This window comes from Paenibacillus brevis (genome assembly GCF_018919145.1).
Taxonomy (GTDB): domain Bacteria; phylum Bacillota; class Bacilli; order Paenibacillales; family Paenibacillaceae; genus Fontibacillus; species Fontibacillus brevis.
The window spans coordinates 1-57,671 of the sequence record NZ_JAHLQJ010000025.1 but is presented as its reverse complement, the minus strand read 5'-3'; the positions used below and the strand labels follow the sequence as shown (position 1 = coordinate 57,671).

At 47.7% G+C, this 57,671-nt stretch carries 49 protein-coding genes and 1 pseudogene; 15 read left to right on the top strand and 35 right to left on the bottom strand.

All coding sequences use genetic code 11. The features are described from left to right. Positions 1-297 precede the first annotated feature (297 nt). Positions 298-438 (top strand): tryptophanyl-tRNA synthetase, encoded by a 141-nt coding sequence (locus KQJ23_RS21230; protein WP_249529961.1) that lies wholly within the window; start codon positions 298-300, stop codon positions 436-438. 29 nt (positions 439-467) lie between these two features. Here KQJ23_RS21230 and KQJ23_RS21225 read toward each other — a convergent pair whose 3' ends face one another. The 10 genes from KQJ23_RS21225 to KQJ23_RS21180 form a co-directional block, all read right to left on the bottom strand. Next, positions 468-1,373, bottom strand: coding sequence for a GNAT family N-acetyltransferase (locus KQJ23_RS21225; RefSeq protein WP_216480915.1), 906 nt, complete (start codon positions 1,371-1,373; stop codon positions 468-470). Positions 1,374-1,388: 15 nt separating this feature from the next. Further along, the gene (locus KQJ23_RS21220; protein ID WP_216480914.1) at positions 1,389-2,237 is read right to left on the bottom strand and encodes a TrmH family RNA methyltransferase; all 849 of its coding nucleotides are present in this window, start codon (positions 2,235-2,237) and stop codon (positions 1,389-1,391) included. A gap of 137 nt (positions 2,238-2,374) precedes the next feature. Beyond that, positions 2,375-2,644, bottom strand: a complete 270-nt coding sequence (locus tag KQJ23_RS21215; protein ID WP_216480913.1) for a CD3324 family protein — start codon at positions 2,642-2,644, stop codon at positions 2,375-2,377. A gap of 342 nt (positions 2,645-2,986) precedes the next feature. Further along, positions 2,987-3,247: a hypothetical protein gene (locus KQJ23_RS21210; RefSeq protein ID WP_216480912.1), complete on the bottom strand. Its 261-nt coding sequence runs from the start codon at positions 3,245-3,247 to the stop codon at positions 2,987-2,989. A 328-nt stretch (positions 3,248-3,575) separates the two neighbouring features. Then, a complete protein-coding gene (locus KQJ23_RS21205; protein WP_216480911.1) occupies positions 3,576-4,817 on the bottom strand; it encodes an MDR family MFS transporter in 1,242 nt (413 codons plus the stop codon). Positions 4,818-4,894: 77 nt separating this feature from the next. Beyond that, complete coding sequence (locus KQJ23_RS21200; RefSeq protein ID WP_216480910.1) at positions 4,895-6,652, bottom strand: sensor histidine kinase; 1,758 nt, start codon at positions 6,650-6,652, stop codon at positions 4,895-4,897. Positions 6,653-6,675: 23 nt separating this feature from the next. Continuing rightward, complete coding sequence (locus KQJ23_RS21195) at positions 6,676-8,253, bottom strand: response regulator (protein WP_216480909.1); 1,578 nt, start codon at positions 8,251-8,253, stop codon at positions 6,676-6,678. 130 nt (positions 8,254-8,383) lie between these two features. After that, entirely contained in the window at positions 8,384-10,072 is a 1,689-nt protein-coding gene (locus KQJ23_RS21190; RefSeq protein WP_216480908.1) for an extracellular solute-binding protein, read from the bottom strand. 94 nt (positions 10,073-10,166) lie between these two features. Further along, positions 10,167-11,063: a carbohydrate ABC transporter permease gene (locus KQJ23_RS21185; protein WP_216480907.1), complete on the bottom strand. Its 897-nt coding sequence runs from the start codon at positions 11,061-11,063 to the stop codon at positions 10,167-10,169. Positions 11,064-11,093: 30 nt separating this feature from the next. Next, positions 11,094-12,053 carry an ABC transporter permease gene (locus KQJ23_RS21180; protein ID WP_216480906.1) on the bottom strand — a complete coding sequence of 320 codons (960 nt, stop codon included), beginning with the start codon at positions 12,051-12,053 and terminating at the stop codon, positions 11,094-11,096. Positions 12,054-12,243: 190 nt separating this feature from the next. On the opposite strand from KQJ23_RS21180, the gene KQJ23_RS21175 reads away from it, so the two are divergent. Both KQJ23_RS21175 and KQJ23_RS21170 read left to right on the top strand, forming a co-directional pair. After that, entirely contained in the window at positions 12,244-13,608 is a 1,365-nt protein-coding gene (locus KQJ23_RS21175; RefSeq protein WP_430522325.1) for an amino acid permease, read from the top strand. 132 nt (positions 13,609-13,740) lie between these two features. Beyond that, entirely contained in the window at positions 13,741-16,020 is a 2,280-nt protein-coding gene (locus tag KQJ23_RS21170; protein WP_216480905.1) for a poly(ethylene terephthalate) hydrolase family protein, read from the top strand. Between the two features lie 171 nt (positions 16,021-16,191). Here KQJ23_RS21170 and KQJ23_RS21165 read toward each other — a convergent pair whose 3' ends face one another. Beyond that, positions 16,192-16,752, bottom strand: a complete 561-nt coding sequence (locus KQJ23_RS21165; protein ID WP_216480904.1) for a GbsR/MarR family transcriptional regulator — start codon at positions 16,750-16,752, stop codon at positions 16,192-16,194. A gap of 278 nt (positions 16,753-17,030) precedes the next feature. On the opposite strand from KQJ23_RS21165, the gene KQJ23_RS21160 reads away from it, so the two are divergent. The 4 genes and pseudogenes from KQJ23_RS21160 to KQJ23_RS21150 all read left to right on the top strand — a co-directional run bounded on the left by KQJ23_RS21160 (position 17,031) and on the right by KQJ23_RS21150 (position 22,516). Beyond that, positions 17,031-18,251: a quaternary amine ABC transporter ATP-binding protein gene (locus tag KQJ23_RS21160; RefSeq protein ID WP_216480903.1), complete on the top strand. Its 1,221-nt coding sequence runs from the start codon at positions 17,031-17,033 to the stop codon at positions 18,249-18,251. After that, positions 18,235-19,066: pseudogene (locus tag KQJ23_RS23860) on the top strand (ABC transporter permease); the annotation flags it as partial. The gene KQJ23_RS21160 and the pseudogene KQJ23_RS23860, both read left to right, overlap by 17 nt. A gap of 14 nt (positions 19,067-19,080) precedes the next feature. Then, positions 19,081-19,983: a glycine betaine ABC transporter substrate-binding protein gene (locus tag KQJ23_RS23855; protein WP_430522324.1), complete on the top strand. Its 903-nt coding sequence runs from the start codon at positions 19,081-19,083 to the stop codon at positions 19,981-19,983. 205 nt (positions 19,984-20,188) lie between these two features. Continuing rightward, on the top strand, positions 20,189-22,516 hold the full coding sequence (locus KQJ23_RS21150) for a helix-turn-helix domain-containing protein (RefSeq protein ID WP_216480902.1): 2,328 nt from the start codon (positions 20,189-20,191) through the stop codon (positions 22,514-22,516). Between the two features lie 252 nt (positions 22,517-22,768). Here KQJ23_RS21150 and KQJ23_RS21145 read toward each other — a convergent pair whose 3' ends face one another. The 5 genes from KQJ23_RS21145 to KQJ23_RS21125 form a co-directional block, all read right to left on the bottom strand. Continuing rightward, positions 22,769-23,785 (bottom strand): glycoside hydrolase family 130 protein, encoded by a 1,017-nt coding sequence (locus KQJ23_RS21145; protein WP_216480901.1) that lies wholly within the window; start codon positions 23,783-23,785, stop codon positions 22,769-22,771. A 3-nt stretch (positions 23,786-23,788) separates the two neighbouring features. Then, complete coding sequence (locus KQJ23_RS21140; RefSeq protein WP_216480920.1) at positions 23,789-26,917, bottom strand: alpha-mannosidase; 3,129 nt, start codon at positions 26,915-26,917, stop codon at positions 23,789-23,791. 117 nt (positions 26,918-27,034) lie between these two features. Next, entirely contained in the window at positions 27,035-28,663 is a 1,629-nt protein-coding gene (locus KQJ23_RS21135; protein WP_216480900.1) for a type 2 periplasmic-binding domain-containing protein, read from the bottom strand. 106 nt (positions 28,664-28,769) lie between these two features. Then, the gene (locus KQJ23_RS21130) at positions 28,770-29,678 is read right to left on the bottom strand and encodes a carbohydrate ABC transporter permease (protein ID WP_216480899.1); all 909 of its coding nucleotides are present in this window, start codon (positions 29,676-29,678) and stop codon (positions 28,770-28,772) included. 22 nt (positions 29,679-29,700) lie between these two features. After that, positions 29,701-30,651 carry an ABC transporter permease gene (locus KQJ23_RS21125; RefSeq protein WP_216480898.1) on the bottom strand — a complete coding sequence of 317 codons (951 nt, stop codon included), beginning with the start codon at positions 30,649-30,651 and terminating at the stop codon, positions 29,701-29,703. Between the two features lie 402 nt (positions 30,652-31,053). Here KQJ23_RS21125 and KQJ23_RS21120 point away from each other — a divergent pair, with 402 nt between their 5' ends. Both KQJ23_RS21120 and KQJ23_RS21115 read left to right on the top strand, forming a co-directional pair. Next, on the top strand, positions 31,054-33,819 hold the full coding sequence (locus KQJ23_RS21120; protein WP_216480897.1) for an alpha-mannosidase: 2,766 nt from the start codon (positions 31,054-31,056) through the stop codon (positions 33,817-33,819). 34 nt (positions 33,820-33,853) lie between these two features. Then, a complete protein-coding gene (locus KQJ23_RS21115) occupies positions 33,854-35,134 on the top strand; it encodes a glycoside hydrolase family 125 protein (protein ID WP_216480896.1) in 1,281 nt (426 codons plus the stop codon). A 139-nt stretch (positions 35,135-35,273) separates the two neighbouring features. Here KQJ23_RS21115 and KQJ23_RS21110 read toward each other — a convergent pair whose 3' ends face one another. After that, complete coding sequence (locus KQJ23_RS21110) at positions 35,274-35,756, bottom strand: hypothetical protein (RefSeq protein WP_216480895.1); 483 nt, start codon at positions 35,754-35,756, stop codon at positions 35,274-35,276. A gap of 159 nt (positions 35,757-35,915) precedes the next feature. On the opposite strand from KQJ23_RS21110, the gene KQJ23_RS21105 reads away from it, so the two are divergent. Beyond that, a complete protein-coding gene (locus KQJ23_RS21105; RefSeq protein WP_216480894.1) occupies positions 35,916-36,161 on the top strand; it encodes a hypothetical protein in 246 nt (81 codons plus the stop codon). A gap of 16 nt (positions 36,162-36,177) precedes the next feature. Further along, positions 36,178-36,516 (top strand): L,D-transpeptidase, encoded by a 339-nt coding sequence (locus KQJ23_RS21100; RefSeq protein ID WP_216480893.1) that lies wholly within the window; start codon positions 36,178-36,180, stop codon positions 36,514-36,516. Between the two features lie 3 nt (positions 36,517-36,519). Here the strand turns inward: KQJ23_RS21100 and KQJ23_RS21095 are convergent, their stop codons facing one another. Then, the gene (locus tag KQJ23_RS21095; protein WP_216480892.1) at positions 36,520-36,786 is read right to left on the bottom strand and encodes a carbohydrate kinase family protein; all 267 of its coding nucleotides are present in this window, start codon (positions 36,784-36,786) and stop codon (positions 36,520-36,522) included. 165 nt (positions 36,787-36,951) lie between these two features. Between KQJ23_RS21095 and KQJ23_RS21090 the strand changes: the two genes are divergently transcribed. Continuing rightward, positions 36,952-38,154 carry a GNAT family N-acetyltransferase gene (locus tag KQJ23_RS21090; protein WP_216480891.1) on the top strand — a complete coding sequence of 401 codons (1,203 nt, stop codon included), beginning with the start codon at positions 36,952-36,954 and terminating at the stop codon, positions 38,152-38,154. A gap of 76 nt (positions 38,155-38,230) precedes the next feature. On the opposite strand, the gene KQJ23_RS21085 is transcribed toward KQJ23_RS21090, so the two are convergent. From KQJ23_RS21085 to KQJ23_RS21025, 13 genes are all read right to left on the bottom strand, one after another. Continuing rightward, positions 38,231-39,154 (bottom strand): N-acetylglucosamine kinase, encoded by a 924-nt coding sequence (locus KQJ23_RS21085; RefSeq protein ID WP_216480890.1) that lies wholly within the window; start codon positions 39,152-39,154, stop codon positions 38,231-38,233. A gap of 34 nt (positions 39,155-39,188) precedes the next feature. Continuing rightward, positions 39,189-40,751: a beta-N-acetylhexosaminidase gene (gene nagZ, locus KQJ23_RS21080; protein WP_216480889.1), complete on the bottom strand. Its 1,563-nt coding sequence runs from the start codon at positions 40,749-40,751 to the stop codon at positions 39,189-39,191. 183 nt (positions 40,752-40,934) lie between these two features. Beyond that, a complete protein-coding gene (locus KQJ23_RS21075) occupies positions 40,935-42,077 on the bottom strand; it encodes an exo-beta-N-acetylmuramidase NamZ family protein (RefSeq protein WP_216480888.1) in 1,143 nt (380 codons plus the stop codon). A gap of 36 nt (positions 42,078-42,113) precedes the next feature. After that, positions 42,114-42,818, bottom strand: a complete 705-nt coding sequence (locus KQJ23_RS21070) for a PIG-L deacetylase family protein (protein WP_216480887.1) — start codon at positions 42,816-42,818, stop codon at positions 42,114-42,116. A gap of 2 nt (positions 42,819-42,820) precedes the next feature. Further along, positions 42,821-43,789 carry a GNAT family N-acetyltransferase gene (locus tag KQJ23_RS21065; protein WP_216480886.1) on the bottom strand — a complete coding sequence of 323 codons (969 nt, stop codon included), beginning with the start codon at positions 43,787-43,789 and terminating at the stop codon, positions 42,821-42,823. Positions 43,790-43,804: 15 nt separating this feature from the next. Further along, positions 43,805-45,013 carry an anhydro-N-acetylmuramic acid kinase gene (locus KQJ23_RS21060; RefSeq protein ID WP_216480885.1) on the bottom strand — a complete coding sequence of 403 codons (1,209 nt, stop codon included), beginning with the start codon at positions 45,011-45,013 and terminating at the stop codon, positions 43,805-43,807. 4 nt (positions 45,014-45,017) lie between these two features. Further along, positions 45,018-45,878: a carbohydrate ABC transporter permease gene (locus KQJ23_RS21055; protein ID WP_216480884.1), complete on the bottom strand. Its 861-nt coding sequence runs from the start codon at positions 45,876-45,878 to the stop codon at positions 45,018-45,020. Positions 45,879-45,896: 18 nt separating this feature from the next. After that, the gene (locus KQJ23_RS21050; RefSeq protein ID WP_216480883.1) at positions 45,897-46,799 is read right to left on the bottom strand and encodes a carbohydrate ABC transporter permease; all 903 of its coding nucleotides are present in this window, start codon (positions 46,797-46,799) and stop codon (positions 45,897-45,899) included. Between the two features lie 107 nt (positions 46,800-46,906). Beyond that, positions 46,907-48,361 carry an ABC transporter substrate-binding protein gene (locus KQJ23_RS21045; RefSeq protein WP_216480882.1) on the bottom strand — a complete coding sequence of 485 codons (1,455 nt, stop codon included), beginning with the start codon at positions 48,359-48,361 and terminating at the stop codon, positions 46,907-46,909. 59 nt (positions 48,362-48,420) lie between these two features. After that, positions 48,421-49,326: an N-acetylmuramic acid 6-phosphate etherase gene (gene murQ / locus KQJ23_RS21040; RefSeq protein WP_216480881.1), complete on the bottom strand. Its 906-nt coding sequence runs from the start codon at positions 49,324-49,326 to the stop codon at positions 48,421-48,423. 543 nt (positions 49,327-49,869) lie between these two features. Then, complete coding sequence (locus KQJ23_RS21035) at positions 49,870-50,733, bottom strand: MurR/RpiR family transcriptional regulator (RefSeq protein WP_216480880.1); 864 nt, start codon at positions 50,731-50,733, stop codon at positions 49,870-49,872. 368 nt (positions 50,734-51,101) lie between these two features. Further along, a complete protein-coding gene (locus KQJ23_RS21030; RefSeq protein ID WP_249529959.1) occupies positions 51,102-51,221 on the bottom strand; it encodes a putative holin-like toxin in 120 nt (39 codons plus the stop codon). Positions 51,222-51,650: 429 nt separating this feature from the next. Further along, positions 51,651-51,878 (bottom strand): hypothetical protein, encoded by a 228-nt coding sequence (locus KQJ23_RS21025; protein ID WP_216480878.1) that lies wholly within the window; start codon positions 51,876-51,878, stop codon positions 51,651-51,653. Between the two features lie 180 nt (positions 51,879-52,058). Between KQJ23_RS21025 and KQJ23_RS21020 the strand changes: the two genes are divergently transcribed. Both KQJ23_RS21020 and KQJ23_RS21015 read left to right on the top strand, forming a co-directional pair. Continuing rightward, complete coding sequence (locus KQJ23_RS21020) at positions 52,059-52,535, top strand: hypothetical protein (protein WP_216480877.1); 477 nt, start codon at positions 52,059-52,061, stop codon at positions 52,533-52,535. A gap of 1,455 nt (positions 52,536-53,990) precedes the next feature. Beyond that, positions 53,991-54,281 (top strand): phosphatidylinositol kinase, encoded by a 291-nt coding sequence (locus tag KQJ23_RS21015; protein ID WP_216480876.1) that lies wholly within the window; start codon positions 53,991-53,993, stop codon positions 54,279-54,281. Between the two features lie 383 nt (positions 54,282-54,664). Here the strand turns inward: KQJ23_RS21015 and KQJ23_RS24040 are convergent, their stop codons facing one another. Continuing rightward, complete coding sequence (locus tag KQJ23_RS24040; RefSeq protein WP_283571219.1) at positions 54,665-54,790, bottom strand: hypothetical protein; 126 nt, start codon at positions 54,788-54,790, stop codon at positions 54,665-54,667. Positions 54,791-54,803: 13 nt separating this feature from the next. Beyond that, positions 54,804-55,004 carry a helix-turn-helix transcriptional regulator gene (locus KQJ23_RS21010; protein WP_346779438.1) on the bottom strand — a complete coding sequence of 67 codons (201 nt, stop codon included), beginning with the start codon at positions 55,002-55,004 and terminating at the stop codon, positions 54,804-54,806. A gap of 63 nt (positions 55,005-55,067) precedes the next feature. Here KQJ23_RS21010 and KQJ23_RS21005 point away from each other — a divergent pair, with 63 nt between their 5' ends. After that, the gene (locus KQJ23_RS21005) at positions 55,068-55,328 is read left to right on the top strand and encodes a hypothetical protein (RefSeq protein ID WP_216480875.1); all 261 of its coding nucleotides are present in this window, start codon (positions 55,068-55,070) and stop codon (positions 55,326-55,328) included. Between the two features lie 80 nt (positions 55,329-55,408). Here KQJ23_RS21005 and groL read toward each other — a convergent pair whose 3' ends face one another. Together groL and groES are read right to left on the bottom strand one after the other, a co-directional pair. Further along, positions 55,409-57,028 carry a chaperonin GroEL gene (gene groL / locus KQJ23_RS21000; protein WP_216480874.1) on the bottom strand — a complete coding sequence of 540 codons (1,620 nt, stop codon included), beginning with the start codon at positions 57,026-57,028 and terminating at the stop codon, positions 55,409-55,411. Between the two features lie 62 nt (positions 57,029-57,090). After that, positions 57,091-57,372 (bottom strand): co-chaperone GroES, encoded by a 282-nt coding sequence (gene groES / locus KQJ23_RS20995; protein ID WP_216480873.1) that lies wholly within the window; start codon positions 57,370-57,372, stop codon positions 57,091-57,093. Positions 57,373-57,671 lie beyond the last annotated feature (299 nt).

Here is a 57,671-nt window from a genome sequence, read left to right as displayed (position 1 = left end):
ACCCTGCCTTAGGCGCAGTTTACATGGAGCACTATTGTACCTGTAAAAATACCCATGATTAATGCAAGAGAAATGATTGCGGTACACCGTACTTTTGCAACCATTGCCATGATTTCCTGACTTCTCTCTTGGTAGTTGTTCTCCAACCTATATCGGCCATCCGTTACAGGATAAGCTTCACGGTTTTACCTACCTCTTTCATATCCTTCGCAAAATCCTGAACGGTCTGCCAAATGAGACTCTTCTCGGCCGTTCCTTGCAACAAAAGCACTGGAGCCTATGAGGGAACGCCGGGCAATGTATAACCGACGTCCGGATGATATTGAGGATATTCTGAAGACTGGCACCCGCAGAGCACAAGAGCTGGCAAAGGAAACACTTGGCGAAGTGCGGGAAGCCATGGGATTGGATTATTTTAATCATAACCAGGTGAACTGATAAAGTGAGATGCACATAGCAAAATATACTTATCTCTTACTTTGAATCCAGCGGTACATGGAGACTTCCGGCTCAAAGCCGATTTTCCGGTAAAATGTCTGGCCTGAACCGACATATACTTTTACTGCACCAAGTGTTTTCAGCCGGTTCAGGCCTTCATAAATAACGGCTTTCCCCAGCCCTTTGCGTCTGTAAGCTTTATGCGTACCTACCGGCTCTAGAGTCGCTACCTTGTTCGCTTGATCCCACCAAAGACTGCAAAACGATACTACTTCCCCGGCGGTGTTCAGCACAGACAGTTCCAGCCCTGCTCTATAATCAGGTGCCTTGGCGATGTTTCCGTAATGGAGAAGCGTCTTGTCCGCATCGCTTGTGCCGGCGTAGTCGAAAGCCATGATATGCCCAAGGGCTTTTGTGCGGCTATCTACTTCTTCACCGGTTTTAATAACATAACCTTGCGGCAAGAAGACTTGAAAGTCTCTATCGAGTGGCAAAGACATTATCTTGTCTTCCCCTTGCCCACGCGTGTATCCCCTGGATTCCGCTATGCGCTCGATCCCTTTCATTCCCGCTGTTAACGCCAGCGCATTACGGGTGCAGAGCTGTCCCGGCTCGAAAATCAAAAGCTTCTCTTCCGCATACTCGAACAACTCCTGCACAAGCTGCTCTCCGGGCTCCAAGGAGTCCAGCAAAAAATACACATCCCCGTCATCACAAGCAACTGCCGCAATATCCCCGTTCTCATCTTCCCAAATTCCGATCCTGCTCTGCCACTGCTCCAATGTACCGTTTCTTGTCTCCTGAAAGAAAGGGACGAATTCCCAGCGGTCGATTCCCCAGTTATTAGGATGACCCAGCAAGCTTTGCGTTCTAATAATAAAATCTCGTACCTTATATAGATCATTAGGTTCATACTTCCGCAGACTTATCGTCATATTCTCCACCCTTTACTATCCTTGTTGTCTTTGTTGTATTACCGTATAAGCCAGAATCGAAGCCGCGACCCCGACATTCAAGGAATCGCATAAGCCGTGCATAGGAATTGAAACTAGCCGCGGCCCTGGATCGTACCAGATGTCGGAGAGTCCGTACCGCTCATTACCAACGACCAAGGCCGTATTATTTTCATAGCTAATGCTTGTGTATCCATCCACTGCTGCGGAATCCGCTAAATAAATTTGATAGTCCCTTGATGTCAACCACTTCACACAATGCTCTGCTTCGGCAAAATAAACCACCGGGACCCTAAATACTGCCCCCATACTGGCTTTGATCAATTTGGGATGGGTCATCCTCACGTTCATGTTGCACAGCAATACGGCATCCACCCCTGCTCCATCGCACGATCTCAGAATTGTCCCGATATTCCCCGGCGACTCCAAACCGTCCAATACCATCACCAAGGCTCTATCCGGCAAAATAAGTCCCCGCTCCCCGTATTCCTGCAATTCCGCAATTGTGATAAAGCCATCTGGTTTATCCCGGCCGCTTAACTTCTCCATGACTTTTTTGGAAACCGTATATATTTCTTCTGCGGACACGATCATTTTCTCCGCCAATTGTATTCCTTCTATACTGTAAATACATTCCGGGCAGATAATGAACGCTTTAATGCGAAGGCCGGCGGTCAGCAGTTTCTGCAGCGCCCACATCCCTTCGACGGCCAAATCTGTACCCGATTCGCCGCTTCCGCCGTTAAGCAGGCGCCTAAGCTCCGTTATTTTCTCGTGATGCATTCCGATCGTTTTAATCCTGTGAAGATTTCTATCCAATAATGACTTCAACTCGCGGTATTCCATAATAATCGATCCTTTTCGTGAATGAGCTACAGCTTAACAATAAAGAATCTCCTCAAAACCGAATAGATCGAGTTCTGTTCATATTTATTTTTGCCATAGCAAAGAGCCCGCTGCTATAACAACGAGCGGGCTTAACGCTATCTTTTTTTCGTGTAAACAATTCGCTTGATGCTATCGTGAGAAAGGCAGAAGGTATCAGCCAACTGGTCGATGGACTGCCCCGCAGAGAATCTGTCGCTAATTTCCTTGTTCCTGCGAATTAACAGTTCACGACTTCCGGAGATCTCTCCCCACTTTTTACGTACCCCGTCCGTATTCGGGATATATATCATAGTTCCTTGGATGTATTTCTGAATTTCTCTTAGCAACACTTCGGGCAAAACCGCATCCGCACTCTTATATTTCATATTTGCTCCGCTCCTTAAATCATGGTTGAGTTTAAGGGAGCAAAGCCTGCGGAGAATCAACTATCGACGGACATCCAGTCCGGTAAAAAGGGCGATGATTCATTATCGCTCCATGCAAATTATCGCCCTGCTGATCCTGCAGACTTTGCATGGAGCTTGGCAAGTACGAAATCGATAACCCAAACCATTCTGAATCCCCCCTTCTCTTATATTAGTATCATCACCAAGATACCATGAAAACGCTGTAATATCATTCACACCCTGCATAGCAGACAATAATATAGCTCCTTCCAGCATAAGGCGCAGTGCTTATCCTGAAAGGAGCTTCTATTTTTAAAAATACTAGAGCCAATATCTCCGTCTTCTCCGGCCATCCAGCAATACGATAACCAGCAAATCGAACAGGACTAACGGAAGAATCAAAGGAGCAAAGGTTACATGAGCTTTATTTCCTTCCGGATGAACTGAACTCGTCTTCAAATATAATCTATTCCCTTTTACTTTGACTATTGTCCCGTAAAGATCTGCCCCTGTCTTTGTTCGGATTCTCACCCGTTTTCCGATGTGCTTGCGAGCCAGCTTTACGCGTTCTTTTACCGTCACCGTTCCTCACCTCCCCAGGGTCATAACACAGTATACGTGTCATCCCCGGGAGGGACTGGGCTAATTCCTAGCTTTGAAAGAAACATATAGAGGTTGTTCAAAAAGTCATCTTTTGATCACGGAGTATATCAAGGGGTTGATTCGACATCGAATCTTGCGTTCACCCTCGAAGTCCAAACGGAGGCTTACGAGGCATGCTTCCTTTGGAAGCATTTTGCTCATATAGTTTTTGCCTACACTCCGTTCCTCCTTCTTCAGGTTCTCACAACCTTCTCGGTGCTGAAAAGCTGACTTTTTGAAACCGCACATATAGCGGCCTGTTTTCGAATTATCCTGTGAGGCTGTTCTGTCCCGAGTCTCGTGCCGGCTTGCCGGATAGGTGGCGATGTCCAAGAAACAAGAACGGCAGGCCAAATGCCGTCGTTAATGCAATGATCGCGAAGATCTGTACCGACCGGTCTACCCCTAAGCCTTCTAGTAAGAAGCCGCCAAGTAATGGTGCCAGCACATTGCCAAGATTATTAAAGCCGAACATTCCGAAATAAGTTCCTCTTAGCCCCGGTTTTGCAATCCGGTCAATCAATAAATCCGTCATCGTAAACATCAGAACTTCTCCGATCGTGAACAGAATAACGGCAAGGAACATCGTCCATAAGTACGGAAAAGCCCCGAATAAGAGCAGGCTGGATGCCACACACACATTCCCGGCAAAGAGCGGAACAACCGGAGAGAACCGGCTTGCCAGCCGGACGAGCGGGAACTGGATAATCAACACCGTAACTGCATTCAGAGAGATCATATACCCGAACCAGGTTGCGCTATCCTGAATAACCGAGCTTAATTCCATATACTGAGGAAGCGTAGAATTGAAATGACCGTATCCCAGCACACAGAAAATTGTTCCGATTAAGACGAAGATGAAGGTCCGATCCTTTCCCGTTACTCGCAGAGCTTCTGATAAGGTCAACCGTTCCTCAGCCTGTGACTTCACTCCCCCAATGTGGGTATGTCTACGGAATTGCACCAGAAGCGTCAGACCATAGCAAAAGTACACCAGCCCAGCGATATAGAACACATGAGCCGAGTCGGCGACGCCCATTTGCAGACCGATAATCGGACCCGCCACGACTCCGAGATTGATCGCCGCATAGCGCAGATTGAATACCAGCAGCCGGTTCTCCTTCGGGGTAATATCGGCAAGAAGCGCCCGCGAGGTTGGCTCAAACATGGCACGGCACAAGCCGTTCAATGCATTGAATACAAAGAAGAGCCAGATCCGGTCCGCCAGGGCAAAGCCGGCAAACACAATAGCCCAACCGAAGATTGAAATGAAGAGCACTTTCTTACGGCCAATCACGTCTGAAATATAACCGCCATAGAAGCTGGCAAACACTCCAATCAAAGAGCTGACAGCTACCACCATTCCAGCTTGGGACGGTGTTGCCGACAGCTTGCCGATCAAATAAATGGACAGAAAGGGAATACTCATCGAGGTCGCCATGCGCCCGAAAATAGTTCCAATAATGATCGTCCAGGACAACGGGTGAATCTGCTTTAACTGAGGGAACATGATGATCGCTAACCTTTCGTGATCCGAATTTTACACACTATTGGTCTATTTAAAACTCGAACCAGGCAGCTGTCAAGCTACTTTTCGCGCCAGGCAGGAATGACGATTTGTACCGTTGTTCCGATTCCCGGACGACTACCGATGCTCACCCCGTATTTGCTTCCGTAATGAAGCTGAATCCGGCTGTTGACGTTACGGATGCCATAACCAGTATTCAGTCCTTCTACCGGGTCGAAAATCTGCTTGATCTTATCCAGACTCATTCCCGTTCCATCATCGATAATCTTAAAAATGATATCTTCTCCATGCAGCTTTCCTGACACAGTGATATGAATGGAATTCCCAAACCAGGCATGTTCCAGTGCGTTTTCGATAAAGGGCTGCAAAATCAGCTTGATCGTATCGTACTTAATGATCGAAGGGTCGATATCATAGAATATGGAGACCGCATCCCCAAATTTGGTAGTCTGAATATTCATGTAAGCCTGCACCTGTTCCAGCTCACTGCGGATCGGAATGACCGTCCGGCCTTCGTTCAGCGAGAGCCGGTAGAATTTCGCCAGGTCAAGCACCATCCGCTGAAGCTTCTCAATCTCTCCAAATTGTGCGAGCCGGCTAATGGAAGATAATGTGTTGTAAAGGAAGTGCGGATTAATCTGGGCTTGCAGAGATTCCAGCTCCGCCTCTTTCTTCTCGATCTGGGTCATATACACCTGCTCGATCAAATGGTCAATGTCTCGACCCATTTCATTCAATGCCGCAGCGATTTGCCCAAATTCGTCCTTTCCCCGATAGCCCATTCGCTTATGGAGCTCCCCTTCCCGGAAGGCATTGAGCACATAGACAATTTTATTCATCCGGATAGAGAAATACCTGGAAATAAACATCCCTGCAAACGTGAAGACAATCAGGCAGAGCATGCAAATGAGCAAAATGAACATGCGTACCTTGGCCGAATCCTGCTCCATGACCGTCATAGGTACATACGCAGTCATAGCCCAGGACTGTCCCACCGACTCTTGAATCGTCAAATAGAGATGCGATGACTCTTCTCCATGAGCTTCTCCTTCCGGCAATACGCCTGACTGGTAGAGAACTCTTCCATACTCATCCTCAATCACCAGTGCGCTGCCTTCCCCGATCTTGCTATAATCCAGCCCTTGAAACAGCTCATCTATCCTGACGCTGAACCTCATGAACCCAATCTCATTCAAGTCCAGCGGATTCTGGCTGTCTACCAGTCTGCGCAATAACGAGATCCGACCAAAATCCTCGTCCCTCTCCACCCGCTGCCATGACATCGTCTCACCGAATTGTTCCGCCGGGAAATTCCGATGCCACACCTTATCCTCGATCCGGCTCAGATGATAGAGGTTGTAGTTTCTTTCTAGCAGATCCGGCCGCTCTTGCAGGAAATTGCCATGATAAATTTCGGGAAACGATTCATTTGCGAGGAATATGTACATTGCGATATTGAGGCTGGTTGCGTTAACTGCAATAGAAAATTTGGGTCTTACGATCTTGGTGGTGCGCTCGTAAGTGTCCCATCCCTTCTCATAAATGCGAAGCTGTGTAATCAGCGAATAATCCTCGTAAAGCATGTTCGATATCCGTTCGACATCGGAAAGCTTATACTCAATATTATCCTTCATTTGCAGCAGAGTGCCTTGAATATTACTCCTTGTCTGTACCCGGATCGAATCCTCATACATCGAATGAGAGAAATAACCGATCGCGATAACCGGAATGATGATAAAAACCATATAGGTAATCATGAGCTTATATCCGAAGGGAATAAATCTTGGCTGCTTCGAAGCCTTGTTGGCCGGTATCATCCGTATTCACCTCTCTTCCGCGATTACTCCCGCTTGCGGAATTCCATCGGGGTCATCCCATAGGTTTCCTTGAATTGGCGGCTGAAATAGGGAATGTACCGATACCCCACCTGATCCGCCACCTCATAGATTTTCATCACCGGATTTCGCAGCAAATCCCTGGCCCGTTCCATCCGCATACTGATCAGCATTTCACTGAAGCTCTTGCCGACCTCCTCCTTGAACAAATGGCCCAGATAGTTCGGCGAGAAGGAAAACTGCTCTGCCATATCCTTGAGCGTTATATTCTCATGCATTCGATCCTTCATCATCTTCATGATTTCACGGATCAGCCTGCTATTCTTCGTATCCCGCTTCCTGCGCATCATCTCTGAAATTTCAAATACCTTGCGAACCAGCCAGGAGCGGATGTCGCCCATCATTTCGAATTTGAGCACCACATCGAGGCTATGCAGCTCCATCCCCAGCATTTCAAACAAATCCTCATCCTGACCCTGCAAATAATGATCCAGCTTGAATACGATATACATCGCTAAATTATAAATTGTAAACTTGGAGCGCAAGGTCGACACCGACTTGAACAGATTGTCGATCTCGTCGTGGACACGTACCAATTCATAGTTGCTCATCGCCTTGAACAAGGCATCCAGGCGGATATCCAATGTCTTGGCATCATTCATCTCCGGCGCTTTATGTACTTCTTCATAATTAATAATCTGGCCCCGGCCGAAAAACATTTTTCCGTCCAATGCCTCTAGTGCTTGTCTGAAAGACGCCGGCAATTGTGTCGGGCTCGGAACCTCTTCTCCCAAACCGACGGTTATCGACATAGATATGGTGGAATCGATCGAGCCGCGGATTTCTTCCAGGCTTCTTGCCCGTCCCTCACCATACAGCAGCAATGCAATCCGGTTTCGACTCAGCTTGCAATAATGGAGCCCATTACTATAAATAATCTCGTAAATATGCTTCAGGCACATTTCCAGCTTCTGAGCGGCATCCTTCTCACCGTACTCCGGCCTAAGCCATTTGAAATCATCGATCTCAAGCACCGCAATCCGGAGCGGGCCTTTCAACGAATCCAGGCCATAAGAGGAGGCCAACTGGGTCAAGCTATCGGCAGGATCCCAACTCAACTCGCCTTCCAGCAGGCGGATCAACAGATCGTTCTTGGCCATCGGCTTCATTCGGAGATAATTCTCTTCTGCCTCACGCTGTCGTGCTTCCAGCTTTAATTCCCCGGTAATCGCCACCAAGGAGGCAATCAGTTCTTCATCGTCCATCGGCTTCAACACATAATTGCATGCCTTGAGAGACAATGCCTCTCTTACATAATGAAAGTCCTGGTATCCGCTTACAAAAATAATTCGAACGTTCGGCTTTCGTTCAATAGCAATTCGTGCCAGCTCCAGTCCGGACATATTCGGCATATTAACATCGGTCACCAAAATATCGACGGGCTGCTGTTCCATAAGCTCACATGCCGAAAATCCGTTGCTGACAGCTCCAACAACTTCAAGCCCAAGTTCTTGCCAAGGAATAAACCGTTTCATCCCTTCCAGATCCAACAGTTCGTCATCGGCTAACAGCACTTTATACATGATGAGTGTCCTCCTAGGATAGGCTCTTGAATCCAGTATACCGTTACGATATGTTCCTGAACAGGCGCAGATTACTCCGGCAGTGATAGGAAAAAAAGGGCCTGAATGAACCAGGCCCTTTCATGATAAATTAATTGCCGTTAATCATTGCTTTGTTCTCGCCCCACTTTTTAGCGAAGTGGTCCAAGGTTGCTTGGAATCCGGCGGCCATCGTATCATCATAAGCCTTGTCTAACAAAGTCAACACTTCTTCGTCGCTCTTCGTGAACAGCGTTTGCGCTCTCACTTGATCCCAAATGTCCTTAGCGCGTTGGAACGCAATGCCTGCTTCGCTGTCCGGACTTGGCGGCATATTAACAAACTCCGTAGCGTCCCCTTGCGTTTTCCAGGTGATTTGATACTGCCAGTAAGTCGCCCAGTTGCGTTCGTTTTCAGCCAATGTAGACTCGTATTTACCTTTTGTATCATCCGCAAATACGGTGTTGCCGACCCACATTAACGGATCCATGAACTTCTGGTACTCAGCCAGTTTATCTTTCTCCGTACCGTATTTCTCCGTAAATTTCGGTGTGTAGCCGTCCGCTTCAAGTCCTTGCCAATACTCGCCTTCCACACCCCAGAATTGCAGCGTCGTTCCTTCCGGACCGGTCCACCAATCCAGGAATGCGAAAACTGCTTCCGGATCTTTAGCGCTCGTAGTAATTACTGCTGCATTCCAACCCAATTTGTTGTAGGTGCCCGGATAGATTTTGTTCTTATCCAGTCCTTCTTTATGAATCGGCCAGATCATGAAATAGCCCAGATCCGGATTCGACGGATCTTTCTTTCTAAGCTCGGTATCCGCAGCCATCGCGTAAACCGTCGGGTTCGCTGTCGCATATACCGCTACCCGGCCATTGATCAGTTTCTCGTCGACCTGGTCGCGGGTTTGCGTAAATGCATCCTGCGTCATCAAGCCTTCACGGAACAATTTTGCAGCATATACAACGGACTCACGGTAAGGCTCATCCTTATAGATCGATTTCATCTTGTCCTCGCCGTCAGGTACGGCAAAGAATCTGCCGAAGCCCATGTTATCTTCCTTAAACGCAGAGTAAATTTGGTCGAGACCATGTCCTTCGGTGGCAAGATCCGTTTCAAACGGAATCACGTTCGGATACTTTTCCTTAACCTGTTTCAAATAGGCATATAAGTCGTCCGTAGTTTCGAGCTTAGGCGAACCAAGCGCCGTATAGTACTCCTTGTTTATAACCCAGCCGGCGTTCCCGTTTGGCCGGTTCGTATACCAGTTCGGGAACTGATACAGCTTACCGTCAGGTGAACGAAGCATGTTCAGAGCTTTCGGGTCGAGCCATTTTTTCAAATTCGGGTATTTATCGATATAATCATCAAGCGGCACAAGCAATCCTGCTTCGCGCAGCCGCTCTACGTCGGTGCCGCGTTCGCCCCATACGATGTCAGGCAATTCGCCGGATGCAATCATCGTATTTAGCTTCTGGGCAGCGTTGCCGCCGTTTGGTACTTCCGTCACCGTAATCTTCTTGTTGTCTTGAACCCATTTCGTGGTTGGATCATCGCCCCACTTAGGCATCGTATACCAGTCATAATTTCCGAACAATGTAATGTTGAGCGGCTCTTTCCCAAGTTCGTAGAGTTTCGGCCCCTCTGAGTTCGCCTCTGTCGTTGGCGTCTCCGCAGTGTTGCCGTTCTGGTCAGCCGGTTTTCCGCTATTGCTGTTTTTGCCGGAGCAACCGGCAACCAGTGCAATAATCGTCAGGACCGATAAAACGGTAACCAGCCATTTTCTCCTCTTCATCATAGCGTTGCTTTCCCCTTTCTGAAATACAAATGATATGATCTATGGTTAAAGCTTGTGCTCTAAACCCGCTCGAAATGTCGTTTGTCCACTTCACCTACTCCTTTAGTGAACCGACCAATACGCCCTTGACGAAGTACTTTTGTACAAAAGGATAGACGCAAATAATTGGAAGTGTAGCAACGATCATAGTCGCCATCGAAAGCGATTTGCTTGTGATCGTTTTGGCCCGCTGCATGTGGGCCAGCGATGAAGCATCCAGCCCCCCTCCCCCTTGCTCGGAGACGATATTCGATAACAGAATCTGCCGCAAAATCGTCTGGATCGGGTATTTATTCTGATCGGAGATATAAATTCCGGCAAGGAACCACTCATTCCAGTGATACACGGCGGTAAACAGCGCCAGGGTGGCGATAACCGGTCCCGATAAAGGAAGAACGATTCGGAATAGAGTGCCCCAGTTGCCGCAGCCGTCGATTTTTGCCGACTCCTCCAATCCATTCGGAAGCCCTTGGAAGAAGGTTCGGAAAATGATCATATTCCACACGCCGATCAGCGAGGGGATAATGAAGACCCAGAACGAGTTCATCAAACCCAGGTTGCGAATCAGCATGAAGGTAGGAATCAACCCGCCGCCAAAATACATTGTGATAATACACATAACCATATAATATTTACGGCCCATCAGTTCCTTTTTGGACATGCCGTAAGAAAAGATCGCTGTGCACAGAATGGCGGATGCCGTACCAATGATGGTACGCAGAACCGAAATGAAGAATCCGCTCATCAAACGGTCATCCTTAAACACGACTTTATAGTTCTCCAAGGTGAATACTCTCGGCCATAGCGTAATTCCGCCTTTGGAAGTATCAAGCCCCTGGTTAAAAGATACCGCTAAAGCGTTCAGGAATGGATACAGCGTAGAAACCGCGAGCAAAATAAGAAATGAATAGATGAAAAGCATCATAATGCGATCACCCAAGGTGTCCTTCATATCAAGCAACCTCCTCTGATTATATCCGGATTACCACAAACTGTTGCCCGACCGCCGTGCTATGAAGTTGGCCAAGCTTAGCAGACCCACGCTGACTACGGCTTTGAAGACCCCAACGGCAGTTGCATAGGAGTATCGGTAATTATCGATCCCGACACGCACCACATACGTATCTAATACATCGGATACATCCCGGATGGCCGGGTTGGCGGCGAGAATCAAAATGTCCTCAAAACCCGCGCTTAACAGGTTGCCGATAGCCAATATCATGAAGATGCTGACAACCGGCATAATGGATGGAAGCGTAATCAGATAGATTTGCTTGAATCGGCTCGCACCATCGATCGATGCAGCCTCATATGTATTTGGATCCACACCGGCGATCGCCGCAAGGTAGACGATAGAGCCAAATCCGATTTCCTTCCAGACGTTCGTCGTTACGAGAATCCCCCAGAAATATTGAGGCAATGACAAAAAGTTAATCGGCTTGTCTATGAAGTTCAGCTTCTCCAGAAGCATGTTGATGCTCCCGTTATCCACAGCAAGCAATGCGCTGACCAGACCGCCTAGAATAACCCAGGACATAAAGTGCGGTAAATAAGTTATCGTCTGCACAACCCGTTTGAAGGCCATCTTTCTAACTTCATTTAGCATGAGAGCCAAAACAATCGGGGCCGGGAATCCGATGAGAAATTTCAGAAAACTGATAACAATCGTATTTCTCATCACGGTTTTAAATTCCGGTGCATTGAAGAAATAAGTGAAGTGCTTGAGTCCTACCCACGGACTGCTGGAAAAACTTCTTCCGATTTTATAATCCTGAAAAGCCATCAGGATGCCATACATCGGGATGTAACTAAAAATAAAGATCAAAATTAATGCCGGTATGACCATAAGCTGCAAATCCCACTGCTTGATAAATCTCCATAATCCGCTTCTCTTCTTGTCCGCAGCCGGTTCCAGCCTGTTTTCCACGGATAATTGCGCCATTTATGTGTCCTCCCTCTACTGCTTTCTCCGTCTATCTTTATTTTAAGAAAATGGAAGCACGCTTACTATCTGCCCAATCAACGAAATCTGATACTAATCAACAAGGTAACATTCGGATTACATCCGGCGAAAATTATTGTAAGATGATTCAATAGCTATGTATTACATTGCATTTTGGGAGGCTTTTTGATTGAATTCAGAACATACGTCACTTCAGAAAAAATTACTTCCCCGGCACATCAGCTTCATGGCCATGGGCGGGGTGATCGGCACAGGGATATTTAAAGGGAGCGCGGAGACCGTTAGCCTGGCTGGTCCAGGCGTGATCCTTACTTATGTACTGGCAGGGCTGCTGCTGCTGGTCGTTATGGGGGCTATTGCTGAAATGGCAACCGTCTATCCGGGGGCAAACATGAAGGATTTCATACGGAAAGGTCTCGGAGAACGAATCTCATTTATTGTAGGCTGGCTCTACTGCTTCATGTGGCTTACCGTGTGCATTATCGAGGTTCTTGCCGCGGGGAGCTTTCTTCAATTTTGGCTGCCCGATATTCCGCTGTGGATTCTCAGCCTTATCTGCGCCGTCTTCATTATTTCCATTAACGGGCTCAGTGTCGGCGGGTACGGAGAATTTGAATTTTGGCTGGCCGGGGTAAAAATAGCGATGATTATTCTATTTATTGTGCTCGGGGGCTTGATGCTCTTCGGACTTCTCCCGGGAGGAGGTACAGAGGCCGGCCAACCATGGTGGCATCATTACGCTGCCCATGGAGGATTCTTCCCTAACGGATGGACAGCGATCTTTCCCGCCTTGCTTGTGGTTATGTTTTCATATGGAGGATCAGAAATGATCGGGCTGACTTTATCTGAAGCCCAGGATGCGGAGCGGGTGCTGCCCCGCGTCGTGAAGAGCTTTATTCTGCGTGTGATCCTCTTCTACACGTTGCCGATTCTGGTTATTTGCGGTCTGATTCCCTGGAACAACTTGAGCGAGCAGACCAGCCCGTTCGTTCAGGTACTTACCTCTGCCGGAATGACGGGGGCAGCCCATCTGATGAATTTCATTCTGATCACGGCGGTACTATCTGCTGCTAACTCAGGAATCTACGGCATGACTCGGATGCTGCACTCCATGGCTACCGGGGGCGAAGCGCCTTCCGGGCTCGCACGGCTCTCATCCAAAGGCGTGCCTGTCCGCAGTTTGCAGTGGGTAGCCGTTCTCTTGATTACGGGATCCCTGATTGCCTATTTTGCCCAAGACGGGCTATTTCGCCTGCTGATGGCTGTTCCCGGTTTCGTCGTATTGCTGGTCTGGATTTCCATCCTGCTGTCTCAATGGCGATTGAAGAAAAGCTATCCGAAGCAGCCGGGATTTCAGGTGTGGGGATTCCCGTATATCACCTTGTTTGCGGCACTATCCTTGAGCGTTATTGCCGTGCTATTTCTGTTTGATCCTCAGAATCGGATCAGCATTGCGGTTTGCCTGGCCGTGCTGGGAGTATTAACGGTCTGGTCTATGATCCGCTTCAAGAAAAACGGGGGCAAATCTGATTAGCTAACGCAGATGCACCCGTCTTTTACCGAACAACCCGGGATTATCCTGTTCTCTCTCTATGGCATGCATGCTACAATAGTAAACGTATTGTAACTATTTGCTTATGGCAGAGTACAAGACTTGGGGGATACTATGGAACTTCCTTACCAGACAGAATATATAATCAAACCGCGCAGACGCCCGTTTCGCCTCAGGCTGCGCGATCGGATCCGGCGAACTTATCAATATGATACCGCCTATTGGCGGCTTGCCATTGCCGGTCCCTGGGGGGCCGGCATCTTTGCGTTTATGCTTGCTGCCATGGGGATGCCTACTGGAATCGGCGTCGCCTTCGATATCCTTGTCTTCTTATTTCTAGGAACGCTGGCTCACTTCATCGTGTGCCATATCGCCGCCTTCCTGCTGGCACTGCTCGGAGTTCCCGGTCCCAGACTGTATTATGGCAGCTTGCTGTTTAATATTGCAGCGGTCTATCTGATCTTCTATCAGGAGGATCAATCCGTACTTATTTCTTCCATTGTTACAGGCATATTGACTGTAGCAGGAATTGTGGGCGGGTTAATATTCGCTGTACTTGCCTCCCGGCAAGTACGTTTTCGGACGAAATTTACGATCAGCTCTGTGCTTGTTCTCATGCTGCTGACAGCCGCCCTCTGGCCTGAGCAGGCCCGGCCCGATATGGAAGTTAGCGCAGATAGCGATGTGGTTATTGAAGAGCTAACGGCTGCGGATCCCTCTCTTGCCGGCTCCTATGAGGTCCAGCATTTCACCTATGGCAGCGGCAATGATTACTGGCAGCCGGAATTCGGCGAACAGAGCGATTATATTACGGAGAGTGTGGATGCGTCCGCCTATATTAAGAAGTGGAACCGTCTCCGGACGAAATATTGGGGATTCAATGAGAAATCGCTCCCGGTAAATGGCAGAGTGTGGATGCCGGAAGGCACCGGCAGTTTTCCGCTCGTGCTGATTGTACACGGGAACCACCTGATGGAGGATTACTCGGACGACGGTTATGCCTATCTGGGGAACTTGCTGGCAAGCCGGGGATTCATCGCGGTGTCCGTAGACGAGAATTTCCTGAATTACTCCGTGTGGACCGGTATTCCCGATAATGATATGAAGGTGCGCGCCTGGATGCTCCTGAAGCATTTGCAGCAGATTGGCGCCTTTGCCGGGGATGCGGAATCTCCTTTTTATCAAAAGGTTAACTTCGACAAGATCGCCATGATCGGTCATTCACGCGGAGGACAGGCGGTTGCCATGGCTGCTGATTATCAGCGCTGGTTCGGCTCCGATGCCGGACTTGAAGGGCTTGAGCAGTATCAGATTCAGGCAGTTGCCGCCATTGCTCCAACCGATAAGAAGGTGGATGGGAACCTGGCTGAACTGGAGAACATCAATTATTTAACGCTGCAAGGAGCAAGGGACGGAGATGTCAGTGATTTTGACGGAGAAAGACAATACGTTCGAACTTCCTTCACTTCTTCCGATGAGGATGAAGAGGACTATTTCAAAGCCTCCCTCTACATTGGGGATGCTAACCACAGCCAATTCAATACCGGTTGGGGACGACATGATGTCAGCTATCCGAAGGGAATTCTGCTGAACCGGCAGGGTCTGCTTACACCGGCTGAGCAACGTCAAATTGCCAAGGTGTATATTTCGGCTTTTCTGGAAGCTACATTGCATGGCAAAGAGCAATATGCGCCTCTATTCGTAGACTACCGTCAAGCCCTGGACTGGCTGCCGGAGACTTCTTATTTTAATCGTTTCGAGAGCAGTTCCATAACCGCATGGGCCCGCTTCGACGAGGATACCAACCGGATCACCCTCCCTGAGGGAGGAACCGCAGAGGGCGAGGAAGTCATTTGGCGAGAGGAAGAAGCCAAGAATCGCCGCAACACGGGAAAAGGTACAAAGGGGATTGTGCTGGAACGCAGGAATCTATCTGAAGAGGTATCCACCTATACACTGGACTGGGAGCAGGGTGCTCCACAGCCTGAAGGCGGCATTGGTGTCCTGTCTTTCGCCATGGCAGACAGAAGTTATGAATTAAATAAACCGGAGAAATCCTCTTCTGAGGATTACGTGACGGAACCGATGGAGATTGAAATTGAACTGGAAACCATGGATGGGGTTGCCGTCTCCCTTCCGCTCTCGCAGTTCATGGCGCTTCAACCGCTTCCCGAGACCCGGTTCACCTTGCATCCTTGGCTTGATCTCCACTTGTCGGACGGAAAATACAAGCAGCCAACGGAATCTGTCTTCCAGACCTTTCAGCTAAACCTGGATGCCTTTTCTGAAGCAGACTCCCGTTTCAATCCGGAAACCGGTATTGGAAAACTCAGCTTTCACCTTTATAACGGGACAGGGCGAGTCATGATTGCCGATATCGGCGTATATGAGTAAAGATCGCAAGTGCTGGAGGGCAACGTGTGAAGAGTTGCTGTTGCTACGATCGCTGTTGCTCGCGGATTTCTTTGATTGGACTAAGTTCTAGCAAGGGAGAAATCCGCTCACAAGCCATAATAATATACAGGCCATCCGGAGTGATTCCCGGATGGCCTGCTTCATGCTCATTTATTCTTTCGGCACCAGATTGTAGATGTCCCCGCTCTCCATAACGTCAATCAGACGGTCAAGCCACAAATAGTATTGCACCGCCTGCTCCATCTTGCGCTGGTCTTCCTCCAATATAGAACAATAAGGTTCTTGCGGCTTATCATCAGCCTTCAACGTTTTATTGATCTCATTCATCGCTTTGCGGAGGACAAGAAGATTACTCTCCACAGCTTTTCTCCATTTGATCGCAAAAAAGTCTGTAAAGGTCTGATGCCAGTCATATTCAACCTCGTACAAATCCTTACGGGATCCCTTCTCCCATACCTTATTAACCATTCGAAGATCAAGCAGCGTACGCACTCCCGTGCTCATGCTGGTCTTACTCATCTTCATTTCCATACCCATCTCATCAAGAGTCATCGGTTTATCCGCAAAAAAAAGCAGCCCGTACAAATGGCCAGTCGAATGAGAAATTCCGTATAAATCCATGTTACTGCCGATTGCTTCTATTACACGCTTGCGTATTTTCATCAGTTCAGCCTGCTGTTCCGACGTTAGCTGATTCAGGCTTGCGCTCATGTGTCATGCGACCTCCAGTTCTAACGATAGCTGTGCTTCTTGCTCTTATGAGCTATGCTTTCTCTATCTTAAGAAAAGCAACTTAAAAAGTAAAGAAACAGATTGGGTAGGATATATGAGCAATCCGGAGTATTCTTAAGTATCTTTACGTTCAGTTTTTTCTGTACGTTCTATACGTACTGTAATCATACTTGAGCTTTTGCTTGATCGTTTGCTAGACTTGTTGCATGGGTTAACACGGGATACAGAATTAAAATGAAATTGTAAGAGGTGAGTACATGCAGCAAGAAATATTGAGAGTCAATCAAATAAGCAAGCTGTTCGGCCCGGGTGCCGAGCAAGGCGTGAATCTCCTGGAGCAAGGGTACTCCAAGGAAAGACTCGCGAAAGAGAAAAACCTGACCGTCGGTGTGAATCGAGTGAGCCTCGAAATTCGTGAAGGCGAAATTTTCGTCATCATGGGACTATCGGGGAGCGGAAAGTCAACGCTTGTCCGCATGCTCAATCGGCTGATCGAGCCAACAGGCGGAGAAGTGCTCTTTCACGGACGCGATCTCCGCAAAATGAGCAAGTCCGAGCTGAGAGAGGTCCGCAGAAAGAGCATTAGTATGGTCTTTCAGAAATTTGCACTCTTTCCACACCGCACCGTGCTCGAAAACGTGGAATATGGCCTGGAGGTTCAAAGGGTCGCTAAATCCGAACGGCGCAGCCAAGCCTTGTCTTCCCTTGAGCTCGTTGGGCTAAAGGGCTGGGAGGATCGTTATCCGGATCAATTGAGCGGCGGTATGCAGCAACGAGTGGGGTTAGCCCGGGCGCTGGCCAATGACCCGGAGATTCTGCTGATGGATGAAGCATTCAGTGCCCTTGATCCCTTAATCCGCCGTGATATGCAAGATGAGCTCGTGGAGCTTCAAGATAAGATGAAGAAAACCATCGTATTTATAACCCACGATCTGGATGAAGCCCTCCGCATCGGAGACCGGATCGCCCTGATGAAGGACGGAGAATTGATTCAGATCGGTACTCCGGAGGAAATGCTGACCCAGCCTGCCGACCGCTATGTCGAGCGGTTCATCGAGGATGTGGATCTGTCTAAGGTACTGACTGCTTCCCGTGTCATGCGGCGTCCCGAGACGGTTACTCTGGATCGCGGGCCTCGCGTTGCGCTGGAGCTGATGAGAGAGCGCGGCATATCCAATCTGTTTGTGATAGACCGGGCCAAGCGTCTGCTTGGGGTTATTACAGCAGAAGATGCCTCCCAGATTTTGAAGTCGGGTGGCGGACTTCAGGATATTCTGATCACCGATGGACCTTGCGTGTCTCCGGATACATTATTGAACGAATTATTCGAGGTAACCAGTTCTGCTCGCGTGCCTTTGGCCGTAGTGGATGACCAGCAGCGGTTGTTGGGAGTCATCGTCAGGGGAGCTGTACTCGGCGCTTTAGCCGGGGAAGTCAACTCCAAGAAGGAGGTGGGCGAGCATGAGCTTCTTGCCTAAGCTGCCGATTGCGAATGGAATCGAACTGGCTGTCGACTGGATGGAGGACCATCTTGGCCCTCTATTTGGAGCGATATCTGAGGTTATTGAGACGATCGTTAATTTTTTCTCCAACATCTTCTTATTTCCTCATCCGCTCATCTTTATAGCGATCATCGGTGTTCTCGCCTACTTCATTGGCAAATGGAAGCTAAGTCTGTTCACGATTATCGGATTTCTCCTGATTGATAATCTTGGCTATTGGCAGGAAACGATGAGCACACTGGGACTTGTCATCACATCTGGATTGATATCCATTCTGCTCGGAATTCCCATTGGAATTGCTTGTGCCTACAGCAAGACAACGAACCGGATTATCGCTCCGCTGCTTGATTTCATGCAGACGATGCCTGCCTTCGTCTATCTGCTGCCGGCAGTTACCTTCTTCAGCCTCGGTGTCGTGCCAGGGGTAATTGCCTCTGTCATCTTTGCGATCCCGCCGACGATTCGGCTGACACATCTCGGCATCAAGCAAGTGTCCGGAGAGCTGACAGAAGCATCCGATGCTTTTGGCTCGACCTCTTGGCAGAAGCTGATCAAGGTGGAACTGCCGCTCGCTATGCCAACCATGATGGCCGGGGTGAACCAGACCATTATGCTTTCATTGTCCATGGTCGTTATCGCATCGATGATCGGCGCACAAGGAATCGGGGCAACGGTGTATCGTGCGGTCACCCAACTCAAGATTGGTCAAGGCTTTGAAGCCGGCTTGGCCGTTGTAGTCCTGGCCATCGTGCTCGACCGCTTTACACAGAACTTATTTAAATCAAACAAGAGGAGTGTGTAATTCATGAAGATGAAGAAGATGAAGAAACTGATGGTACTTGCAGGGCTGGCATCCATGTTCGCCTTGACGGCATGCGGAGCGGCAACCAACAACAACGGCGATGCCTCTGCATCAAATGGAATCTCCGGTATGAAGCACGAAATTATCGGTATTGACCCTGGAGCAGGTATCATGAAGGCGACTGAACAAGCGATTAGCGATTACGGACTGGAGGACTGGAAGCTCATCGAAGGCTCCGGAGCCGCAATGACAGCCATGCTGGATAAGGCAGTTAAAGCCCAGAACCCGATTATTATTACCGGTTGGACACCGCATTGGATGTTTGCGAAATATGACTTGAAGTATCTTGAGGATCCCCAAAAAACATACGGTGAAGCCGAAGAAATTCATACCATTGTCCGCCAAGGACTAAAGGACGATCATCCAACCGCCTATGAGTTTCTTGATCGGTTTGAATGGACTTCCGACGAAATGGGTGAGATCATGACTGCCATCCAGGAAGGAAGTGATCCTGCTGAGGCCGCCGAGGCTTGGGTTGAAGCCAATCCGGAGCGCGTTGACGAATGGGTCAAGGATTTGAGCCCGGTTAACGGCGATACGTTCAAGCTCAGCTACGTGGCTTGGGACTCCGAAATCGCCAGCACAAACGTGCTCGAATACGTGCTGGAGAGCAAGCTTGGTTATGACGTCACTTCCCTTCAAGTTGAAGCTGGTCCAATGTGGACCGGCGTAGCCAGCGGCGATGTGGATGCTTCCGCGGCAGCCTGGCTCCCATTGACTCATGCCGATTACTGGACAGAATTCGGAGAGAAGCTTGAGGATCTCGGAGCAAACATGACTGGGGTCAAGACCGGTCTCGTCGTCCCAGCCTATATGGAAATTAGCTCCATTGAGGATTTGAAGTAAATGATGAGCAGCTAGCAGTACATTCCCCCCTCCTGACAGTTTAAGATTCTGTTGGGAGGGGATTTTTTATTTGTTTGTGCAACATGATATCCTTATATTATTTTCGACAATTTCAGCTCTCCACTTCCTAATTTCGCATTTTTATAGCATAATAAATATAACGTTATAATGATTGATCCATTTATTGCACTGGAGGTGACTACATATGCCCAATACATCAGGCTCTTCCAAGTCCACAGGGACCTCGCCAATCTGGAGTCATTTTAAGTCCAAGCTTCTTCTTAAATATACGATCTCATATGTGTTAATCTTTCTGATTCCACTAATCGTGGTCACGCTACTTGTGTATGAAAGCGCAGTCAAGAACCTCCGGATCGAGATTGAACAATCGAACGTGAATCAGTTGAATCAGGTAAAGACGACCATTGATGAGCGTATGGCTGAATTGTTGGACATTGCTAGTAAAATTTCCTATGACCAGAAGCTGACACCCTATATGGTTCATCACTCCCTCTATAGTGCAGATGCAGTTCGTACTTTAAGCCAATATAAGGCCAACAGCAGCATTCTGGAAGATTTGTTTTTGTATTATCACAATGACTCGGTCATTTATGCTCCCGCCGGCATGACGAATATTAATGTTGTTTTTGAACGGATGTATAAGTATGAACGGTGGACGAAAGAGCAGATGCTGAAGGATCTGAATGAATTAAAGCGGCCGGTCATGCGGCCGGCGGAAATCGTCAATGTCTATTCCCATAGCGACCCTATGCTGACTTACCTGGTGCCGATCAAACCGAATGATCAGTACCCTTATGGCATTGTCGTCTATTTAATGAAAGAATCCAAGCTGACCGGTGTAATGGATTCCATCCTTAGCGACTTTGCCGGCGGCAGCTTTATTTTTGACCAGAATGGTGAGACGCTGACCGTTAACAATCATGGTACCAGCCTGCCTGCAGAGGATGTAGCCGTATTGCCGTCTCTTGAGCCCGGAATTCACAGTTTGACACTGAATCATGACAAGTATTCGGTTGTCGTCGTGAAATCCGAATATAATGGATGGACTTACGTCACAACGATGCCTAGCTACCAGTTCTTCAGCCGTGTTGCCCATATTAAGGAACTGGTATTCATGATTTTCTGCGTCACAGCGATCACGGGTATTTTGGCTGCAATGCTGCTGGCCAAGCGTCAATATCACCCGATCAAAGACCTGCTTGAATTCGCTCAGCTTAAGCCCGGCTCCTCCCATGAATTGCAGCATCGGAATGAGTGGGAATGGATTAAGCAGACGATTCATGACTACAGCGCTAGAATTGATATGCAGCAGCCTTACGTTCGTAACCAATGTCTGCTGCTTCTGCTGAAATACGGCCAACCCAATGATGCTGATGTGGAACGAATGATTCAAGGAACCGGATTAATGCTTCCTCCGGGCAGGGGCTTCTATTTTTCGGTCATTCTTGCTTGGGATGATGGCGTTGAAGGGGAAAGAAATTGGCAGGAGCAGCAACACCTGCAGGAGATGTTGAGTGAGTTTGAGTTGTCTGAGCTGGATACTCACGTTTATGGTCTTGAATTCTCTCCGAATGAGCAATTTGCCCTCATTATCTCTGTTGCAGCGTCCAGCGATGAAGAAGCCCAGGAACGGATTCTTCCTATTATTGAAGCCATTAAGGTGCTTATTGTCGACCATTTACGAAACATTCCGTATATGGGCGTAGGGACACTTTACGATGATCTTTCGAATCTGAACCAATCTTTCATTGAGGCCTCTGCAGCGCTTGAATACCGAATGGTTGGCAGCAATGGACGTGTGACTTATTTTGAGCAGATTGCCGAGTTAAACGTCCCTTCTGCGGAAAGTTACTGGATTCCCCGCAAGACTATCCTGAAGATCGAGCAAGGCTTGAAGCAAGGGAATGCGCTTGTGACCCAACAAATGATTACTTCTGTGATTGAGGAATTGAAAATTGAATCATTGTCTGTCTCACTGTTGCGCTGCATCTGCTTTGATCTGTTGAATTCATTGCTGCGCACAGCCTCCGAGCTCGGGATGAACGAAGTGTTCACCGATCTATCCAGCTTGACCTCCTTCGAATCCTTAGAGGAGCTAGATTCAAGATTAGGAGCGCTCACCACCCGAATCTGCCAACAGGTTGAGCGTAATGCGGAAAATGAACAGCATTCTTTGCTGGATGACATTGTCGCCTACGTCGATCAGCAGTATGCGGATTATACATTGAGTCTGGAGCATGTGGCACTCCGGTTCTCAATATCTACCTCTTACCTTAGCCGATGCTTTAAGGAAAAGACGGGATTGAACTTCTCGCAGTATATTTGGCAATGCCGCATGAATGAAGTAACTCGTCTATTGGTTAAAAGCAGTGCACCATTGAAAGAAATTATCGAAAAAGTAGGATATCTTGATGCGCCTAACTTTATACGTAAATTTAAAAAAGAGACAGGCTATACTCCCGGACAATACCGGAAACTATATACAGGTGAACAAGTCGATGGTGATGATTGAAGCACTAGCGTATTCGCTAATGGATTCAGAAGAGACGGACTCAAATTAACATGCCCGCTTCGCTTTTAACGAGCTGTGCGCGACAAAAATAGTGCCTTCTCTTACCTTCCTCTCTCTCATAAGCGAAAAAACATAAAAAGTTGGACGGAAAACCTTACGTTTTCTCTGTCCAACTTTTTATGTCGGGGACTCCTTAGACAGCCCCTTGTCTTCTTGCGTGATTATAGCATTTGAACAACAAGTTACCCTGGATTATTCTGCTTGCTCCAGGATGTAATCTACCAATTCCTCTACAGGAACCGTTGCCAATGCAATTGCCGTATCCGTAACGCCATAATAAATATAGAGGAGACCATCCTTCACGACATTACCTGTCGGGAATACAACATTCGGAATCTGGTAGCCGAATTTTTCATAATAGGTTTCGGGCTCCATGATAAAGTCTTTTGTACGAGCAATGACCTTTTCCGGATTTTCCAGATCAAGCAACAATGCGCCTACCCGGTATACGATCTCATCGTCAACACCATGGTACAGCACCAGCCAGCCGCGGTCTGTCTTCACGGGCGGTGTCGAGCCGCCAATTTTTCGGGACTCCCAGGACATATTCTCCGCCTTGGCCAGCAGCTTGGGCTCTTCCCAATGAATCAAGTCCTCAGAGTAAGTAATCCACATTGCAGCTTTCTCGGTTCCATACTGTTCGCCGATGTATTCTTCCGGACGGCGGAGCAGAACGAATTTACCGTTAATTTTCTCAGGGAACAAAATATTATCCCGGTCATTAATGTCCAGCGGAGTCGTATCGGCAACAAATTCCCAATCAATCAGATTTTTAGACTTCACGATAGAGGAACGGGTCAGCCAATGCCCCTCCTCTTCCCCCCAACCATCCGGATATTTAGGAATTGACCGCTCAGGAACGCCGCGGTTTGTCGGATAGTAACTCATCGCACATGGACGAAGAGCGTAGTTCATGTAGAATGTATCATCAATTTTGACAATACGCGGGTCTTGCACACTGCCATAAGGGAAGCCAAGTTCATCGGGCGTCAGGACCGGTTCATCCTTTACATGAGTAAAATGCACGCCGTCTTCGCTCTCCAGCAAACCGAGGAAGTTTTTGCAAGGGGTCAGTGAGCCTGCCGTCCGCTCAATCATATAAAATTTGTCATTATCGATAATAACAGCAGGGTTGAACACGGTAACCTTTCTCCACTCGTATCCGCCAGGTACTACGATTGGATTCTCGGGGTGTCTTGTAATTTTCATAGCTTATACCTCCTGTGCCGATGCAATGTCTGTAATTTTGATTGTCTTGATTTGATATGGCCGGAAATGCAGCGTCAACTGCCCGTCGTCTGCCGTCAGCAGGCCGGTCTCGTCTTCAAGAAGATTGACCTCAGCAATGCGCGCTGTCTTTGGCAGCCCATACAGTACCGCTGTGTCCTGGCCGCCGGCGGACTCGTACATGCGGAGTATCGTTCCACTGCCGTCCTCTGCTTTTTTGATGGTCTCCAGGCAAACATGTCCGCTCTCAAAGGACAGCCAGGAGTGCGATGTACCGCGAATGCCCGGATGGGTATCGGCAGTGATCACCTGCAACGGCTCGTTCAGATCGGCTGCTTCCCTAACGACCTGAGCCTGCCGCCAATCTCCCGCATGCGGATAAAGCGAATAGGTAAAGACATGCTTGCCCCGGTCGGCCTGCTTGTCCGGCCAAGCGGGAGCCCGCAGCAGTGTAAGACGCATTACGCCATCATGGATGTCGTAGCCGTATTTGCAGTCGTTCAGCAAGCTAACGCCATAACCGTTCTCCGATAAATCGGCAAAACGATGTCCGCATACCTCGAACTGGGCCTGCTCCCAACTGGTGTTGCGGTGTGTGGGACGCGCGAGCGCACCGAAGGGAATCTCATAGGTTGCCTGGGACGCCATGATGTCTACCGGGAATGCTGCCTTCAGAACCTTGTGCTCCTCTCTCCAATCCACCTTTGTAATGAAATCTACGCGGTCGGTATGCTTGTGGAATACCATGTCCTGCTCAATATCGGAGCCGCCGATACGCCAATGAAAAAGCAGCAGATCGAGGGTTTCGCCCTGGATTTGCACCGATTTCTCCAGCAATTTGGCCTTAGCGGCCGGCTGTTGTTCGAACCGGCTATCCAGATCCCAGGCATCCCATTCCACCGGCAAATCGTGGAACAACTGAATTTCGTTGGCCCGCCCGCCATCCGGAATCAGTTCGCGGTCTGCCTTTTTGTCCTTCCAACTGGTGATCTCACCCCGCTCATTAAAGCGCAGCAACCAGCGATCCGTTTCCCACGAATCCGTGAATCCCGCCCCGGAAACGGGAGCGGGAGCGGAGGCTGCCGCTTCCTTCATCGGACGCTGCCAGATGATCCGGCAGCCAAAGGCCGGCACGTTCTTCACCTGAACAGCCCATGTGACCCGTCCTGTCGCTTCGTCTACCGCACGGACATCGCTTGGCAATTCACCTTCGGTATCCCAGAACTTCATGGCCGCCAGGCTGCTGTCACTCTCAATCAGCACGGTGCCGTTTCGTGACCAACCCAGGCTGTTGAATACGGCGTACGGGCTACCCTCGCCATTCGTATTCATCTCGGCAGCGAGTGCCGAGAGCCCTTGCTCCAGCACCTGCTGGCCTAACTCGAACACACGGGCGTATTGCTTCCGGGAAGTGTCGTACACTTCGGGGATCGCAGTTCCCGGAATTATATCATGGAACTGGTTAAGCAGAATCAGTTCCCAGCCTTCCTGCAAGCCGTCCGGTGCAGTACGGTTTTCTTGGCCAAGTTCAGCAAAGGAGCTCCAGATCTCCGCTCTCCGATATAGTTGTTCCGCCAGTCGATTGCTGAGCTTAGTATAGGCTTGCGTGGTAAGGGTGCCTCTATGAAACTCCAGATAAAGATCGCCGTGCCACGCCGGCAGATTTGGCCCACTCCGCTTGATCTCACTGAAGAAGGCATCCGCAGTGGAGAGCCGGGCCGATGCCTGACCGACCATCAATTCCGAACGGCTAATATTCTCCAACATTTCGTGCGTGACGCCGCCGCCGCCGTCACCATGCCCGTAAAGAAGCATTAACTCATCGTGCCTGTCTTTATTGGCAAAAGCTTCCCAGTGGCGTTGCACATCAAGCGGCCGGGTATGCTCATTAAGCCCGTGGTTCTGGTAAGCGACTACGGAAGTACCGTCGATGCCGACCCAGTTGAAAAGGGTGTGCGGGAACTTATTGGTGTCGTTCCATCCCAGCTTGGTCGTCATAAAGTAATCAATGCCGGACTGCTTCAATAGCTGGGGCAGCGAGGCGCAATAGCCGAAGGTGTCTGGAAGCCATTCAATCGTTGAGCGCTTGCCGAATTCTTGCTCATAGAAACGTTGCCCATAGAGAATCTGCCGCACCAGTGATTCGCCGGATGGAATATTGAGGTCGGGCTCCACCCACATGCCTCCGACCAGTTCCCAGCGGCCCTCCGCCACCCGCAGCTTGATGCGCTTATACAGCTCGGGATAATGCTCCTTTACATAGGCATACAGCTGTGGCTGGCTTTGCGAGTAAGTAAAATCGGGATAGCGATCCATAAGCGCGCAGATTGTAGAGAAAGTGCGGCCAACCTTGCGCTGGGTCTCTTTCAGAGGCCATAGCCAGGCGACATCGATATGCGATTGTCCGACCATATGCATCACGCCGTTGCGTCCATCGGGTACCTGCTCTTGCAGCGCCGCTTCCCGCAAGTCTTGCTCCGCCAGAGCTGTCCGTTCCGCATCGGCCAGCCGTTCCGGCTGGAGATACAGGGTGTCCATTGTCCGTTCCAGCGCCCGCTCCAGACGGATGCGCCGCATATCGGATACAGGAAGCAGCAACACCGCTTCATGCACCATTTTTACGGTATGCAGAAGACTATAAACCGGCCGGTTAATCAGAACGATCGCAAATTCCGCACTGTGCATCGGCGGACGAATCGGCGCCTGGTTGTTCAGAGGATCCGAAGGCTCGGGGAACGGATCAAACAATTCGATCTCCAGCAGCAGCTTTCCTTCTTGCGCTTCGGGCAGTTGCACGAACCAATGGTTGCGGTCAAGCCCATGATATGGCCTGCCATCGATGCAAAGCAGTCCTTCTCCGGTGCCGTAGTACAACAAAGCCGTATCCAGGGGCTGCCAATCCCCCGGAAGCTCTAGCAGCCTACTGAGAAAATAGGTAGTACCGGGGCCGCCGGTAAGCCTGTCCAGCAGACGCTCCCGCTCTTCCCCGGCGGTATCTTCATATACCCCTTGGGCGATGTAACGGGTCTCCCGCACCTTCCACTGTTCGAGCAATCTCTTTTCTGTCCATTGTTCGCGTTCCAGAAATTGGACAAATCGCGAAATACGCTTCAATGCAGTATCTCCTTTCATGCAAAAACCTTCTTCAGCTATTTTCCTGAGCCATTAATAGAAAGAAAACTCTCCGACCGCGGATAACATCAGAGAGTTTTCAAATCATGAATCTAGTGCTTAGCTATTTTTCCAACGGTCGTAACCTGCTTGGTAAATCTCTACCATGCGGTCTCCACCCATTTTCTTAATGGTGTCTACATAACTATCCCAATTGGTGAGCGGCTCGGCACCGGTAACGAACTTGGCTTCCATTTGTCGCACATAGGTGTTGAGTGTTGAAGTCATGGTCGTCACCTCTGCCTGTTCCTCCGTTGTCAAGAACAGCACGGGGAACGGAATGCGCGCACCACGATCCAACAGTTTGGTCTTGGTCTCGTTAGCAACCCAGTGGTCCACCTCTTCCAGTAACCCATTATCAATTTCCGGCAGGTTGATTGTCGGCGCAGGGATGCCATAGTTCGGCGTAATTTTAGGGCGATATTCCTCACGATCGCCACCGTCTGGAACAGGCAAGTATTCCTTCATGTAATTTACCTTGTCTGTGTATTGCCACAGAATTCCCTCAGGTCCCTTATTGAACATAGTTGCGCCTTCAATGGAGTATGCATAATCTACCCAGCGGATAGAAGCCTCCGGCGATGGATTTGAATTCGAGATGGCAAAGGCGCCGGTATTGATTCCTTTATTCTTGGCGATAGCTGGCTGATCCACAAATTCACTCTTCACCGGGCTGAACATCGGATCATCGGTATTAGGCTCCTCGCCCATCATTTGGAAGGCAGTCCAGGCCGAGAACAGGCCTAACTGATTGTTGCGCGCTTTAGCTTCACGCTGCTCCGCAGTTTGTGAGAAGCTCTCCCGATCCAGCAGTTCTTCATTCCACAGGCGGTTCAAATAAACCAAGTATTCCTTGTATCCTTCTTCGAACGGAGTGTAGTGGACAACATCATTGTCATCAACATAGATTTCTTCCTCGTAGATGCCAAAAGCACCAAGCAACCAGGTACGGATATCGCGAAGACTGTTGCCTGGAGCAGCAGAGGAAAGCGGGATCTCGTCTGCCTTGCCATTGCCGTTCGGATCTTCTTCCTTAACCCGCTTGAGGTACGTGTACAGCTCCTCTGTCGTCTCTGGAAGCTTTTCGATATTCAACGCTTTCAGGAATTCGCCATTATACCAAAGCGGGTTGCGGTACCAAGGCTGATTGAATTCAATAACAGGCAACGCATAAATATGACCGTCCGGTGCCGTAATTGATTTGCGAATCTCCGGGTTCTCCTCAAGAATCTTCTTAACATTTGGTGCATATCCTTCGATCAGGTCTTCCAACGGAACCAGAATTCCTTGCTCGCCGTAATTCATTTGCTCCGCTGGAGTCAATCCTGCCGCATAGAATACATCCGGATAGTCACCACTTGCAAAGACGAGGTTTTTCTTCGTTTCGAAGCTGTCCTTCGGCGCGTTCTTGAATTCAAAATGGATATTTGTCAGCTTCTCCATCTCTTCAAAAAGTGCCATGTTCTCCCAGTTTTGCAGACCTACATCCGGTGCCATCATCGTTAATGTGATTGGCTCCTGCACAATTGGGAAACCATCCTTACTTACTGCCGACTCTGTCGGGGTGTCTGCTCCGGTAGCGGGGCTACCTGATTCGTTCTTGTTGCCGGAGCCGCCGCAACCAGACAATAACGTGATCAACATAGCAGCAGCTAACAGCATGACCCAGCTCTTTTTGCTCTTTTGCATTCTTAATCCTCCCTTATATCTTTAAAAGAATTATATAATATCGAAGACAAGATCTTCGTTATTACTGAGCTAATACATACTCAGGCTTACCATCAACGGGTTCTTATTAACCCTTCACGGATCCGATCATAACCCCTTGCACAAAGTAGCGCTGCAGGAAAGGATAGACGGCAATGACGGGCAGCGTCGATACGATGATGACAGCATATCTAACCAGGGCGGCTATCTCCGCCTTGTTAGCCATAGCTCGGGCGATATCTCCGCTGATCGCAGCTCCTGTCGTCTCTGCCGACATTTCCTGCAGGACCAGAATCTGGCGCAATACCAACTGCAGCGGATACTTCATATCATCGTTCAAGTAAATCAGGGCCGGAAAGTAGCTGTTCCAGTGTCCTACCCCGTAGAACAAAGCCATGACGGCAATGATCGGAGAGGATAAAGGAAGGACAATTTTCATGAACAGTCTGAAGTTGGTACAACCGTCAACATGCGCCGCCTCCTGCAATTCTTTCGGAATCGTCGACTGGAAGAAGGTTCTTGCCACGATAATGTTCCATACCGAAGCCGCCACAGGCAGAATCAATGCGCCGACCGAGTTGACAAGCCCCAGGTTTTTGATCAGCAAGTAGCTTGGAATTAACCCGCCACTGAAGAACATTGTGACCAGGAACATCCCCATGAACAAGTGTCTTCCGACAAAGTCGGAACGGCTTAAAGCATAGGCCGCCGGCAATGTAACCGCCAGATTCAGCAGAGTACCGATTACCGTATAAAAAACAGTGTTTTTGTATCCGATCCAAATCTTCGGATTATTAAACACGAGCTTGTACCCATCCAATGTCAATCCTTTAGGGAAAAGCCACATTTCACCCGAGCTAACGAGCTTGGGATTACTGATAGAGGCGCTGATAATGTATACCAGCGGATACAATACAACGACCAAGGCTAGCAGCAGGTACACATAATTTATGATCAGGAACAGCTTGTCCGATCTGGACTCTCTGATTGTTGTCATTTATAGATTCCCCTCCATTCCTTTACCACAGACTTGTATCGCTCGTCCGCTTGGCAATTTTGTTCACCGTAATCAGCATGATGGCATTAATTACGGAGTTGAACAAGCCGACAGCTGTTGAGAAGCTATACTGAGCGCTGATCAGACCGGAGCGATATACAAACGTTGAAATGACGTCCGAGGACTCCATATTCAAATTGTTCTGCAGCAGCAGAACTTTCTCATAACCTACGCCCAGCATATTGCCCATATTGAGGATCAAGAGAATCGTAATTGTCGGAATGATCGTCGGAAGGTTAATATGCAATACCCGCTTGAACCGGCTGGCACCATCCATAATCGCCGCTTCATGCAATTGAGGATCGACTCCGGCCAAGGCGGCAAGATAAATGATCGTTCCCCAGCCTGTGCTCTGCCATACGCCTGAGATTACGTATACCGTCTTGAACCAGCGCGGATCGCTTAGAAAGTCAGGAGCATTGATGCCAAAGGCTTCGATTATCCGGATAATGATCCCGGAGGAAGGCGATAAGAATGTAATGATCATACCTGCCATAACTACCATTGAAATGAAGTGGGGCGCATAGGTGACGGTTTGTACCGTCTTCTTGAATCCCCCGTTGCGAATTTCATTGAAAGCGAGTGCAAGAATGATAGGAAGCGGGAATCCGATTGCCAGCTCGTAGAAGCTAAGGCTTAACGTATTCCAGAGTAAATCCCAAAAGTAATAAGAATTGAAGAAACGCTCGAAGTGATCGAATCCTACCCAGGGACTCCCCGTAATTCCTTTAACGGGTGTAAAGTTTTTGAATGCAATTTGAATCCCGTACATCGGTCCATAGTGGAAAATCAGGAAGTACAAAACCGCAGGGGTTATAAATAGATACAGTTCCCAATTCTTTAGCATTCTACGGCCGAGAGATTGTGTCGAACTGCCGAGATTGCCGGGTTGTACCCGACCGTTTTTTCTCATATTGTATTTCTCTCCTTTCTCTATCTCCAATCTCCATGCGTCAGCTTCTTCCGCCCTAACCTCTAGGTGCTTGACCAAGATGCAAGCAGCGGTTTGCTAACGCTTACAACACAAATTGTAGGGAATCCGATCTGACATCGTAAATATGTCGTTTCTGAATTGTCATATCCGTAATGCCATGAAACCGCTTCATTATGCGCTTTTTCATTTTTAACACAGGGTTAACAATGATCATTTTCACCTGCCGAATGTGTCAATTATGCTAGCCCGAATCCTGCCGCAAATCATACATATTGTAGTTTTTCTCCGGATGTGCAAATCTGCTTACGAATGTGTTTTTCGCAAAACAACTGGTTACAAAGATAATTCTGGCGTAATGAAATGGATTAGGAGGGAACTTGAATGGCTCGCAAAACCGCTCATCTGATCTCCCATTCGCATTGGGATCGGGAATGGTACATGCCTTACGAATCGCATCATTACTTATTAACTGAACTGATGAACAGCTTGCTTGATACGCTTGCCCGGGACGAACGTTATCGTCATTTTCATTTGGATGGACAAACAATCATTCTGGAGGATTATCTGCAGGTGCATCCCGAGAAACGGGAGCTGTTAGAGAAATACATCACTGACGGCCGAATCGCCATCGGACCTTGGTATGTTCTGCAGGATGAATTCTTGACCAGCTCGGAAGCTAATGTCCGCAATTTGCTTATTGGACATCAGGATGCCAAACGCTATGGAACGATATGTAAAATCGGATATTTCCCGGATTCCTTCGGAAACATGGGACAGGCTCCTCAATTGCTTAAGCAAGCCGATATTCATGTCGCTGCATTTGGTCGCGGGGTGAAGCCAACCGGTTTTGACAATCAGGTCGCCGATTATGAAAGCTCTGAATATGAATCTCCTTATTCAGAAATGTATTGGGAAGCTCCTGACGGCTCTAAAGTACTAGGCATTCTGTTCGCTAATTGGTACAGCAACGGCAATGAAGTACCGGTCGATCCGGAGGAAGCCAAGAAATTCTGGGACAAGAAGTTGTCTGATGCCGAGAAATATGCATCTACCGGAGAGCTTCTCTTCATGAATGGCTGTGATCACCAGCCTGTTCAGAGTGATTTGGGCGATGCCCTGGAGGCAGCTCGTAAGCTCTATCCTGACGTGGACTTTGTTCATTCCGATTTCACGCAATATATGGAAGTGTTACAACGGAAGGTACCGAGCCATCTGGTTACTATTACAGGAGAACTCCGGAGCCAGCATACCGACGGATGGGGAACCTTGGTTAACACCGCATCTGCGCGTATATATTTGAAGCAATTAAATCAGTTAGGACAAACTTTACTGGAACGAGGAGCAGAGCCGCTTGCAGCGCTTGCCGCATTGACAGGGGCAAAGGCTTATCCCCATGAGTTGCTGACCTATGCATGGAAGACGCTGATGCAGAACCATCCTCACGACAGTATCTGCGGATGCAGTGTGGACGAAGTGCATCGGGAAATGGTCGGAAGATTCGATAAGAGCCGGCATATGACCCAAGCGATTGTACAGGAGAGCCTGCAAGCCATTGCAGGACAGATCGATACTGCGCACAACTTTAGTTGGAAGGCGGACTCAATTCCCTTTGCCGTATTCAATACGGCTGGACGCGAACGAAGCGGTACAGTCAGCGTGGAATTAATCGTGGCGAAGCGGTATTTCAAGGAAGGACCGAATCCGGCAGCGCTTGCCGAGCAAATGGGCTTAATGCCGCTGGATCCGGAAAAGGGCCAATTGCTGGATGATCGCGGACAAGCTATCGCCGCGAAAGTAGAGGATTTGGGAGCATCCTTTGGTTATGAGCTGCCGAAGGACAAGTTCAGACAACCCTACATGGCTAGAAAAATCCGCCTGACCTTTGAGGCGCCAGCCGTTCCCGCACTCGGCTATCGAAGCTTCGCCTGGCACCCGTGCGCCGATGATTCCGGACAAGCGGCTCCATCGGCTCTGAAGGTGCTGGAGAACGGAATGGCAAATGAGCATGTATCCGTCACCTTCCGTGAAGACGGGGCCTACTCCCTGACAAATCTGAAGAATGGACATACCTTCCACGAATTCGGTATTTTCGAGAGCTGCGGAGATATCGGAAATGAATATGTGTTCAGACAGCCTGAAGGCGACATAGCGCTGACTACACGAGGAGTACCTGCCAAGATCACCTTGGTAGAAAATGAAGCTTACCGTATTACCTATGAGATTGTGCATGATTGGGCGATACCGGCAGGGGCAGATGAAAGTCTCGAAAGCGAAAGAAATGCAATGGTTCCCTTCCGCCGTCGGCAGGCGCAACGAAGCAAACAAATGGTGCCGCTGCGGATCAAAACCCAGATAAGTCTGGAGAATTCCGCTCAAGGCCTGTCCGTATCAACTTCATTCGATAATCAAGCCAAGGACCATCGCCTTCGTGTCTTGTTCCCAACCGGGCTTGAGAGTGCTACCCACTATGCGGACTCCATATTTGAGGCGGCACAACGTAATAATGTTCCAGCAGCAGAATGGATCAACCCAAGCAACGCCCAGCATCAGCACGCATTTATCAGTCTAAATGACGAAGCAAACGGCCTGACCATTGCCAATAAGGGATTAAATGAGTACGAGGTGCTCCGGGACAGCAAAAATACAATCGCCGTTACTCTGCTGCGTGCGGTAGGAGAGCTTGGCGACTGGGGCGTATTCCCGACACCCGAAGCACAGTGTCTTGGGGAGCAGACGGTGGAGTATGCGGTATTCCCTCACTGTGGGGACCTGCTTAAATCCGGGGCTTACGAGCAGGCCTATGGATTCCAGATTCCTTGGTTCCATATCCAGACCGAAATTCAATTCGGCAGCCTGCCTACAACGTATGCGCCGGTAAGCTGGCAAGGGGAAGGCTTGGCATTGTCCGCTTTCAAGCTGTCCGAGCACGAGGATCTGATTGTTCGTTGGTATAATCTCCAGCATCGGTCTACTAAGCTTGACGTAGAGCTGCATGTTCCGGCAAGCGCAGCTTATCGCAGCGATGTGCTGGAACGCAGACATGATAGCCTTGCGCTTTACGGAGGCAAGCTGAGCCTGGAAGCAGGTAAAGCCGAAATCGTTACCCTTGCCTTATCAGACAGTCTAAAGAATAAAAACAGCCACTAATCCATGCATGGATTCGGTTAAGGAGGACTAAAACATGAAATTACCAGCATCTATCGAACAATATCTGAACGACACGGACGTCCGTCTCGCGCATCGTCCCAAGCTGCAAAAATTGTTCCGCAACTGTTTTCCTAATACGCTAGAGACAACCACGAAGCTGCTCGATGACGGCACGACCTTCGTATTCACCGGGGATATTCCGGCCATGTGGCTCCGCGATTCCGTGGAGCAGGTGATTCATTATGTTCCATTCGCCAAGGAAGACAAAGACCTGCAACGAATTATCGGCGGTCTCATCGCGCGGCAAATGTTCTATATTAATATTGATCCTTATACAAATGCATTCAACGAAACGGCCAATGACAAGCATTATCGCGCCACTGACCATTGTGACTTGAGCCCGTGGATGTGGGAGCGGAAGTACGAGCTGGACTCCCTATGCTTCCCGGTTAAGCTGGCCTATTCTTTCTGGCGCGCAACCGGCCTTGACTCTGTCTTTGATGATGCCTCTTACCAAGCGTTGAACCGGGTATTGCAGGTCATTAAAACTGAACAGCGCCATATGGAGCAGTCCCCTTACTTCTTCGTGCGCCAAACGATCCAAGAGACAGAAACCCTGCAGAACGACGGAAAGGGAATGCCTGTCAACTATACGGGAATGACCTGGTCAGGCTTCCGTCCAAGCGATGACGCTTGCTTGTTTGGATACAATATTCCATCCAATATGTTTGCTGTCGTGATTCTGGGCTACATCCATGAAATCGCACTGGAGGTATTCAAGGACGAGCGTATGGCTGAACGGGCCGAGAAGCTTCGCAAGGAGATCGATTACGGTATTCGCACTTACGGAATCGTCGATCATCCGAAATTCGGAAAGATTTATGCCTATGAAACAGACGGCTTCGGCAATTACTGCCTGATGGACGATGCAGGGACGCCGGGACTGTTGTCCATTCCCTACATCGGCTATGTCTCGGCAGAGGATCCGATCTATCAAAACACCCGCCGGTTTGCCTTAAGCTTCGATAACCCCTTCTACTTCGAAGGAAAGTTTGCCAAGGGCATCGGTAGCCCGCATACCCCGGGCGGATATGTATGGCATATGGCTCTCTCGATGCAGGCACTGACATCAACTGACGATCAGGAAATCAAAGAGCTAATTGATACCCTGATCGCAACAGATGCAGATACCGGATATATGCATGAAGGCTTCCACCCGGACAATCCGGCTGATTTCTCCCGGGAATGGTTCGCCTGGTCCAACAGCTTGTTCGCGTCTCTGATCGTTAAGGCTATGGACAAAAAAATCGTGTAAAACAAAAGACAACCATCCCTCTGGCCAGGGATGGTTGTCTTTGCTTCTATATATTCTAGAAGAGGGAGTATGTCTAATATATCAGTCTATCCTTAAAGGTTCCTTACAGTAACCTGAAAATTAGATTAATTTATTTGTATTAGGAAGCCGGGTAAACGGTAATTTGTCCGTGTTCCTCCAGCAGCTTCCCAATCGCATTCCAAGGAGTTGCCTCGTTTCCTTCTATAAAGAGCAGATAGCTGCCCTTGAGCAAAGCCTGCTCCATCTCTCTTGCGTCTTCTATCGGAATTCCGATTCCTTCTAAAGAAGTTATCAAGTCATCGCTCCCGCAGCCGATCTCCGCTCCTCCAAGCAATCTCCCCGCAGCTCCGGCAGCGGCAACATTTACTGCTTTTCTCTCTAAAATTGAGCTGATCTCAATCAATGGATGAAACAACGCATGGTTTCCATCTCCCCGCAAAGGCTTGGGCAATCCGGTCTCCAGACAGACCTTTCCCAAAGCTTCCTCCGTCTTGGAAAGTACAGACAAGGCCTCCCTCTTCACTCCGTTCTCCAATATGTCCTGAATAATCGTCACCGCATCTTGTCTTGCCGGTAAGGACATCACAAGTAATTTTGCCATCAGGTTCTCCCCTCCCTGCATTCGACTTTTACTTAAGGCATCTATCTTGTATAACCCTTGCCAAGGACGCGCTGAAACAGCGCTTCAAGGGTGGCGTTAGCCGTGCCTTTCCACGCACGACATACATAGCTTAGTAAAAAAAGGAGGAGGAAAGCCCAAATGGAAGAAGCATATTATAACTGTATGCGGTTGAAGAATCGCAAGGTCAGAATTATGACGCGAGATATGCAGCATTACACCGGGACCATTGTGGATGTAGATTACAATAATGTCTACTTGCGGCCGGAAAGAGGTGGTCCGGTTCAGACCTCGGCATTCTATCCCGGACCTTACGGACCCGGATGGTACGGCAATGATATTCTCACCTTAAGCCTGTTCACCCTGCTGGCTATTGCGTTAATCTGACAGGCGCCTATACACAATGCCTGACTATCGGATTATCGTTGACCTGTCGGACCGGACTTTATATTTGCTTGACGGCAACAACGTGTTGAGAGGCTTCCCGGTCGGCATCGGCAAGATGCTGACCCAGACGCCCCAAGGCGAATATACAATTATCAATAAAGCCTCCAATCCCGGCGGCCCCTTCGGCGCTTACTGGATGGGGCTGTCAAGACCTCATTATGGAATTCATGGTACAAATGACCCTTCTTCCATTGGCGGCGAAGTCTCGCATGGCTGCATTCGGATGTTTAACCAGGACGTCGTGCAGTTAGCCGGCATTGTTCCGATCGGAACGCGAGTCACGATTCGGGAATGATATTCATGATTTCAGTATATCCTCCAGTGCCGGCATTCCGGCCTGGGCTCCACAACGTGTAACCGAGAAGAAGGCCGCTCTCACGGCAAATGCAAGCGCCTCATGAAGCGGCCTATCCTGAGCCAGCGAATAACCCAGCGCAGCATTCAGACAATCCCCGCCCCTGCTGCCTCGTGTCAGAATGACCTTGCTTCCGTATTTATCCTCCCAGAATTTTAACAATTCATTCCAGGTTTCTTCGCCGGACAAGCCCTCGTTACATAATCGCACAGCTTCAGCAGCTCAATCCGGCAAAGAACGAGCCGGTGCAGGGTTCAGGATGTATTCTATTGTTGACGAAATTTTACTTCAATAATAAACTATTATTAGGAAAATAAATTTCAAACAAAAACAATTCATCCGGCTCAACCATGGAGGCGTAGGAGGAACTAAACGATGACGACGACACCCGACATCTCGGTCAAGAATCATCCATCCAAAGAGCAGCTTGAAGTCATTTACGATCTTTTAGATAAGTGCTTTTCGGTAGGCCGGGATTTTTTTCAAGAAAGATTAGACCAAGACACCGCGTATGACCCGGACACAACATGGTTTGCCGCAGTTGATGGCAAGATTGCATCCCATGTGCAAATTTTTCCGCTGCATATTCGAGTCGGCCGAGCAATCCTGAAAATGGGTGCCATGGGCAGCGTCGGAACCGATCCTCATTACCGCGGGTTGGGTCTTGCTCACAAAATCCTCCATGCGCAGAGCAATTATATGAAAGAAACCGATTATGATATAAGCTTGCTTCTGGCCAGTAAGCACGCATTTTATGAAAAGGCTGGGTGGAGACTTATTCCCCAGACTGCTCTCACAATTAAAAAGCCGGCAAGCTTGGAGCAGCCAGGCAGCTACGAGATCATTCCTTTTGAAGCTCGTTATCTCGATGAGATCCGTCTCATCTATGAACAGTTCAATCACAACCGCACCTTCACCGTAGTCCGGAATGAAACTTACTGGCGTGATTTAATAACCTGGCCGGAATGGAAAAAAGCCGACTGCCTGCTGCTTCGCAGAGATGAAAAAATCGTCGCTTACGGCATCATTGAGAAGAAAGAGGCGGAACAGGTATTTCTAAATGAATTGTTGTATTTGAATGAAGCGGAGGATGGAGTTGAGCAGTTATTTCATGCCTTATGCCGGCTGCGTCCGAATGCACGACAAATCTTGGCGATGCTTCAGGAGGATCACAAGCTATATTCCTATTTCCAGCAGCATCGGGCAACCCCCATTCAAATCAATATGGCCATGTGGAAAATGATCAACCTGAGCTCTGCGCTTCATAAGCTTCAGCCTGAATTGGAGAACCGTCTTAGAGGTAGCGCCCTGGCAGCAGATCAAGAGCTGCATATCGCCCTGCAGTGCAATGAGGAAATTTTATACATGGATTATAAGCAACGGCAGCTTTCCATTTCCGATACTGGCAAAGATGCGTTTGACTATATCCATTTAGACGTGGATGAGCGCGATCTAATGACCTGTATCATATTCGGTTATAATGAAGCCGCCGCAGGAAAGGGTGCCGAGCATGCTGGCATCCTCCAGGCCCTTTTCCCGAAACAACAAGCCGTATTCTATTTGACCGACAAATTTTGAGTAACCTTGATGTCTATAAAAAGGGTGTCACGAGTCCAACAGTTTGGACTTATGACACCTCTTATTTATCTTAGCTTTAAATCTCACCGCTATTCGCTTTGGCTCTCCCTAACAAGACAGCGCCATAGGCTGCATCCCTAATCGGCAAGATCAGTTTATTTTGCGAGTGGCTTTGTGCAAGTTTCCGCTCCAATGCTTCTTTCACAAAGTGCGACTTTTGCAAGACGCTTCCTGCAATCGCAATCGGGCTATCAACTAGCTTAAGCTTTTCAATCACAGGCACCACAAGCTCATAGAGATTCGCGGCGCATTGCTCCGCCAGCTTAAGCGCATGGACATCTCCCTTTTCACAGGCGGTCGTCAGGATCGGCGCAAGCTGAGCAATCTCCTTTTTCGTCGTACTCTTATCATAAACAAATCCGATAACCTCTTGCACGGTGCCCAGTCCAAGCTGCTCATATACCATCGCTGGAACGATCGTATCCTTTACTCTTCCGTCCTCTGCTCGAACCAAAAGAGACAGAAGATCGCGTCCAATGCTATAGCCGCTTCCCTCGTCATCGATCAGATGACCAAAGCCGCCTGTGCGGTGCCGTTCTCCCATTGCATTGACCCCGAAACAGATCGATCCCGTACCGGCAATGAGAATAATGCCTTGCAAGTCATTTTGCGCTCCATATAATGCCGTTTCTTGATCGCCAGTAATCGTTAAAGGCCCATTGTATCCATTGCTGCGCACATGCTGCTCCAAAAAACGGACGACTAGCGGGTTACTTATCCCTGCAGCCCCTATGCAGATATGGGCAACTGCCTGCAGACCGCCGCAGTGGAGCTTCGTTCGATTGAAAGTTTCTTCAAAGGAGGCAGCAATCGCATTGGCATCGCCGCCGTTATAATTAATCGGTCCTACCGTAAAGGTTATTAAGCCATCCTCCTGGTCACGGGCAATGGTCACGGCTGTTTTGGTGCCGCCCCCATCAATTCCGACGATATACGCCATGCACCTGTCCCCCCTCTTGTTTGTCCTTTATTCGCTATATTTGAATCGTAATCTTGGCCGTTGGCGCAATCTCGCCATTCAGGATTGGAATGAGAGATTTAAAAGCATCGTACGTATACTCGAATGCTGCAATCCCGCAAAGCTCGCCTTCGATCAAGGTCAAATCATACGGGCGTCCTAATGTAATGACCGTTACTTTGAGGCCAGCAGCCAACAGCTTCTGAACGAGTGCAAGCTGTCCTTTGTTTTCACGTGCATTGAATAAGCCGATAACAATATGTCCGCAGCCTTGCGCCTTTTGCAGCACAGCGGTAATTTGCTCCTCGCTCGGATCAATGTCAATAACCTCATAAGCTATCTTAAAATGCTCTCCCATATACTGCGGGAAGCTGATATCTTGATTCACGCTGCTGGACGCAAGATCACTGCGATAGGAGTAAGAGCCGATAAACAGCACTTGCTCGTCACCTGTACGAATGGGCTGGACTTCACCCTTCAGGCGGCAGATCGTTTCCGTACGCATGAGCTCGTTTGCACGGCGGTGTACATCGCAGCCAACAAGCTCGTAATCCGGTTCCTCCATCGTCGCATATTGCGCTTTATAAGCCATAATTTTTGCAACGGCTGCATCAATGACCCCTTCATCCAAGTCGCCAGTTGATACAGCTCTCTCGATCAAATGGACCGCTTCTTTCACCATCTCGGGAGTATGGCTGATGAATACGAGGTCAACACCTGCTTTAACCGCTCCCAACGCGCCTTTTGCCGTACCATAGTTGCGTTTAATCGCGTCCATCTCCAAACAATCCGAGACAACCAGCCCTTTGAATCCTAACTTTTCTTTCAGGATTTCAGTAATAATCGTATAAGACATGGTGCCCGGCACTCCCGATTTCTCAATTTGCGGAAATAGAATATGCGCGCTCATGATCGCCTGCGCGCCCTGCTCAATCGCAGCCTTGAACGGCTGCAGCTCAAGCTGCTCCAAGTCCTCAAGCGTTTTTTCAATGATAGGCAAGCCGATATGGGAATCTACACTTGTATCTCCGTGGCCCGGAAAATGCTTCAGCGAGGACATGACGCCGCCTTCGAGCAAGCCCTTCATCATTTGAATTCCATACTCCGATACGTTCTCAACAGAATCACCATATGAACGTACATTGATAACCGGGTTCAATGCATTGTTGTTCACGTCCATCACGGGAGCCAGATTGAAGTTGATCCCTAATGCCTTTAATTCTCTGGCCGTAATTCGGCCTGCCGCATAGGCATTTTCAGGTCGCCCCGAAGAAGCTATAGCCATGGCTCCGGCCACATTAGTCGCATCTTTAGGCATGCGTGTCACCCGGCCGCCTTCTTGGTCGATCGTAATAAACCCCGGAATTACTGTATGTGTGGTGAACCACTGCTGCAGCTCAGCAACAAGCTCACCTAGTTGAACCTTATTTTTGATATTATGTGAAAATAAAATGATATTACCGACTTTAAAATGCTCGATGATCTCTTTAATCTCATCCGTCATTTCCGTTGCAGGGAAGCCTGTAACGATCATTTGTCCGATCTTTTCGCGCAGGCTCATTTGTTCAATGGTTCTCATCTTCAGTTCACCATCCTCTAGCAATCTCTATAGTTGAACTAATTAGTTACGCCATGTTCCCGGATTTCTCTGACTGAACTAAGCCATCCTATGGTAGAAATCCGATCACAAAGGCGAACGCTAACGCTTCTACAGCACACTTCACACTTATGCCTTTCTACATAGTCTTTTTGTTCAACTTAGCTATAGATATAAATGATACTGCTTCTTCATATCGGCAAATTGCTTACTTTCTTCTGCAAACTGCTCAAGCAGCTGCTTAGCCTGAATATGTTCCGTACGATAAATGCTGTCCCCTCCCAGCAAATCGATAAATGGACGTGAGCCTTCCTTCAAAGGAGGCAGGAATGAAAATTGTTCATACCTATCTCTAATCGTAAATAGTAAGGTTACGCCCACCTCTAAAGGCTTCAAGGCTTGGATATCCGTAATGTAAATCTGTACGCCGCCGCACAGTTCTCCCTGATGCTTGGATGACGTTGGCTTGAAATGAACAGGACGGAAACACACGCCCGGCAGTCCCTTCGCGTTCATCTCATCCGCCAATTCCTGGGCTTGAATGAACGGAGCACCGATCATTTCAAAGGGGAACGTTGTCCCGCGTCCTTCCGAGCAGTTCGTGCCTTCAAACAAGCAGGTGCCTGTATATAATAAGGCTGTCTCATATCGAGGAATCCCAAGCGAAGGATGCACCCAGGTTAAGCCGGTATCCGGGAAGGACACGCTCCGCTCCCAGCCCTCCAAGCGAACGACATGAAGAGATGCATTCCAATTCATCTGATCATCTGCCATCGTTGCGATTTCACCTGCTGTCAGGCCGTACCTTGCAGCAAGCTCGTAATTCCCCACAAAGGATTTGAAGCCCGGCTTTAAAATATTCCCTTCCACCGTTACCCCGTTGAGCGGATTCACGCGATCCAGAACAACAAATTCCACACCTGCGTTCGCGCAATCTTCAAGTGCATACAGCATCGTATAAATAAAGGTATAATAACGTACGCCGATATCTTGTATATCATATACAACGATGTCTACTTCCTTAAGCATATCTTTCGTTAAGCGCTTGGAATCTTTCCGGTACAGACTATAGACCGGAACATTTGTAATAGGATCCGTATAAGTGTCTACTAAAGCCCCTGCATCCAGATCTCCACGAACACCATGCTCAGGTGAAAACATCGCGGCAAGATTAAAGTCTTCATGCAAGATTGTAATCGTTGATTCAAAATTCCTCGTAAGACCTGTCGGTGCGGTAATTAACCCTACGCGCTTCCCCGCAAACAGGTGACGGTACTTTGCTATCGAATCGATTCCGTTTAATACCATATGAATTTGCCTCCTATTCAGCCTGTTGAATAGCAGTTACCAAAGACTGGACTGTCTAACCTTCATCGTCTCGGCAGGCACCATAAAGGCCTCTGCATATTGTTTTCTTGCTTCACAGCCTCGGACAACTGCGAGTGCTTTATAGTAATCCATATATTTGAAGGATTTGCTATTCGTAGCAAACCAGTGCTTGCTTAGTGCATCTACCCAGAGATCGAATGCCGTTTGATCGAAATCCACGTACACGTAAGGAACATAGTCTACCGCATCCTCCCAGTTTTCGGAGTAATATAATCTTGCTGCAAAGTGGGCCGGAAGCTCGCGTTCAAAAGTAGGTAGACTTGCGAAGAACCGGGCATCATTGACGATATGGTGCGTCAGCGCATGGTCCTTATGCATGCTGTTTTTCCAGTGCGTAATAATAATGTTTGGCTTCACACGGCGGATCACATCGCAGACTTCCATGCGAATCTGTTGGTTGTCAGGCAGCTCTCCATCGCAATAATCAAATACTACGGCTTCACCGCCCAGCATCTCCGCAAAAACCTGGGCCTCCTTCACCTTTTGCCGGCGATATTCCTTCATGTCCTGTCCAGCCGGAACGCCTCGCTCCCCTGCGGTTAATGCCAGTGTCGCAATACGGTCGCCCTTCAAACTATGACTGGCAAGCACACCACCCGAAGCCAGTTCCACATCACCGACATGTGCGCCAATTGCTAAGACAGTTAATTTTTCACTCATTTTCAAAGCTCCCTCCGCAAAATAGAAAATTGTTTTTCAATCGTAAAGCCCGCTTTTTGGTAGATTCGAAGCGCCGGATTATTCATTCCAGTGAATAGCGAGATATATTCGCAGCCTGCCTGTTGAAAGGCCTCAACCATGCGAAAAAACAGGATACTGCCTAGGCCATGGCCCTCATGCTCCGGGTGAACCCCGATCCCGCAAAAGAACGCCCTCCCATTCGGCTCAGATATAATCGGACCTGCAAAGCCAACTACCTCACTACCGCGTACGGCTACGACAAGAGGCGCGCCATCCTTCACATAGGCAACAACATCCTTTTCCCACTGCGGATTTTGCAGGGCGGCAAGGGTTGCATCAAGTCCCGTATGGAGATTAGAGGTATAGGAAGTAACAGCATAGCCTTTGCCATTTCCTTTAGCTTCCTTACTTAAAATATCTTCGGGGACCACAAAGCTTCCGAGCTTCAAATACATGCCGCATTGCGTCGCCCGGTCCTCGTAGCCTCTGGTAATCAAAGCCTCGTACAATGGCTGGTCCTTGCTGATGCCCGGAGCATTATTATGCTCATGCTGAGGCGCGCTCGGGATCCTCCATTTCAGCTTGACCGGATTAAAAAACAATAGATCCGCCTGCTTCTTTCCAAGCTTCCGAAATCTTTCTTCTATTAATAATAGGAAATCATTGTAAAGCTCCGGAGAAGCGGCATCCGCGTCTATAATAACGCTCGTAATATAACCGGCCGCATCTCCAAGAGGAAGATCAGCACCGCTGCAGCCGGCTGCGAAACCAACAATCCCTTTTTCGTTGCTGCCTACCCATATACAGTGAGCATCATAATAGGGATGATCGATAAAGGTATCTTGAAATTCTTGCTCTGTAAATGGCTTGTAATCATATTTAGTAGCCTCGCGGTTCCACAGCTCTACAACCGCAGAACGTTCCTTAAGAGAATAGGGTCTGATTTGCATCATTCTAGCCTCCATTTAACGTACAAGATAGGGATATGATACTTTTCCCATGATAACTGGCCGGGATGCTCCGGTTACCCTCGGAATATTATTCGGCAAGCGATTCATCGTATAGTACGCCAGCAGCGCAAAAGCAATGGCTTCCTTTGCATCACTATTGCCGCCGATATCCTCCTGCGTCAGCACCTGCACCTGATGCGGGGCAAACAATTGCTGCAAATCACGCATTAGCGTCTTGTTATAGCTGCCTCCACCGCCAATCAGCAGCTGCCCAGCTTGATGCTGCGGCTTAATATACCGTTCATAGCTGTCAACGATGCTCCATGCCGTTAAGTGAGTAGCTGTTGCAATTACATCTTCTGCTTTCCATTCATTAGCCTTCATCAATTCAATGATTAGTGCGACATACTGTTGCCCAAACCGTTCTCTGCCGGTTGATTTGGGCAAAGGTATCGTATAATATTCATCTTGCTGCATCCATGCCAGCAGTTCATCAATCACCTGTCCGCCTGCAGCAATAGCGCCGCCAGCATCCATTGACATCGGTGCAAATAATTGCGATACAAGCCCATCGATTATCATGTTTCCGGGACCCGTATCAAAAGCAAATATCTGTTCCGGAGAAGCGTTTGCCGGAAGAACGGTCACATTGCCTATGCCGCCGATATTTTGCATCAAAAGCGTCTTCTCCGGATCGGTAAACAATAGATATTCGGTAAACGGGACTAAGGGCGCCCCTTGTCCTCCCGCCGCCATGTCAGCGACCCGGAAATCCGATACGCAAGGAATGCCCGTACGGTTCGCAATCACCGCGCCGTCCCCGATTTGAACGGTACAATGCAGATTAAAGCCGCCCTTAACCTTCTCCTCCGGCGCATGATAGATCGTCTGGCCATGGGATCCTATTGCAAATATTTGTGAGGCCGAGAGTCCGCATTTCCCTATAACGGATAATGTGGCTTGGGCGTACAATTCGCCAAGCCACATATTCATTGCGCCAACCTTATCAATCGTGGCGTTAGCGGGATCAAAAAGCTCAAAGATGGAGCTTCTGACTTGCGCGTCAAAAGGTGTGTTCTCAAAAGCCAGCAATTCAATCTCTACTCCATGCTCTCTCTCGGCGGATGGAGAAAGCTTGACTACTGCTGCATCTATACCATCTACGGATGTACCGGACATCAAGCCGACTAAGTATGCTGCATCAACTTTTGATGATTTGTTCATCTCATTAACCTTTCACCGCTCCAACGGTTACCCCTTCAAGGAAGTATTTTTGCAAGCTGAAGAACAATATAAACATTGGAACTGCCGAAATTGTCGCACCCGCCATCATCGGTGCAAAGTAAGTTGTGTTCGCAAAGCGGAAGTTTTTCAAGCCGACTTGAATGGTTTGCATATCCATGGTGTTCGTGACCAGGAATGGCCAGAAGAAATCATTCCATGCCGCCATGAAGGTTAAAATAGCTAGTACGGCCATAACCGTCTTCGATAGAGGCATGATGATATGCCAGAAAATTTTTGGCTGAGAACAGCCTTCGATTTTAGCAGCCTCAATAATCTCGACCGGAATAGAAGACATGAACTGCTTCACCAGAAAAATGTTATATACCGTTACTAAGCTAGGCATGATTAATGCCGTATACGTATTTTGCAGATTAAAAATATTGACGATCAGAATATACAAAGGAACCTGCGTGACTTGTCCAGGAATCATCATGGATCCCAGCAAAATAGCGAACAAAATATTTTTCCCTTTAAATTTCATTTTTGCAAAAGCGTATCCCGCAAGGGTAGCAAAGAATACGTTGGATATCGTAATACATGCCGCCACAATAAATGAGTTCAACAACCAGTCCCATGAATGGGGGCTGAAGTTAAAGAAGAATTTATAGGACTCGAATGAAATTTTTGATGGAAAGATAGAATAGCTCATCGCACCAGCTTCTACCGGATCTCCGAAGGAAGAAATGATCATAAAGTAAATCGGGAAGATGGTAGCTACCGCAAAGAGGATAAGGAACGTAATGATGGTTCCATTACGAACGAACAGATATCCCTTTCTACCTAAACTATTGTTGTACAAACCCATAGGACCCTGCTCCTTTTCCTAGTATTCTACGTCATTACCGAAGAACTTAAATTGAATGAAGGAAATAATTGCGATAATCACGGCCAAGAGCAATGATTGCGCTGCTGCCTCACCAAACTCAAAATATGTGAACGCGTTGTTAAAGATCAACAAACCTACCATTGTGGTTGCATGGTCCGGTCCTCCGCCTGTCATCAGATAAGCGTTCTGGAATACCTGGAAGGAACCAATGACCCCTGTAACAAGCAGGAATAGCGTTGTTGGCTTGAGGAAAGGAACGACGATATACCAAAGCTTCTGCAAAAAGGTCGCACCGTCAATTTCAGCCGCTTCATAATAGCTGTTATCAATACCAAGCAATGCCGCCAGATAGATGATAATTGCTGTACCATGGCTGGATAACCAGGACATAATTACAAGCGAGAACATGGCAGTTGCACTGGAACCAAGCCAGTTTTGATTTCCGAGTCCAAAAAAGCCTACAACCTGATTGGCAATACCTGACTTCAAAGGATCAAAGATCCATAGCCATACAACGGAGAGCGCTACACCCGATGCTACGGCCGGCAAGTAATAAATGGCTTTAAAAACGGTTTGTGTTCTTTTCTTGAAAGGAATAATCAAAATCGCAATTAAAAAGGATAGAAGAATATTCATAGGAACAGTTAGCAGCGTGTACACTAACGTGTTCTTCAATGCCTTCCAAAAAAGCTCATCTTGAAACGAGTTAATGAAGTTTTCCAGGCCGACATAAGTGGACCCTAAGGGAGCATATTTTTGTAAGCTAATCATAAAAGCATTGATGACTGGATATGCGGTAAATAAAGAAAACGCAATAAGTGCTACTGCGATAAACGCGTATCCCCAACCTGAGTCGCTTTCAAGTCTCAATTTTTTTCTTTTAGTCAACGTTTGATTCATTGGGTCGCACCTCTCTTCTTAAAGCAGTACAAGCTCAAGCGAATTTAGAAGGAAAGCTGTACGTTCTCTAGCTACGTACAGCTTTCACATGCCAGTCTTATGAAAGACTAGTCAACTACAATGCCGTCTTCCCCGAAGGATTTGATGGCAGCCGCTTTAACTGCATCATACATTGCCTGTGGAGTAATCTCATTGGCGAGCAAAGCCTGCAGCTTCGGAACGATGACTTCGGTTTCGATCTTAATTGCTTCGGCAGCCAGATCCGTCGGGATGTCCGTGCGGGCCGGAACAGCTTTAGACATCATGGTTTGATCCGCTTTAATGTTATCCTCGTTACGAGGGTATTCTTCAAGGACTGCCGAATTACGTGCAGACTCCGTGACTGGCGTTAAGAACAGCTCATTACTGTAGTTAGCCGCAATGGATCCGGAAGACAGGAAGTTAATGGCTAACCCGATATTTTTAATATGCTCCTCAGAAGGTTCTTTTTTACCGCGAAGCGCAATGTAGCCATCGACTACAGATGTAGGAACGTAGTCCGCGCCATTGAAGGTTGGAACAGGGAGCGCAATGTACTCGGCTTCGATGGAGTCCGCTACTGCAGAACCATCATTCGCTTTAATTTTTTCATTGTTCAGACGAGCGGAGTTCTCAAAGCTAGCAAGACCTTTGCCGGTGATCATCGTCTGACCCGTCAAGAACATGTTCCAACGCTTACCTGCATCGATAGAGCTCAGTTCTTTAGGCATGGAGCCATCATCGATCATTTGGCGGATCGCTTCAAGCAGACCTAAGAAGTTTTTGCTTGTATAAGAGAACTTAAGATTTTCATCAAAGTATTCCGGTAAACCGGCCGATTTTGCCATGATGCTTAGATAGTCTTTAGATGTAACGCCGGATGTAGCAAATACGAAACCGTAACGCGTTGTTTCGCCTTTATCGTTTTTGACAACGCCATTCTTGATGGCTTCACGGAATTCTTCATAGGTCCAGCCGTTTTGTTGAACGCTTCTCCAGTCGATCCCTGCTTCCTCCAGAAATTGTTTGTTGCCGCCGATAGAGTGAATAGCCAAGTAGGCTGGCAAACCATATTGAGCATCACCCAATTGGAAGTATTTCAAAGCCACTTCATCATAATCTGCTTTTGCTTCATCCGAGAGCACAGGATTAAGATCAAGAAGAACATTCAGTGCTGCATATTTAGAAATGGCCGTTGAACCTACCCAAGCAATATCTGGAGGAGACCCCGCATTCACTTGAGTATCCAGCTTTTGCGTCATATCTTCCCAGCTTGCCGGTTCGATTTTCAAGGTCAGATGCGGATACAACTGATTAAATTCCTTCTCCATATCCGTAAAGCGCGCTTGATAGTTTGCGGATACCGGAGGTAAAAGTGCTGTAATCGTATCCTTTTTAGGCTCTGTACCGGCATTACTGCTGCCCGAGTTACCGGAATTCGCAGGAGCCGATGTGTTATTTCCGTTCCCTCCACAAGCGGATAACAGCGACAACATCATGATTGCTGACAAAAACAGTGTTAATACCCGTGTTCTTTTTCTCATCATTAACAGCCTCCTCAATCTTTAAAATCATCATTCCGTCATGCCAACCCTTTGCCCACCTAAGCCAATGATGCGATTGCTTGCTTTAAGCGTCCCCCATTTGCGTTAAGTGTCTCTTCCGCTTCTTTTGCCTCTAACCCCGTCTTAATCATCATGATTGCCAATTTACAGTTCATAGCTGCTTTCTCAAGTGTTTCCGCCGCGGTCGATGCCTCTACACCCGTGGTGTTCATAATGATACGAATCGAGCGATCTACGAGCTTAATATTGCTTGCCTTCAGATCAACCATTAGGTTGTTATACGTTTTCCCTAACTTGACCATCGTGCATGTTGTCAGCATATTAAGCACCAGCTTTTGAGCGGTTCCTGCCTTTAATCGAGTCGAGCCGCTAATAACCTCGGGCCCCACCACTGGTGAAATACAGACATCTACAATGGGTTCAAACTTCGAGCCTTTGTTGTTGCAGACGCCAATCGTAGCTGCTCCAAGCTCCTTTGCTTTCACCAAAGCTCCAATGACGAAGCTTGCACTGCCACTTGCCGAAATCCCAACAAGTACATCTTTGTCCGTTACACCAATGCTTTCGATTAAGGCAATTCCCCCATCCACATCGTCTTCGCAGCCCTCCACCGCAGTGCGCAAAGCAATATCGCCGCCAGCAATATGCCCTTGCACCAAGGAAGGATCTGTACCAAAGGTAGGCGGACATTCGGAAGCATCCAAAACACCTAATCTTCCTGATGTGCCGGCTCCTATGTAAAACATTCTTCCACCATTCGATAACCTATGGTGCAGAATATCTACCGCCTTTGCAATTTGCGGAATTTCCTTAGCTATAGCTGCGGGAACCAAAGCGTCTTGTTGGTTCATTAGCTGGATCATTTCCTCCGTCGTACATTCGTCAATCATTAATGTGTCTGGATTCACAGCTTCTGTTGTTAATCCCGCAAGGTAGTCATTCATAGCCATCCTCCTTCTTGCCAGCTTAAATCTCACACATAAGTAACATAAAGTGTTAATTTAACTAACAAATTTCATGCTCTTATACTAATATACTACTGGTAGTCTCGTCAATAGATTTTGAAACTAAATTTCATAAGGAAATTAAATTCTGATGTTTTATTTCATACTTTACACACTCTGTTATATCACATTTATAAAACGCTTACAAGGTACAATTTTAATTTTAATTAAACGCTTACAGTGCCATAAGTAAAGCAAACTCTCAAAAAAAGTAAAATTACCCTCCTGTTTATAAACTCCCCTTTAAATAAGTTATTTCTTACTAAAAACGCCATTCTATTTAATGACGTTCTTCTTCAAAATCTCTCATAACAGACTTAAATCCATCATGTATTCGCCGGATTTCAACCTGCATATTATGTAGATAACCTGACATCAAGACGAAAAAGAGGCGTCCCGCATCATTAGTTAATTAATGACTGCGAGCTGCCCCAACTACTCGTTACGCCCATTATAAATCCAGGGATTAAACTAAGAATCAAACTAATTTCTAAGCTTTTTCTTTAATATATTATGCGTCTTTGTTAAGTAAGTTTTCACTTGCTCATACTCCGCGCTTGCCACACCGGCAAATAAGATATCGATGATCGTAAGCATCGCAATCCGCGAGCCCATGGCCCCGCTGCGGATGGTGATCTCCGGCGTAGAAATACTCAGAACAATATCTGCCCGTTCTGCGAGTTCACTTTTATTGTACTTTGTAATCGCAATGCATTTCGCTTTGTTCTTTTGAGCAATTTCCAGCGCATCAAGGATATCGCTGGTGGCTCCAGAGTTAGAAATGAAGATGGCAACATCATCTTTCTCAAGCAAGGTTGCCGCCGTAAGCTGACTATGACCGTCTGTATAAGCATGGCACATTTTATTAATTCGCGAAAACTTTTGTTGTCCGTCCATCCCAATGATTCCCGAGGCGCCTATTCCGAAGAATACAATCCGCTTACTATGACGCAGCAATTCTACGGCCCTTGCAATTTCTTTTCGATCGATAACACTAAGCGTATCCTCGATGGACTTGATATTATTCAAGGAAATATTTGAAATAATCGTCGAGAGGTCATCACCCGGCCGAATATCGGTATATTGAGCCCTTGCATCCTCGTCGCGGGAACCCAAAGAAGCGGATATACTCACAATAAAATTGCGGTATCCGCTGTAACCCATCGTCTTGCAGAAGCGAAGGACAGAGGCATCACTTGTCTTACTCGATTGAGCCAATTCCTTAATCGACAGATGAGGGATTTCCTCTGTATTTTCTAAGATGTAATCTCCAACCAACCGTTCAACTGGAGTAAAGCTCTCTCTCATTTCACGAATTTTAATTAATATGTTGTCATTTAAGCTCATAATCTACCTACTCTAGATTTAGTTAACATCTTTAGTAACATCATAATCAAAATTACCAGCTTATTTCAATAGCAAAATACACTTTGCATATTCAAGGTTATAAATCGGACTAGCCATTGTGCATGCCGGGGCAACGTGTGAAGTGTTCCTACGATCACTGTTGTTCGTGGATTCCTTTGATTGAACCAGGCCATCATGCTTAAACGACTGCTCCATCTTGAGGTATATTTCCCTGTGTGCTATGATAACAATAGAAAAGGAGCCGTGCTGGACACACGACTCCCCGGTACACGCACCGCTTTAAAGAGCGGTCGGCTTTGCTAGGTTTTACGGCTTGAAATAGACCGCATCCCTTTGCTCAGGGCGGTCTATTTCTTTGTGTGCTGATTAATCGCTACGACGATGGACACCACCAGCGTCAGCAGCGCAACAATAAGCGCTCCAAAACTGATCATGATCGTCAAAGCATCCTTAATCTCCACAGGCATCACCTCCCTTCCGGGAGACTTAGCCGACCGTCCTTTTTAGCCAGTTCATGTACAAGTCCTATTATAGCAGAGCCTAAAAGATAGCAAAATAAAAAAAACCTTTTTGGGCGCTCTCCAGACCTCCTATTTCCTTAGCCGTTTCAGGGCAGTAATGACCTCAACAACATTGCAGGAATTGTGACTTTTTTCGTGGCCTAATATAAGGCCGGGTTGCCCGTAGTTAGCCGGGTACCTGGTCTTACATTTGGACGTTTGTCGATATAGCGCCGTTCGATTGGATATTTAGTTGTATTGAAAGTACTTACCCTCCTCCTAACTTAATTGCTGCTAGTACAACAGTTACCAACGCACCAGCGATCGCCACGACCACAGCGCCATAAAAGGTTCGCTTAAACCATTTCTGATCTCCTCGTCAGCACGATTGAGCCTCTACAGCGCTGTCTCTACTTTTCGGCGAGCATCATCTGATACTTCCTTGACCGACCCGAGGCCATCTAACCGAAGATGTGCAGAGTTGGCTGATTGCTGGGCGTCCCGAGCGACTTCTTTGACTACTTCCAGCGTGGAAGCCATCATCGGAACGGATTCCAGTGTCTTTTCAATGCGAGCAAGTTGAATTTGAATCTCAACCAGCAGATTAGACTCGCTTTCTACCAACTCATCCCCTCCTATAGCCTACTTTTCCTTATGCATAGATTTTAAAATTATTCAAAAAGGATTTCACTTCTTCAAAAAAAATACAAAATAACCCAAATTATCTATATACAAGGTGATATTGCTGCGTTATGTTTATTCTAGGTTGGCCAACAAAATGAAAATATTGGGAGGTTTTTAGTAATGATTAAGATTAAAAAACTTTCCATCATGACTCTACTCGCAGTATTTTTATTGTCAGTAGGCGCCACTTCTGCATTTGCTGATTTATCCAATTATGAAAGTGAACCGAACAATTATTATGATACCGCCGATGTGGACGTTCGCTATGATATGGACAAAGGAACCAACTACGGTTACCTTACTACGGGAGATCTTGATTATTGGCACCTACTTACCAATAACGCAAGATACTATAATATAAGTTTACTCGCTCCTTTACCTTACTTAGAGTATAATGTTGTAGTTTTAGAAAGAATTCCTGGCCAAGAGGGATATACTGAAGTTGGCCGATCATTCTCTATCAATGGAGTTGCCGGTATCACTGTTCCTGGTATTAAAAATAATGGGGTTATCCCAGACTACTACGCTGTTGTTTACTGTAATAATGGATTTCATAATACTGAAACGTATAAACTAATAATTAATCCAATTTACTAGTAAGAGGCAAGCGATGCAAACTTCAAGATATGTTTGCATCGCTTTTTTGATATAAGTCCTCTACACCGATAACTATCATAATATCAGTAATCTCGAAACCTAAGCATGCCCAAATACCCATAGGGTGAAGATACCTTTGATTATTCCCGCCACAACATTACACTCTACATCATACAGGATAACCCGCGAACTGAATGACTCTTTTAATTGTCGCCATCTCGCCATCTACTAGTTCGATGGCTTCTGCGCTGTCCCTTGATCTAAACATTCTGATCACCTTCAACACCCTTCTCTAAATATGATTAGCCCCCGGTCTCCCGAGGGCATAAGAAAAGCACTTTTAAGGTGCTAAAGGTGCTTTTGGTCAATTAATCTAATTCATGGTCAACTAAATATAGCCAATATACTACGGACGGATTATTAAAGTATTATTTGTCCACTTATACCAATCTACGTCTGTACTACTAGAGAGAGATAGTGAAAAGGTAACAACGCCAGCTGCATTAGGAGAAATCGAAAAAGCCTGTGCTTGTGTATCTGCAAAACCGGCAGCATTTGTCGAAAAATCTGCATTGCTTAGATAATTGTTGAATTGTTTTTCATCCTGATCCGTATAGAATAGCAGTATGTTTACTCGAAGGAGGAATTTCCTTGAACGAACTTTGGCTAGATGCCATTGTGTTAAGTGCTATGTGTACTGTCGGTGCAATCCTTATGCTTTTACTTGAGAGAGGAATGAGGTTGTTACATAAGCGGAGAGGAGCAACCCCGTTATCGAAACATGATGATCCTGATTTCATCAGACTTATAGTCTACATGCTTCTACTTCTTTCTGTCTTTTTCATAGGTGAAGCCATCTTTAAAAGCCTTAAATAGATATAGCGCCACCCGAATGTAGCATCAGGAAGAACTCCTCTGCTTCACACACCGCTGCTTCGAACTTCATCCCCGTCCAGGAACCCCACATGCACCGTTTGCACTTAACTGGCTGCTTCGGACTGATCGTGTCTGCTGCATCTTATTATGTTTCCCGGCCATGTCGCCGTTCACCTCGATTTCTTGGCGGCTCTTCTGAACGCCTGCATGTAATACTGACCAACCACTTAATAACCTTCGCCCTCCTCACACTCCGGTCCCAATAGAAAAGACCGCTCTCCCGGAAGGAATGACCTGAGTTTATTTAATTCATACGTACAAAAAGTCTAGCCAGGTATTTGGCCAGCTGCTCCGGTGTCCACTGCTTAATCTCGAGCCCCTTGTCCAGCATCGTCATCCCTCCTATTGCGATTATTTTAGTGCATCAATCAATCTTAGTCACAATATTGCCGTTGACGCTTACCTCCTCCTTCGCTTTATTTGTAGCATTTATAATTCGATTTCATGGGCATTTGCCGCGAGCGAAATGGGTTAAAGTCCATAGACTGTAATCGAGTAATAACTTTGAGGAGGTTATCCATGGAAACCAATTATCAACAAATCGCATGGCACTGTATGAATAAATATGTTGGGATTACTACTTCGGACGGACAGTCTCATGACGGGTTTATAGCACATGTTGATCAAGAGTATATTACGCTTGCGATTCCCACAAACGAGATGTATGGAATGAACGGAATGCCCGCAAGAGAAGCTACGTATAGACAATTTGGATTCTTTCCAGGATTTTATCCGCGCCGCCGCTTTTTTCCGAGACGCGTACCATTTGGTGCAGTTACCGGGTTGTTTTTGCTTCCGTTTTTTATTTAAAGATGTGTGATGGGCTATCCCACTCAAAAGCGTTAGTTCATTCTTTTAGTGGGGTAGTCTATTTTGCTGCCGTCCCAGCCCGCTCCCGGCAAGCCTGCATAATGGCACCGAATTTCATCCACCACTGTCACCATCCGTCGAAAAAGAGTTTTTCTTTGTCATCGTCAACCTACTGGCGACCAACGAACAACTAAGTGCATTTTTTATATTTGCTGATACAAGCCTGGGTGATCACAGGCATTGCACCAGCTTTCGTAATTTGGACGGGATTACGCCTGCGGGAAGCCCTTGGACGTATCGCGGGGATGAGGATCATCGACTGGATGATTAGACAGTTGGTTGCTTTAGTAGCTCCGATATCTAGGAGTTTCATCAAATCAGTTTTAGTTAAAAAGGGGCTCCATCTGAGATTGAAGGGCATGGCCTTCAATCTCCTTATCTACTGCGGGATTAATCGCTGCTTCCAACTGGTTTAGACCTAAATCGATTTTGAAAAGCCCTGCGTCCATGTCCACTCCTCCTTCACGCGCCTTTAGTAGATTGCCTTTCACTTATATGAGAATCTTGTACATATATACCTGAGAACAGTACATTAATATCTTTTTTCAAAATCCTTGACACTTTAAATGCATCATCTAGGGATGGATTAGAGTGGCCGTTCTCCCAGTTGCTAACTGTCGCTTTTGAATCTCCAAAAAACTCACCCAATTCCTCTTGATTAATACCGATTCTTTAAAGGCTATGCACGAACTACTATTGAGGGAGATTATGTTACCAAATATGATTATGAAGTATGCAATTAAACACAAAATGAGAATGGACAATCCTTGTACAGGTGCAGTTATTCTGGAGAAGACACTAACAGTCGAGGAAATCGAAAACACGTCCATTGATGATGAGTTTTTAGAGAATAATGAACTGACTCAGTTCCTTGAGGCGACTTATCATCACGGCATGCCTTTGGATATAGAAAGGATTTATCTAATAATTAACTTTGACTTCAGCCGAGCAACACCAGAAACTAAGTCCAATTTGCAGGAATTGTGATTTTTTATGTGACTAATTCAAAAAGGCTCCCTCGCGGGAGCCTTTCTTTATGCACTATTACAGGGTTTGTATACCCTTTATTACATCATTCCGCCCATTCCGCTCATGTCAGGCGCACCGGCTTTTTCCGGTTCAGGCTTGTCGGCAATAACGGCTTCAGTCGTCAGGAACAGGCCTGCCACGGAAGCTGCGTATTGCAGCGCGGAGCGGGTAACCTTGGCAGGGTCAACGATCCCTGCATCAAACATGTTCACCCATTCGCCGGTAGCTGCGTTGTAACCGATACCTACTTCTTCTTTCTTCAGACGGTCCACAATAACGGAGCCTTCTTCACCAGAGTTCGCCGCAATTGTGCGAACAGGCTCTTCCAGAGCGCGAAGCACGATGTTAGCGCCTGTCTTCTCGTCGCCGCTAAGCTCAAGAGCAGAAACTGCGCCGTATACGTTCACGAGGGCTACGCCGCCGCCGGATACGATACCTTCTTCTACTGCAGCGCGAGTAGCATTCAGAGCATCCTCAATGCGCAGCTTGCGCTCCTTCAATTCGGTCTCGGTTGCTGCGCCGACTTTGATAACGGCTACGCCGCCAGCCAGCTTCGCCAGACGCTCTTGCAGCTTCTCCTTGTCGAATTCGGAAGTAGTCTCTTCCAGTTGAGCACGGATTTGGTTCACACGAGCTTGGATATCGCTCTTGTCGCCGCTTCCGTCCACGATTGTGGTATTTTCCTTAGTTACGATAACTTGACGAGCATTACCCAGTTGTTCTACAACCGTGCTCTTCAGATCAAGGCCAAGCTTCTCGGTAATCACTTGTCCGCCAGTCAGAGCTGCGATATCCTGCAGCATTGCTTCGCGACGGTCGCCGAAGCCAGGGGCTTTAACAGCTACCGCATTGAAGGTTCCGCGCAGTTTGTTCACGATGAGCATCGCTTGCGCCTCGCCTTCCAGATCCTCGGCAATAATCAACAGCGGTCTGGATTGTTGCACGATCTTTTCCAAGAGCGGCAAGATTTCTTGTGTGCTGCTGATTTTCTTGTCTGTAATCAAGATATATGGGTTATCGAGTACGGCTTCCATCTTATCCGTATCGGTAATCATGTATGGAGATACATAGCCGCGGTCGAATTGCATTCCTTCAACCACTTCAAGCTCTGTAGCGAAGCCGCGGGATTCTTCAACGGTAATAACGCCGTCCTTGCCCACTTTTTCCATTGCTTCTGCAATCAGTTCGCCCACTTCTTCGTCAGCAGCAGAGATCGCAGCAACCTGAGCGATGGATTGTTTGCCTTCGATCGCCTTGGAGATTTTCTTCAATTCTTCAACGGCAGTACGAACCGCCTTGTCGATCCCTTTACGCAATCCGATCGGGCTTGCACCTGCAGTTACGTTCTTCAGACCTTCACGGATGAGAGCCTGAGCAAGCACCGTAGCAGTTGTTGTACCGTCACCGGCTACGTCATTCGTCTTGGTTGCTACTTCTTTAACGAGCTGAGCGCCCATGTTTTCGAAAGCATCTTCCAATTCGATTTCCTTCGCAATCGTCACACCGTCATTAGTAATGAGCGGGCTGCCGAATTTCTTCTCCAGAACGACGTTGCGTCCTTTAGGTCCAAGCGTAACTTTAACTGCATCTGCCAATGTATCTACCCCGCGAAGCATTGCGCGGCGGGCGTCTTCACTGAATTTAATTTCCTTAGCCATTGAATAATTACCTCCCTGGAATATGATGATGAGCTGCTAATTCTCTATGCCACTTAGCTTGCTTAGCCGATAATGGCGTGAATGTCGCTTTCTTTCATAATCAAATATTCTTTGCCTTCATACTTTACTTCCGTACCGGCATACTTGGAGAACAAGACACGGTCGCCTTCCTTCACTTCCAGCGGAACCCGGGCACCGTCCTTCAGTGTGCCGCTGCCTACTGCAACGACTTTACCTTCTTGCGGCTTCTCCTTCGCTGTATCCGGGAGCACAATCCCGAAAGCAGTAGTTTCCTCTTGTTGGATCGGTTCTACCAATACGCGTTCACCTAAAGGTTTGATCATGAAAAATAGCCTCCTTTAAATATGTTGTGTAGAGTGGATTAAATTAAACTATGTATTAGCACTCAACAACATCAAGTGCTAATAACCAATAATTATGATACTCAACTTAGAAGCGAATTTCAAGTACCTTCTTCAATTTAACTACAATTTTTGAAGAGCATCGGACAGCCCTTCACCATTCTATCCCTTGGATTAGAAAACTATTCCAACAAGTGGAACGGCTGTTGAAAAGAAGCTGTCCCAAAAGTACACTTCGGGACAGCCTAAGCAAGAAGTTTAAGTATAGTCACGAAATACAC

Excerpts from the sequence above, each read along its gene's own strand:
- KQJ23_RS21230 (WP_249529961.1), top strand. The coding sequence starts at position 298 with ATGTATAACCGACGTCCGGATGATATTGAGGATATTCTGAAGACTGGC.
- KQJ23_RS21225 (WP_216480915.1), bottom strand. The coding sequence starts at position 1,373 with ATGACGATAAGTCTGCGGAAGTATGAACCTAATGATCTATATAAGGTA.
- KQJ23_RS21220 (WP_216480914.1), bottom strand. The coding sequence starts at position 2,237 with ATGGAATACCGCGAGTTGAAGTCATTATTGGATAGAAATCTTCACAGG.
- KQJ23_RS21215 (WP_216480913.1), bottom strand. The coding sequence starts at position 2,644 with ATGAAATATAAGAGTGCGGATGCGGTTTTGCCCGAAGTGTTGCTAAGA.
- KQJ23_RS21205 (WP_216480911.1), bottom strand. The coding sequence starts at position 4,817 with ATGTTCCCTCAGTTAAAGCAGATTCACCCGTTGTCCTGGACGATCATT.
- KQJ23_RS21200 (WP_216480910.1), bottom strand. The coding sequence starts at position 6,652 with ATGATACCGGCCAACAAGGCTTCGAAGCAGCCAAGATTTATTCCCTTC.
- KQJ23_RS21195 (WP_216480909.1), bottom strand. The coding sequence starts at position 8,253 with ATGTATAAAGTGCTGTTAGCCGATGACGAACTGTTGGATCTGGAAGGG.
- KQJ23_RS21190 (WP_216480908.1), bottom strand. The coding sequence starts at position 10,072 with ATGATGAAGAGGAGAAAATGGCTGGTTACCGTTTTATCGGTCCTGACG.
- KQJ23_RS21185 (WP_216480907.1), bottom strand. The coding sequence starts at position 11,063 with ATGAAGGACACCTTGGGTGATCGCATTATGATGCTTTTCATCTATTCA.
- KQJ23_RS21180 (WP_216480906.1), bottom strand. The coding sequence starts at position 12,053 with ATGGCGCAATTATCCGTGGAAAACAGGCTGGAACCGGCTGCGGACAAG.
- KQJ23_RS21170 (WP_216480905.1), top strand. The coding sequence starts at position 13,741 with ATGGAACTTCCTTACCAGACAGAATATATAATCAAACCGCGCAGACGC.
- KQJ23_RS21165 (WP_216480904.1), bottom strand. The coding sequence starts at position 16,752 with ATGAGCGCAAGCCTGAATCAGCTAACGTCGGAACAGCAGGCTGAACTG.
- KQJ23_RS21160 (WP_216480903.1), top strand. The coding sequence starts at position 17,031 with ATGCAGCAAGAAATATTGAGAGTCAATCAAATAAGCAAGCTGTTCGGC.
- KQJ23_RS23855 (WP_430522324.1), top strand. The coding sequence starts at position 19,081 with ATGAAGATGAAGAAGATGAAGAAACTGATGGTACTTGCAGGGCTGGCA.
- KQJ23_RS21150 (WP_216480902.1), top strand. The coding sequence starts at position 20,189 with ATGCCCAATACATCAGGCTCTTCCAAGTCCACAGGGACCTCGCCAATC.
- KQJ23_RS21145 (WP_216480901.1), bottom strand. The coding sequence starts at position 23,785 with ATGAAAATTACAAGACACCCCGAGAATCCAATCGTAGTACCTGGCGGA.
- KQJ23_RS21135 (WP_216480900.1), bottom strand. The coding sequence starts at position 28,663 with ATGCAAAAGAGCAAAAAGAGCTGGGTCATGCTGTTAGCTGCTGCTATG.
- KQJ23_RS21130 (WP_216480899.1), bottom strand. The coding sequence starts at position 29,678 with ATGACAACAATCAGAGAGTCCAGATCGGACAAGCTGTTCCTGATCATA.
- KQJ23_RS21125 (WP_216480898.1), bottom strand. The coding sequence starts at position 30,651 with ATGAGAAAAAACGGTCGGGTACAACCCGGCAATCTCGGCAGTTCGACA.
- KQJ23_RS21120 (WP_216480897.1), top strand. The coding sequence starts at position 31,054 with ATGGCTCGCAAAACCGCTCATCTGATCTCCCATTCGCATTGGGATCGG.
- KQJ23_RS21115 (WP_216480896.1), top strand. The coding sequence starts at position 33,854 with ATGAAATTACCAGCATCTATCGAACAATATCTGAACGACACGGACGTC.
- KQJ23_RS21110 (WP_216480895.1), bottom strand. The coding sequence starts at position 35,756 with ATGGCAAAATTACTTGTGATGTCCTTACCGGCAAGACAAGATGCGGTG.
- KQJ23_RS21105 (WP_216480894.1), top strand. The coding sequence starts at position 35,916 with ATGGAAGAAGCATATTATAACTGTATGCGGTTGAAGAATCGCAAGGTC.
- KQJ23_RS21100 (WP_216480893.1), top strand. The coding sequence starts at position 36,178 with ATGCCTGACTATCGGATTATCGTTGACCTGTCGGACCGGACTTTATAT.
- KQJ23_RS21090 (WP_216480891.1), top strand. The coding sequence starts at position 36,952 with ATGACGACGACACCCGACATCTCGGTCAAGAATCATCCATCCAAAGAG.
- KQJ23_RS21085 (WP_216480890.1), bottom strand. The coding sequence starts at position 39,154 with ATGGCGTATATCGTCGGAATTGATGGGGGCGGCACCAAAACAGCCGTG.
- nagZ (WP_216480889.1), bottom strand. The coding sequence starts at position 40,751 with ATGAGAACCATTGAACAAATGAGCCTGCGCGAAAAGATCGGACAAATG.
- KQJ23_RS21075 (WP_216480888.1), bottom strand. The coding sequence starts at position 42,077 with ATGGTATTAAACGGAATCGATTCGATAGCAAAGTACCGTCACCTGTTT.
- KQJ23_RS21070 (WP_216480887.1), bottom strand. The coding sequence starts at position 42,818 with ATGAGTGAAAAATTAACTGTCTTAGCAATTGGCGCACATGTCGGTGAT.
- KQJ23_RS21065 (WP_216480886.1), bottom strand. The coding sequence starts at position 43,789 with ATGCAAATCAGACCCTATTCTCTTAAGGAACGTTCTGCGGTTGTAGAG.
- KQJ23_RS21060 (WP_216480885.1), bottom strand. The coding sequence starts at position 45,013 with ATGAACAAATCATCAAAAGTTGATGCAGCATACTTAGTCGGCTTGATG.
- KQJ23_RS21055 (WP_216480884.1), bottom strand. The coding sequence starts at position 45,878 with ATGGGTTTGTACAACAATAGTTTAGGTAGAAAGGGATATCTGTTCGTT.
- KQJ23_RS21050 (WP_216480883.1), bottom strand. The coding sequence starts at position 46,799 with ATGAATCAAACGTTGACTAAAAGAAAAAAATTGAGACTTGAAAGCGAC.
- KQJ23_RS21045 (WP_216480882.1), bottom strand. The coding sequence starts at position 48,361 with ATGAGAAAAAGAACACGGGTATTAACACTGTTTTTGTCAGCAATCATG.
- murQ (WP_216480881.1), bottom strand. The coding sequence starts at position 49,326 with ATGAATGACTACCTTGCGGGATTAACAACAGAAGCTGTGAATCCAGAC.
- KQJ23_RS21035 (WP_216480880.1), bottom strand. The coding sequence starts at position 50,733 with ATGAGCTTAAATGACAACATATTAATTAAAATTCGTGAAATGAGAGAG.
- KQJ23_RS21030 (WP_249529959.1), bottom strand. The coding sequence starts at position 51,221 with ATGCCTGTGGAGATTAAGGATGCTTTGACGATCATGATCAGTTTTGGA.
- KQJ23_RS21020 (WP_216480877.1), top strand. The coding sequence starts at position 52,059 with ATGATTAAGATTAAAAAACTTTCCATCATGACTCTACTCGCAGTATTT.
- KQJ23_RS21015 (WP_216480876.1), top strand. The coding sequence starts at position 53,991 with ATGGAAACCAATTATCAACAAATCGCATGGCACTGTATGAATAAATAT.
- KQJ23_RS24040 (WP_283571219.1), bottom strand. The coding sequence starts at position 54,790 with ATGGACGCAGGGCTTTTCAAAATCGATTTAGGTCTAAACCAGTTGGAA.
- KQJ23_RS21005 (WP_216480875.1), top strand. The coding sequence starts at position 55,068 with ATGAAGTATGCAATTAAACACAAAATGAGAATGGACAATCCTTGTACA.
- groL (WP_216480874.1), bottom strand. The coding sequence starts at position 57,028 with ATGGCTAAGGAAATTAAATTCAGTGAAGACGCCCGCCGCGCAATGCTT.
- groES (WP_216480873.1), bottom strand. The coding sequence starts at position 57,372 with ATGATCAAACCTTTAGGTGAACGCGTATTGGTAGAACCGATCCAACAA.